This window comes from Streptomyces mabaensis (genome assembly GCF_053763515.1).
This window is the reverse complement of record NZ_JBSOPZ010000045.1, coordinates 1-48,565: the sequence shown is the minus strand read 5'-3', so window position 1 is coordinate 48,565 and position 48,565 is coordinate 1. Positions and strand designations below refer to the sequence as shown.

At 67.9% G+C, this 48,565-nt stretch carries 41 protein-coding genes and 6 pseudogenes; 26 read left to right on the top strand and 21 right to left on the bottom strand.

The window, feature by feature from the left end:
• On the bottom strand, window positions 1-3,526 hold a 3,526-nt coding region (locus ACWV17_RS30080), incomplete at its 3' end, for an amino acid adenylation domain-containing protein (RefSeq protein WP_455362153.1).
• A 785-nt stretch (window positions 3,527-4,311) separates the two neighbouring features.
• The gene (locus tag ACWV17_RS30075) at window positions 4,312-5,634 is read right to left on the bottom strand and encodes an aspartate aminotransferase family protein (RefSeq protein WP_455356992.1); all 1,323 of its coding nucleotides are present in this window, start codon (window positions 5,632-5,634) and stop codon (window positions 4,312-4,314) included.
• Between the two features lie 83 nt (window positions 5,635-5,717).
• Between ACWV17_RS30075 and ACWV17_RS30070 the strand changes: the two genes are divergently transcribed.
• Window positions 5,718-6,653, top strand: coding sequence for a LysR family transcriptional regulator (locus tag ACWV17_RS30070; RefSeq protein WP_455356993.1), 936 nt, complete (start codon window positions 5,718-5,720; stop codon window positions 6,651-6,653).
• Between the two features lie 35 nt (window positions 6,654-6,688).
• On the opposite strand, the gene ACWV17_RS30065 is transcribed toward ACWV17_RS30070, so the two are convergent.
• The 3 genes and pseudogenes from ACWV17_RS30065 to ACWV17_RS30055 form a co-directional block, all read right to left on the bottom strand.
• A complete protein-coding gene (locus ACWV17_RS30065) occupies window positions 6,689-7,456 on the bottom strand; it encodes a transposase (protein ID WP_455362152.1) in 768 nt (255 codons plus the stop codon).
• Entirely contained in the window at window positions 7,453-7,998 is a 546-nt protein-coding gene (locus tag ACWV17_RS30060) for a hypothetical protein (RefSeq protein WP_455356995.1), read from the bottom strand. Before ACWV17_RS30060 ends, ACWV17_RS30065 begins: the two co-directional genes overlap by 4 nt.
• A gap of 18 nt (window positions 7,999-8,016) precedes the next feature.
• A pseudogene (locus tag ACWV17_RS30055) lies at window positions 8,017-8,289 on the bottom strand (integrase core domain-containing protein); the annotation flags it as partial.
• A gap of 190 nt (window positions 8,290-8,479) precedes the next feature.
• Here ACWV17_RS30055 and istA point away from each other — a divergent pair.
• From istA to ACWV17_RS30040, 3 genes and pseudogenes are all read left to right on the top strand, one after another.
• Window positions 8,480-9,829 (top strand): IS21 family transposase, encoded by a 1,350-nt coding sequence (gene istA, locus ACWV17_RS30050; RefSeq protein WP_455362151.1) that lies wholly within the window; start codon window positions 8,480-8,482, stop codon window positions 9,827-9,829.
• Window positions 9,826-10,599, top strand: coding sequence for an IS21-like element helper ATPase IstB (gene istB, locus ACWV17_RS30045; RefSeq protein ID WP_455362150.1), 774 nt, complete (start codon window positions 9,826-9,828; stop codon window positions 10,597-10,599). Before istA ends, istB begins: the two co-directional genes overlap by 4 nt.
• 293 nt (window positions 10,600-10,892) lie before the next feature.
• A pseudogene (locus ACWV17_RS30040) lies at window positions 10,893-11,915 on the top strand (IS1380 family transposase); the annotation flags it as partial.
• 1,700 nt (window positions 11,916-13,615) lie between these two features.
• On the opposite strand, the gene ACWV17_RS30035 reads toward ACWV17_RS30040, so the two are convergent.
• Complete coding sequence (locus tag ACWV17_RS30035) at window positions 13,616-15,058, bottom strand: NF041680 family putative transposase (protein WP_455362155.1); 1,443 nt, start codon at window positions 15,056-15,058, stop codon at window positions 13,616-13,618.
• Window positions 15,059-15,243: 185 nt separating this feature from the next.
• Here ACWV17_RS30035 and ACWV17_RS30030 point away from each other — a divergent pair, with 185 nt between their 5' ends.
• The 5 genes from ACWV17_RS30030 (at window position 15,244) to ACWV17_RS30010 (ending at window position 18,825) form a co-directional block, all read left to right on the top strand.
• Window positions 15,244-16,455: an IS4 family transposase gene (locus ACWV17_RS30030; protein WP_455362149.1), complete on the top strand. Its 1,212-nt coding sequence runs from the start codon at window positions 15,244-15,246 to the stop codon at window positions 16,453-16,455.
• Between the two features lie 420 nt (window positions 16,456-16,875).
• A protein-coding gene (locus ACWV17_RS30025) for an IS5 family transposase (protein WP_455362148.1) occupies window positions 16,876-17,666 on the top strand; the annotation gives its coding sequence in 2 pieces (ribosomal slippage) (window positions 16,876-17,193 and window positions 17,196-17,666; 789 coding nt in all).
• 212 nt (window positions 17,667-17,878) lie between these two features.
• The gene (locus ACWV17_RS30020) at window positions 17,879-18,160 is read left to right on the top strand and encodes a type II toxin-antitoxin system Phd/YefM family antitoxin (protein WP_455357470.1); all 282 of its coding nucleotides are present in this window, start codon (window positions 17,879-17,881) and stop codon (window positions 18,158-18,160) included.
• Window positions 18,157-18,447: a type II toxin-antitoxin system RelE family toxin gene (locus ACWV17_RS30015; protein WP_455362147.1), complete on the top strand. Its 291-nt coding sequence runs from the start codon at window positions 18,157-18,159 to the stop codon at window positions 18,445-18,447. Before ACWV17_RS30020 ends, ACWV17_RS30015 begins: the two co-directional genes overlap by 4 nt.
• Before the next feature lie 57 nt (window positions 18,448-18,504).
• Complete coding sequence (locus tag ACWV17_RS30010) at window positions 18,505-18,825, top strand: integrase (protein WP_455362146.1); 321 nt, start codon at window positions 18,505-18,507, stop codon at window positions 18,823-18,825.
• Between the two features lie 394 nt (window positions 18,826-19,219).
• Here the strand turns inward: ACWV17_RS30010 and ACWV17_RS30005 are convergent, their stop codons facing one another.
• Window positions 19,220-19,990: a transposase family protein gene (locus ACWV17_RS30005; protein WP_455362145.1), complete on the bottom strand. Its 771-nt coding sequence runs from the start codon at window positions 19,988-19,990 to the stop codon at window positions 19,220-19,222.
• A gap of 485 nt (window positions 19,991-20,475) precedes the next feature.
• On the opposite strand from ACWV17_RS30005, the gene ACWV17_RS30000 reads away from it, so the two are divergent.
• The 5 genes from ACWV17_RS30000 (at window position 20,476) to ACWV17_RS29980 (ending at window position 24,579) form a co-directional block, all read left to right on the top strand.
• A protein-coding gene (locus ACWV17_RS30000; RefSeq protein WP_455362144.1) for an IS630 family transposase occupies window positions 20,476-21,545 on the top strand; the annotation gives its coding sequence in 2 pieces (ribosomal slippage) (window positions 20,476-20,977 and window positions 20,977-21,545; 1,071 coding nt in all).
• A 210-nt stretch (window positions 21,546-21,755) separates the two neighbouring features.
• Entirely contained in the window at window positions 21,756-21,929 is a 174-nt protein-coding gene (locus tag ACWV17_RS29995; protein ID WP_455357471.1) for a DUF6431 domain-containing protein, read from the top strand.
• A complete protein-coding gene (locus ACWV17_RS29990; protein WP_455362143.1) occupies window positions 21,911-22,288 on the top strand; it encodes a hypothetical protein in 378 nt (125 codons plus the stop codon). Before ACWV17_RS29995 ends, ACWV17_RS29990 begins: the two co-directional genes overlap by 19 nt.
• Window positions 22,289-22,314: 26 nt before the next feature.
• Window positions 22,315-23,016, top strand: a complete 702-nt coding sequence (locus ACWV17_RS29985) for a hypothetical protein (protein WP_455362142.1) — start codon at window positions 22,315-22,317, stop codon at window positions 23,014-23,016.
• A gap of 1,029 nt (window positions 23,017-24,045) precedes the next feature.
• Complete coding sequence (locus tag ACWV17_RS29980) at window positions 24,046-24,579, top strand: hypothetical protein (RefSeq protein WP_455357464.1); 534 nt, start codon at window positions 24,046-24,048, stop codon at window positions 24,577-24,579.
• A 1,015-nt stretch (window positions 24,580-25,594) separates the two neighbouring features.
• Here the strand turns inward: ACWV17_RS29980 and ACWV17_RS29975 are convergent.
• Both ACWV17_RS29975 and ACWV17_RS29970 read right to left on the bottom strand, forming a co-directional pair.
• Window positions 25,595-26,746: a caspase family protein gene (locus tag ACWV17_RS29975; protein ID WP_455357463.1), complete on the bottom strand. Its 1,152-nt coding sequence runs from the start codon at window positions 26,744-26,746 to the stop codon at window positions 25,595-25,597.
• Window positions 26,743-27,126, bottom strand: coding sequence for an effector-associated constant component EACC1 (locus ACWV17_RS29970; protein ID WP_455362141.1), 384 nt, complete (start codon window positions 27,124-27,126; stop codon window positions 26,743-26,745). Before ACWV17_RS29970 ends, ACWV17_RS29975 begins: the two co-directional genes overlap by 4 nt.
• 392 nt (window positions 27,127-27,518) lie before the next feature.
• On the opposite strand from ACWV17_RS29970, the gene ACWV17_RS29965 reads away from it, so the two are divergent.
• The 3 genes from ACWV17_RS29965 (at window position 27,519) to ACWV17_RS29955 (ending at window position 29,681) form a co-directional block, all read left to right on the top strand.
• Entirely contained in the window at window positions 27,519-27,731 is a 213-nt protein-coding gene (locus ACWV17_RS29965; protein ID WP_455362140.1) for a hypothetical protein, read from the top strand.
• Window positions 27,732-28,566: 835 nt separating this feature from the next.
• Complete coding sequence (locus ACWV17_RS29960; RefSeq protein ID WP_455357460.1) at window positions 28,567-28,833, top strand: hypothetical protein; 267 nt, start codon at window positions 28,567-28,569, stop codon at window positions 28,831-28,833.
• A 29-nt stretch (window positions 28,834-28,862) separates the two neighbouring features.
• The gene (locus ACWV17_RS29955) at window positions 28,863-29,681 is read left to right on the top strand and encodes a helix-turn-helix domain-containing protein (RefSeq protein ID WP_455357459.1); all 819 of its coding nucleotides are present in this window, start codon (window positions 28,863-28,865) and stop codon (window positions 29,679-29,681) included.
• Between the two features lie 16 nt (window positions 29,682-29,697).
• Here the strand turns inward: ACWV17_RS29955 and ACWV17_RS29950 are convergent, their stop codons facing one another.
• A complete protein-coding gene (locus tag ACWV17_RS29950) occupies window positions 29,698-30,231 on the bottom strand; it encodes a hypothetical protein (RefSeq protein ID WP_455362139.1) in 534 nt (177 codons plus the stop codon).
• Window positions 30,232-30,628: 397 nt separating this feature from the next.
• Between ACWV17_RS29950 and ACWV17_RS29945 the strand changes: the two are divergent.
• A pseudogene (locus tag ACWV17_RS29945) lies at window positions 30,629-30,955 on the top strand (restriction endonuclease); the annotation flags it as partial.
• Between the two features lie 359 nt (window positions 30,956-31,314).
• Here the strand turns inward: ACWV17_RS29945 and ACWV17_RS29940 are convergent.
• Window positions 31,315-32,088, bottom strand: a complete 774-nt coding sequence (locus ACWV17_RS29940) for a hypothetical protein (protein ID WP_455362138.1) — start codon at window positions 32,086-32,088, stop codon at window positions 31,315-31,317.
• A 150-nt stretch (window positions 32,089-32,238) separates the two neighbouring features.
• On the opposite strand from ACWV17_RS29940, the pseudogene ACWV17_RS29935 reads away from it, so the two are divergent.
• A pseudogene (locus ACWV17_RS29935) lies at window positions 32,239-32,703 on the top strand (glycoside hydrolase domain-containing protein); the annotation flags it as partial.
• A gap of 172 nt (window positions 32,704-32,875) precedes the next feature.
• Window positions 32,876-33,208 carry a hypothetical protein gene (locus ACWV17_RS29930; RefSeq protein ID WP_455362137.1) on the top strand — a complete coding sequence of 111 codons (333 nt, stop codon included), beginning with the start codon at window positions 32,876-32,878 and terminating at the stop codon, window positions 33,206-33,208.
• Between the two features lie 46 nt (window positions 33,209-33,254).
• Here ACWV17_RS29930 and ACWV17_RS29925 read toward each other — a convergent pair whose 3' ends face one another.
• Window positions 33,255-33,956 carry a methyltransferase domain-containing protein gene (locus tag ACWV17_RS29925; protein ID WP_455362136.1) on the bottom strand — a complete coding sequence of 234 codons (702 nt, stop codon included), beginning with the start codon at window positions 33,954-33,956 and terminating at the stop codon, window positions 33,255-33,257.
• Window positions 33,957-34,068: 112 nt separating this feature from the next.
• On the bottom strand, window positions 34,069-34,461 hold the full coding sequence (locus ACWV17_RS29920; protein WP_455362154.1) for a glycine-rich domain-containing protein: 393 nt from the start codon (window positions 34,459-34,461) through the stop codon (window positions 34,069-34,071).
• Between the two features lie 509 nt (window positions 34,462-34,970).
• Here ACWV17_RS29920 and ACWV17_RS29915 point away from each other — a divergent pair.
• Complete coding sequence (locus ACWV17_RS29915; protein ID WP_455362135.1) at window positions 34,971-35,945, top strand: transcriptional regulator; 975 nt, start codon at window positions 34,971-34,973, stop codon at window positions 35,943-35,945.
• Between the two features lie 72 nt (window positions 35,946-36,017).
• Here the strand turns inward: ACWV17_RS29915 and ACWV17_RS29910 are convergent, their stop codons facing one another.
• The 6 genes and pseudogenes from ACWV17_RS29910 to ACWV17_RS29885 form a co-directional block, all read right to left on the bottom strand.
• Window positions 36,018-36,308: a hypothetical protein gene (locus ACWV17_RS29910; RefSeq protein ID WP_455362134.1), complete on the bottom strand. Its 291-nt coding sequence runs from the start codon at window positions 36,306-36,308 to the stop codon at window positions 36,018-36,020.
• Between the two features lie 709 nt (window positions 36,309-37,017).
• A complete protein-coding gene (locus ACWV17_RS29905) occupies window positions 37,018-37,158 on the bottom strand; it encodes a hypothetical protein (RefSeq protein WP_455362133.1) in 141 nt (46 codons plus the stop codon).
• 51 nt (window positions 37,159-37,209) lie between these two features.
• Complete coding sequence (locus ACWV17_RS29900) at window positions 37,210-39,129, bottom strand: UvrD-helicase domain-containing protein (protein ID WP_455362132.1); 1,920 nt, start codon at window positions 39,127-39,129, stop codon at window positions 37,210-37,212.
• An 817-nt stretch (window positions 39,130-39,946) separates the two neighbouring features.
• Window positions 39,947-40,477: pseudogene (locus ACWV17_RS29895) on the bottom strand (helix-turn-helix domain-containing protein); the annotation flags it as partial.
• A gap of 30 nt (window positions 40,478-40,507) precedes the next feature.
• Window positions 40,508-40,840 carry a glyoxalase superfamily protein gene (locus ACWV17_RS29890; protein WP_455362131.1) on the bottom strand — a complete coding sequence of 111 codons (333 nt, stop codon included), beginning with the start codon at window positions 40,838-40,840 and terminating at the stop codon, window positions 40,508-40,510.
• Between the two features lie 300 nt (window positions 40,841-41,140).
• Window positions 41,141-42,190, bottom strand: a complete 1,050-nt coding sequence (locus tag ACWV17_RS29885) for a LacI family DNA-binding transcriptional regulator (protein ID WP_455362130.1) — start codon at window positions 42,188-42,190, stop codon at window positions 41,141-41,143.
• A 229-nt stretch (window positions 42,191-42,419) separates the two neighbouring features.
• On the opposite strand from ACWV17_RS29885, the gene ACWV17_RS29880 reads away from it, so the two are divergent.
• The 5 genes and pseudogenes from ACWV17_RS29880 to ACWV17_RS29860 all read left to right on the top strand — a co-directional run.
• Window positions 42,420-43,718, top strand: a complete 1,299-nt coding sequence (locus tag ACWV17_RS29880; RefSeq protein WP_455362129.1) for an ABC transporter substrate-binding protein — start codon at window positions 42,420-42,422, stop codon at window positions 43,716-43,718.
• A gap of 80 nt (window positions 43,719-43,798) precedes the next feature.
• A complete protein-coding gene (locus ACWV17_RS29875) occupies window positions 43,799-44,761 on the top strand; it encodes a carbohydrate ABC transporter permease (RefSeq protein WP_455362128.1) in 963 nt (320 codons plus the stop codon).
• Window positions 44,758-45,639 (top strand): carbohydrate ABC transporter permease, encoded by an 882-nt coding sequence (locus ACWV17_RS29870; protein ID WP_455362127.1) that lies wholly within the window; start codon window positions 44,758-44,760, stop codon window positions 45,637-45,639. Before ACWV17_RS29875 ends, ACWV17_RS29870 begins: the two co-directional genes overlap by 4 nt.
• Window positions 45,636-47,432 carry a glycoside hydrolase family 35 protein gene (locus ACWV17_RS29865; RefSeq protein ID WP_455362126.1) on the top strand — a complete coding sequence of 599 codons (1,797 nt, stop codon included), beginning with the start codon at window positions 45,636-45,638 and terminating at the stop codon, window positions 47,430-47,432. The genes ACWV17_RS29870 and ACWV17_RS29865 overlap by 4 nt, the downstream gene beginning before the upstream one ends.
• 83 nt (window positions 47,433-47,515) lie before the next feature.
• Window positions 47,516-47,794: pseudogene (locus ACWV17_RS29860) on the top strand (sugar isomerase); the annotation flags it as partial.
• Here the strand turns inward: ACWV17_RS29860 and ACWV17_RS29855 are convergent.
• Both ACWV17_RS29855 and ACWV17_RS29850 read right to left on the bottom strand, forming a co-directional pair.
• Window positions 47,778-48,197, bottom strand: a complete 420-nt coding sequence (locus ACWV17_RS29855) for a transposase (protein ID WP_455362125.1) — start codon at window positions 48,195-48,197, stop codon at window positions 47,778-47,780. The pseudogene ACWV17_RS29860 and the gene ACWV17_RS29855 sit on opposite strands and share 17 nt — an antisense overlap.
• A gap of 42 nt (window positions 48,198-48,239) precedes the next feature.
• On the bottom strand, window positions 48,240-48,565 hold a 326-nt coding region (locus ACWV17_RS29850; protein ID WP_455362124.1), incomplete at its 5' end, for a hypothetical protein.

Here is a 48,565-nt window from a genome sequence, read left to right as displayed (position 1 = left end):
CGGCCGACACATCCCGCGCCAACGGCCCCATCGACCATCCGTCACCGGCAATGTGATGCACCACCATCACCAGCACACAGTCACCCGGCCCCACCCGCAGCAGCCGCGCCCGCAAAGGAAGCTCAGCCGCCAGATCGAACGCATGACCCGCCAGCTCGGCAACCACCCCCGCCACACCCTCCTGCCCCACCTCGACCACCGGCAGATCGAAAGAGGCCTTTTCGGGCGGGAGTATGTGCTGATACGGCTGCCCGTCCACGGTGGTGAACACCGTACGCAGCACCTCGTGCCTGCCCACCAGATCACCCAAGGCATACGTCAGCGCGTCGACATCCAGCGCCCCGGTCAACCGCAGAGCGAGGGGAATGTTGTACGTCGCCGACGGGCCCTCCAGCTCACCCAGGAACCACAACCGCTGCTGCGCGAACGACAACGGCACCCGCCCCGGCCGCTCCACCCGCACCAGCGGTTGCCTCCCTGGCCCGGAGGAGATCAACCGGACCGCCAGAGCATCCGGGGTGGGCGCCTCGAACAGCGTCCGAATCGATACCTCCGCCCCGAAGACCGAACGGATGCGGCTCACCACCCGGGTGGCCAGCAGCGAGTGGCCGCCCAGCTCGAAGAAGTTGTCCTCCACCCCGACCGTCGGCAGGCCCAGGACCTCGGCGAACACCGAACACAGGATCTCTTCCTGCACCGTTGCCGGCCCACGCGCACTGTTTGTCGGCTGATAGTTGGGAGCGGGCAGGACCTTGCGGTCCAGCTTGCCGTTCACCGTCAACGGCAGCGTATCCAACACCACCAGCGCAGAGGGCACCATGTACTCCGGAAGCAGAGCACCGAGGTGGGCGCGCAGAACAGAGGTGTCGCAACCACCACTGCGACCGCCGGCGGGAACGAGGTAGCCCACCAGGCGCTTGTCTCCAGGCTGGTCCTCACGCACAACCACCGCCGCCTGGGCCACCGACGGATGCGCAGTCAGCGCCGCCTCGACCTCACCCAACTCGATCCGGAAACCCCGAACCTTCACCTGATCATCGGTACGGCCCAGATACTCCAGTCGCCCATCAGCGGTCCACCGGACCAGGTCACCCGTACGGTACATCCGCTCACCAGGAGTGCCATACGGGCTCGCGACAAACCGCTCCGCCGACAACCCCGGCCGACCCAGATATCCCCGCGCAAGCTGAACACCGGCGAGGTACAACTCACCCGCCACACCCGGCGGCACCGGCCCCAAGGCCGCATCCAACACATAGACCTGCGTGTTCCACACCGGGCGCCCGATGGGAACACCGCTCCTGCTGGTGTCACCGTCGAAGGACCATGCGGTGACCTCCACTGATGCCTCGGTGGGTCCGTAGAGATTGTGGAGTGGAACGTCTATCAGCTTCGAGAACTGTTCGGCGAGGTCACTGGGGAGCGCTTCCCCGCTGCAGAACACAGCTCGCAGGTCGGCACAGGCAGCGGCGGCCGGTTCACGGAGGAAGACCTGCAGCAGGGACGGGACGAAGTGCGCGATCGTGACACGTTCACGCTGGATCAACTCGGCCAGGTACCTGGGATCGCGGTGGCCGGCGGGCTTGGCGACAACCATCGTTGCACCCTGCAGGAGCGGCCAGAAGAACTCCCGTACCGACACATCGAAACCGAAGGGAGTTTTCTGCAGTACCCGATCCGCGGCCGTCAAGTGATAGGTGCCCTGCAGCCAGGTCAGCCAGTTGACGACACCCGCATGGGGGATCGCGACACCCTTCGGCCGTCCGGTCGAACCCGAGGTGTGGATGACATATGCGGTGTGAGCGGGCAGCAGGGCAGCGCGGCGCTCGGCGTTGGTGGGGTCGGTGTCCACGAGGCCTTCACATGCGGTGATGGTCGCGGGGTCATCGACGGCCACCATCGGTGGGTGGGTGCCGGTGAGGCGGCAGGCCAGGTCCGTGCTGGTCAGCACCAGAATAGGCTGCGCGTCGTCGCAAACGTGAGTGATGCGGTCGGAGGGGTAGTCGGGGTCCACAGGTACATATGCCGCGCCGGCCTTCACCACCGCGAGGAGTGCGACCACCAGGTCGAGGGATCGGTGCATCATCACCGCGACCAGCGCATCAGGTCCCGCGCCCCGACCGATCAGGAGTCGGGCGAGGCGGTTGGCCCGCGCGTTGAGGTCTGCGTAGGTCACCTCGGCACCTTCGAAGACCACCGCTACCGCGTCCGGCGTGCGGGCAGACTGGGACTGGAAGAGGTCTGGCAGCGTTGCTGCCGGCACCTCCCGGGCGGTGTCGTTCCAGCTCTCGAGAATGAGGCGCTGTTGTGAACGGTTCATCAAGGTAATCTGGTGTATGCGTTCCTCCGCAGCGGAACGCGCCATCCAGTTCATTACGTCAAGGAATTTGGCAGCATGCTCATGCAATGCAGCCCGACTGTAAAGATCAGGGTTGGCTTCTACGACCACAGACATGCTGCCGTCGGATGACCTGTCATAAACCGAGATCGATAGATCGTTGAAGTTTATGCCGCCGAGACTGCGTGCGGCGCTGGAAGCCTCACCGAATTTCACATCGTAGTCAAAGGAGACGACATTGACCAGTAGGGGGTAGAGTCCGGTCCGCCCTACCAGCTTGAGGTCCCTCAGAATATCCTCATAGCGGTATCGCTGATGACGCAAGGCATCTCGCACTCCGCGAGACACCTGCTTCACCAGTTCCCTCACGGTAGCATTCGGTCGCACCGCGAGGCGCAGGGGAATGATATTGGCTGTCCTTCCCGGGATGTTGCGAAGTCCGATTTTCCGGCCCATGACGGGAACTCCGAGGATGATGTCCTCTTGTCCCGTTGTGCGGTGCAGGAAGGCGGCGCTAGTGGCGATGGCCAGACCCGATATGCTGGTTCCCAAGCGACGTGCATAGCTTCTGAGTTCTGCGGCGACATCGGGAGAAATGTGAAGCGTGTGGCGCGCCAGTTCGCGAGGCGCATTGCAGGGCTCACGGCCGCTCAAGCTGATCGTTTGAGGGTGATCGGAAAGCCGCTCCGTCCAGTACTGTCTGTCGGTTTCGATTTCCGCGGACGACCGGTACTCGTTATCAGCGTCCATCAACACCGAAGCTGACGCAAATGCATTATCCTGGACGTGTTCGCCAGCCAGTAGCGCCGTATAAACCGTAGCCACCCGAGAGGCTATCAGGGATCCAGCGAGTCCGTCCGCGATGATGTGGTGAAGCCGCTGATACCAGAAGAAGAGCCCTTCACCGACCTTGAACAGCGCGTGAGTGAAGAGTTCATCACCCTGGAGAAACACTGGACGTCCCATGTCCGCCCGCATCCAACTCTCCGCGCCGGATCGGGGATCTTCCTCACCGCTCACGTCGATCATATGAAACAGCCAGTCGCTGCGCAGATCAAAGTACTGCCGAGGGGCTTCTGCGGTCGCCTCAAAACGCAGGTGAAAACAGTCGAGCTCTTGGACGCTTTTTCGCACGGCGGTCTCGAAAAGGTCCGCATCCACGTTTCCGTGAATCTCCAGTATATTCACCCATGTTGTAAATCGGACTATTCGGATTCAGCTCTTGTGCATGCCATACACCAAGTTGTCCGGCCATCAGCTCACGCCGACCATCATGCGATCCAGACATATCTACACCTCGGTCGGCGCTCGCGCTCCACTGCGGGAGCCGGTATAAGCAATCTGAGAGAAATGTTGATTCATTTCACCCTCTCAAGTCGGGCTTGAAAAGATGAACCTTGAATTGTGAGATCTGAACGAGATCGAAGCCCGTTGACGAAGCTCGTCGCATCCTTTTACCTCAAGAGGCAGAGCGGGCCGCACGCAGCAGGTTGTTGTAAGCCCGCCGCAGGTGCTTGGCAACGGGGCAAGGCCGTGCGGACGCCTGACACTGTCGACATGAGTCTCGATGCACGTCATAATCTTCACGCGCTTGGTCGACGTGTGGCTGCATTGAGAACTCCTGAGGTGGGGAGGAAAAGGTGGATAGGAAACAGGGAAAGGTCTTGTGGCGGTCGAGAAGCTCACCGTTGCAGGGCGTGAAACCTTTCTAGGCAAGCCCGTACAGTGATCGGGTTTTCAGATGCCCGGACGGTGTTACCCGACGCCGCATACGGCCTGCAGCCCGTGCGCGTGTTGCCACATCAAAGTCACCGGATACGTTGTCCGCACTGGCCGGCAGATCCGGCGGTGCCGCGGCCGCTGCAGGATCGTTCACGTGACCGCAGGCCGCGCACTGGTGAAGAACCACCTACCTCGCGTTCTCAGCAGGAGGTGAAGTGGGCTATCGGTCAGTGGGGGCGGACGGTAATCCACTATTGGAGCCCTTCTTTCTTTGTCGCGTCAGCGAGGGCTTGGTCCAGGATGTCGACCCCTCGGGCGATTTCCTCGTCGCTCGCCGTCAACGGCGGCGCGATGCGAAAAGTGCCTCCCATACCCGGAAGCTGAACGATGTTCATGTGCAGACCGAGTTCCAAGCATCGCTGGGTCACCGCGGCGCCGATAAGGTCGGCGCCCCCGCGCCCCGTCTCGCGGTCGTCTACCAGCTCGACCCCCAGAAGCAGGCCCCGGCCGCGAACGTCGCCCACGACGGCGTGGCGCGCCTTGAGCGCGCCGAGGCTGTCGTGAAGCCTGCCGCCCAGCTCTCGTGCGCGACGATCAAGGCCCTCTTCGGCCAGTACGTCCAGGACCGAGAGGCCCACAGAGGCGGGCAGCGGATCATTGGCGTGCGTGGTGAAGAACAGGAACCCGCGCTCGTGAGCCTGGTGCTCGATCTCGGAGTTGGTGATCACGGCGGCCAGGGGAAGTCCTGCGCCAAGCGTTTTGGACAGCGTGAGAATGTCCGGCACGACGCCTTCGTGCTCGAGCGCGTACCAATCGCCCGTGCGGCACAGGCCAGTCTGGGCCTCGTCGAGGATCAGCAGCATGCCTCGCTCGCGGCACTTGTGTGCCAGCGCCGCGAGATATCCTGGCGGGAGCTCGATGACGCCGCCTGAGCTGAGGATCGGCTCGACCAGGCACGCGGCGAGACTGCCGACCGACTGGGCGTCGATCAGGTCGAATGCCAGATCGAGTTGGCGCTGCCAGTCCAGAGACCCGTCCGGTCCGACGATGTCGGGATGGAAGCGGTCCGGCACCGGCAGTGCGAAGTTGCCGGGCGCGGCGGGCCCATACCCTTTGCGGCCCGCACCATACGTGGCGTTTGCAGCTGCCTGCGTCATTCCGTGCCAAGAGCGGGCGAAGGACACGATCTCGTGACGGCCAGTGACCAGTTTCGCCATGCGCACGGCCGCTTCGTTTACTTCCGCTCCCGTCGTGAGCAGCAGCACCTTGTCCAGCGGGCTCGGCAGCGTATCGGCAAGCCGGCGGGTGAGTTCGAGGACCGGGCGGCTCAGCATGCCGCTGTGCAGATGGTCCAGTTGGCCGATCTGCTTGCGCACGGTCTCCACGACCCTGGGGTGGGAGTGGCCGAGGATCGCGCTCATCTGACCGGAGGTGAAGTCGAGCAGCTCACGGCCGCTCTCAGTGAAAACCGACGTGCCGACCGCTCTCACGATGACCTCTAGCGAGAAGGCGGCGCGGCCGCTGTAGCGGATGAGGTGGCGCTCAAGGTCCGCACCGGACTGGTCCAGGGTCATGCGGTCACGGTAGGTGTGCGCGGCGAAGTGCGTCCATCGCGCAGTTGTGACCAGCCTGTACGGCAAAGCCGTACAATGGAGCGGTGCTGAACACCAGTCGTCTTCACTTGCTCAGCCTGTTGGAGACCCTCGGCACCATCCGTGCGGTCGCCGAAACGCAGCACCTCAGTGCCTCAAGCGTGTCTCAGCAACTCGCGGTGCTGGAGCGTGAGACCCGATGCCAGCTCCTCATACGGATCGGTCGACGGGTGCAGTTGACTCCGGCCGGCCTGCTGCTGGCGCGACGGGGGCGTGACATCCTCGATCAGATCGCCGAGGTCGAGGCCGAGCTGAAGGCTTTGAACGGCGAGCCGGCCGGAACCGTCCGGCTGGGAGCCTTTCAGAGCGCGATCTACACTCTGGCGGTGCCGGCGGCGACCCATCTCGCAACGACCCATCCCCAACTGCACCTTGAGCTGGTCGAACTGGAGCCGCACGAGAGCGGTCCGGCACTGCGCTCAGGTGAAGTGGACATGGTCGTGACGAGCGCCGACCACGGAGGTCTCGCCTCGCGATCCGACCTCGACATCATTCCGCTGGGCAACGATCCGGTCGTCCTGGTCTTGCCTCGGGGCCATCCCCTCGCTGCCCGAACCACGGTCGATCTGGCGTCTTGTGCTGAGGAGTCCTGGGCCTGTGACCGGCCGCAGTCCTACATGGCCGATCTCACCCAGCAACTGTGCCGGAAATCAGGGTTCGAGCCCAGAGTGGTGTGCCGCTTCAACAACTATCTGATGCTGCTGCGCCATGTCGCATCAGGCCAATCCGTGGCCTTGCTGCCTCTGCTTGCGTTGACGTCGGATCAGGGGGTCGTCGCCCGAGAGCTCAGCCCGCCGGTGCACCGCAGTATCTCTCTCGCGGTACGACGAAGCACCAGGCAGCGCGCCGCCATCACGGCGGTGATCTCGGCGCTGCGCGAGCACTCTTTCATCCCCGCTCTCTGCGCACCCGAGTCACTCGCAGAACAGACCGAGCCCTGAGCTTGACTCTGTCGGGGATCTTGGAGGCGTCGAGTTCATCTGCCGAGGGTTCGCCAGGAGGTGCGCCGGAGGATCTTGTGCTGGTCGAGGTAGTTCTGGAAGGCCGTCGGTTGTCGGGGCGGAGGACCTCCTTCGGCCGAAGGTAGTCCGCTGAGGCGTTCGATGTTGACGGCGATCGCGGTCAGGACGTGTTGGACGTGGGCTTTGCTCTGGCCTCGGTAGCGGCAGCGTCGCATGCCATGGCCGTGGGCGAACTCACTGACCGTGCCTTCCACCCCAGAGCGCACGGCGTATCGGATCTTCCACTCGGGGGTCTGTTGCTCGGTGCGGACGCGAAGTTGCAGGTCTCGGAGTTCGCGTGGGGGAAAGCCCACGGTGCGGACGTTTTCCCGTGAGGTCGTGCACTGAGTGCGGGCGGGGCAGGGCTGACACTGGCCCTTGGCGAATTTCGCCACGATCAGCGGAGCCGCGGTGGGCGAGGACGTCGGGTAGGGGGCGTGCCAGCCCCGGCTGACCTGCCCTTGGGGACAGGTCACCTGCCTGCGGTCGTAGTCGATGTGGAAGTCGTCGCGGGCGAAGCCCTCGCCCTGGCGATGCTGCCGGGTGGGGTTTGCCGGCAGTGGTCCGGTGACGGTGACCTGGTGGTCCCGGGCGGCTTGTTCCAGGTGGACCAGGGAGGTGTAGCCGCTGTCGACCAGGTGCTCGGCGGGCAGCAGGCCGCGGCGCCGCAGACGTGTGTGGATGCCGGGCAGGACCTGGCTGTCGTGGGTGGTGGCCGCGGTGGTGGCCACGTCCGTGATCACGTTGGGGCGTCCGGAGCGCAGGTCTCGGTCAGATGAGCGGCGAACCCTCTCCAGCTGATGATGTGTCCGTGGCGTGCGTAGCGGGCCGAGGTGTCGTAGGGCGAGACGATCGCCCGGGACGAGGGCGGCAGACCCGGTCCGCCGTCCTCGTCGGTGCGCCAGAGCAGGCGGCCCGCGGCGTCGCGGTAGTAGTTCTGCACCATGATCTGGCGCAGGGCCTGGACGCGGGGGCCGGACGCCCGGCCTGTCCCGTGCCGGCGGAGGTGTTCCAGGAGCCGGACGGCGTCGTTTCCGGGGGCGAGGATCCTGGTCTTGGGCTTGGTGGGGTTCTTGCCCAGGCGGACCGGTCGGCCGTAGCGGTGCCCCCACTCCTCGTCGACCAGGCCGTCCAGCAGGTGGCCGGCGGTGCTGGCGACCTCCTCCAGTGCGGCACGTACCGCTTCGGTGATCAGTTCCAGTCGGGTCAGGTCGCGCACCGCGGCCAGGACGTGGGTGGAGTCGGTGCGCTGCGTGGTGTGAGGTGACCCCCGGAGTGTGGACACAGGGGTTCATGCTGCGAGTCAGAGTTTAGCTGTCTTGTGGTGCTGCTGTTCGAACTCCATCGGGGAGAGGTAGGAGAGCGCGCTGTGGCGTCGGCGGGCGTTGTAGTAGGTGAGCCACTGGAAGATCTCCAGCCTCGCCTGCCGCATCGTCAAGAACAGCTTCCCGTACATCGTTTCTCGCTTCAGTCCCTGCCAGAAACTCTCGGCCAGGGCGTTGTCGTAACTCGAGCCGACCCTGCCCATGCTCCTGCGGATGCCATGCAGGTCGCAGACCTGGGCGAACGCGGCCGAGTGTCGGCGTACAAGTGAACGTGCACCACCTCGTACGAATGAGAGTGCACCGTTCTTGATGCGTTGAAAGGCCGTGGCCGGGAGCCTGCTGTCGTCGGTTGGGATCGGCGGAGGGCGGCTGACAGTGGTGTTGGACCCGCATCGGTGGCTGGAGCTGAGGCGGTTTCGCGGTCTGTACGAGTCTGGTGCGATGAGCCTGCGGGAGATCGCGAAGGAGACCGGGCTGAACCGTCGCACGGTCGCCAAGTACCTGTCGGGTGAGGTTCCGGTTGCTCCACCGAAGAGGGCTGCGAACGGTCAGCCGCGTCAGCGGGTGGTGGACGAGGTCGCGCCGCTAATCGATGCGATGTTGCGGGCCGAGATCCTGCTTAAGGCCGCGGTCATCCATGAGCGGTTGGCCAGGGAGTACGGGTTCACGGGCAACTACCAGCGCGTGAAGCTCTACGTTCAGGAAGCCCGACCGCGGATCGCCGGAGAGCTCGGCATTACGCCTCGGGAACTGGCGGGCATGCACCGCCGGTTCGAGGTGGTGCCCGGAGCTCAGGCCCAGGTGGACTGGGGGGATGAGGGCAAGATCCTCGCCCATGTCGGGGTCCCGAAGGTCTACTCGTTCCACATGACGCTGTCGTACTCGCGAGACCCGTTCTGCTGCTTCACCACCAGCCAGGACCTGGCGACCTTCTTCGCCTGCCACCGTCAGGCGTTTGCCCATTTCGGCGGTGTTCCCATGTCGATCGTCTACGACCGGACCAAGACCGTGGTCCGCCGGCATGTCGCCCCTGGTGAGGCCGTTCCGCTGCATCCGGAGGCGGTCGCATTCGCCGGGCACTACGACTTCGACCCCGACGTCCTGGCCGCTTACCGGCCCACTGGGAAGGGCCGGGTCGAGCGCCAGGTCCTGATCATCCGCGACTACGTCATGGCCGGACGCGCCTTCTCCTCCATCGAGGAACTGAACGCCGCCTTCACCGCCTGGGTTCCGCTGCGGCGGGCCAAGGTCCACGGCACCCACGGCGAGGTCATCGGACTGCGGGCGGTCCGCGATCACATGGCCCTCCGCCCACTGCCGGCCACTCCATACGTGGTCGCCCAGCGACACCTCCGCTACGTCGGCAAGGACTGCCTCGTCGCGTTTGAAGCGAACCTCTACTCGGTGCCGGCTCTACGGATCCGCCCGCGGCAGCTGGTCGAGATCAGGGCCACGAAGTCCCAGGTCATCCTCCATGCCACCACACCCGACCGCCAGGGAGAAACCCTGCTGGCCACCCACCCGCGGGCAGTTGGCCGCGGCGCCCGGGTCGTGGACGAGCGGCACTGGGACGGTCTGCCCACCGGAGCCGGCCGCCGCGTCATGGCGGGCGGAGACCTGCCCGCGCCCCGCCGGCAGGACAGCGGGTCGGAGGCGGGATCGCTGGAGGCCCTGTTGAACCGGGCTGCGGCCAGCCGGATCGAGGTCGGGCGCCGACCTTTGTCGGTCTATGACGAGCTGACCGGCACCCGCCCATTCACCACCCGTTCCCAGAGCAAGGACACGTCTTGAGCGAGCTGACCGGAAACCGCATCCGCAGCACGGCCGCCAAGCTGGGCCTGCCCCACCTGGCCGAGGCCCTGACCCAATACGCTCAGCGGGCTGACGAGGCCAAGATGGGCTACCTCGACTTCATCGACCTGGTCCTCTCCGAGGAACTCGCCGTCCGTGACGACCGACGCTTCCGCCAGGGCCTGAGGCTCTCTCGGCTGCCGCACCACAAGACACTCGATGAATATGACTTCTCGTTCCAGCCGGAGCTCGATCCCCGCAAGGTCAAAGATCTCGCCACCCTCTCGTTCGTCGAGGCCAAGGCCAACGCTGCCCTGCTCGGGCCGCCGGGGGTGGGCAAGACACACATCGCCGTCGCTCTCGCCGTCGCGGCCTGCCGGGCCGGCTACTCGATCTACTTCACCAGCCTCGACGACATGGTCCGCAACCTCACCGCCGCCGAATCCGCAGGACGCCTGACCAGCAAACTCGGCAGCTACCTGCGGCCAGCCGTCCTTGTTCTGGACGAGGTTGGCTACCAGCCCCTCGCGCGAGCCGAGGCGAACCTGGTCTTCCAGGTCATCTCAAAGCGATACGAAAAGGGCTCGATCATTCTGACCTCGAACAAGACCTTCAGCGAATGGGGGCAGGTGTTCGGTGACGAGGTCCTGGCCACCGCCATCCTCGACCGCCTCCTCCACCACTGCGGAGTCATCTCCATCAACGGCCCAAGCTATCGCCTCAAGAACCGACTCACCGCCATCGAACGAGAACGAGACGACGCGGCCTGAGCTTGTTTCGCGCTTCCGGCCCTTGTCAGACCCCGCGTTTAGAGTTCGGCGAGATGGGGCCGGTTCCGAGGCCGCCAGCACTGCAGAACGGCAGCCTCCCTGGTCTGCGCGGGGGTGGTTTCGGCCCAACCGGCGTCCAGGCATGTTGAGGGCCACGAGTGCAGCCTGCCAGCCCGGCCCCATCTCAGCCGATCGCCTGCCCTGTCCTTCGCGTCAAGACTGGTGCACATAACTCCGTACTCCGCGGAGCACTCAAAGGAGTACGCGGACACCAGGCGGAGGGCACTTTCTACGTGCAGGTTATCGGGTTGCGTCCCAAGGTCCAGGTCAGTGCCGATGGTTCGGGGGTGGTCGGTCATGCCGGGGCACGGTTGCTGGCAGATCTTGCCGATGCCACCGGGCTGACCGCCGCGTACTCCGCCGCGCTCGGGCCGCTTCGGCCACGCGGGACCGGACATGATCCGGGCCGGATCGCCACCGATCTCGCGGTGATGCTCGCCGACGGCGGCGAGGCCATCGCGGACCTGGCCGTGCTCCGGGACCAGCCAGGGATGTTCGGCCCTGTCGCCTCGACACCGACGGCCTGGCGGCTGCTCTCCGACGTTGACGAGACCGCCCTCGCCTCGCTGGCTTCTGCCCGCGCCCAAGCCCGGGAAGTCGCCTGGCTCCAGGCCGCCGAGCACGGCAAGGGCATCCCCGCAGCCCGGGCCGCGGGACGCACACTGCCCGGTCTGGTCCTGGACCTCGACGCCACGCTGATCACCTGCCACTCCGAGAAAGACCAGGCCGCGCCCACCTATAAGGGCGGCTTCGGCTACCACCCGTTGCTGTGCTTCCTGGCCAACACCGGCGAGGCACTGTCCGGCCGGCTGCGGCCCGGAAACGCCGGCGCCAACACCGCCACCGACCACGTCACCGTGCTCGACCAGGCACTCGCGCAGATCCCCGACGCCCACCGGCACGGCACCGACATCCTGATCCGCACCGACAGCGCCGGATCCGCGAAAGCCTTCCTCGCCCACGTCCGCGACCTGCGGAAACGAGGAATCCGTACCTTCTTCTCGGTCGGACACGCCATCACCGAGCCGCTCCGTCGGGCTATCCGGGCCATGCCCGACCGCCTCTGGCATCCCGCCCTGAACCAGGACGGGACGCTCCGTGAGGGCGCCGAGGTCGCCGAGCTGACCGACATGGTCGACCTGGACAGCTACCCAGCCGACACCCGCATCATCGTGGCGCCGCGAACGCCCGCACCCGGCGCCCAGCTGTCCCTGTTCGACCAGGACGAGGGCCTGCGACATCAGGTGTTCCTCACAAGACTCCGCACTTGAACTTCGTGTCACTTAGTGACGGAATCGCCTGGGCAGTGCAGCCAATCGAGTCGCCGCCGCCCGCACCATCACAGCGACGAACTCTCGCGGCAGGCCCCGCCGCTGCCGCGAAAGACGCCAGAGTCGGCCACGCTCCCCCTTTCCCGGATGAGGATGACCGTGAGTCAAGGCCGCATCGTCTGGGCGCGTTCGAACGAATCATCGACTTCTACATGCACCGCAACCCGCTCCAGTTCTCCCTGGTTGCCAAGTTGACCACGCACATCACGGCGACAGCCTTGACCTCGTCGCTGAGTGCTCTTCAGCGCCGGCATCCGATGCTCCGGGTCGCAGTCGATCGGGCCGCGCCCAAAGCCGTGTTCCGAGATCGAGGGCGCGATCCCCCTCGAAATGGTCCCGGTTGGCGCTCCCTGGCAATCCGTGGTCGCCGTCGAGCAGACCCGACCGATCCCCCGACACCAGGGCCCCTTGGCGCACGCCGTACTCGTCCCCGGGGGGTTCGCGATGCGCTGTCGTCGCAGGAAGACCTCCTCGCCCACCCTGGTGCAGCGGTCGATCTCGGAGGCGCGCCGAGCGGCACGCTTCCGGACGGCGACGAGCGGTTGAGTCCCGTCGGCGAACTCGTACCCTTCCCGGGCCTCAAGCCGCATGTGGACACGCTCGCTCTGGATGTGGCGCTGACCAAGCGCCTCATCCATCGTTGCCGCCTGGAGGACACACAGTGCATGTGTTCCGTCGACGAGGACGCGAATACGTGCGGGTGTTGAGCCCCATGGACTTGCGCCGTGCGGTCGGCCTGTCCGACGAGGTGGTGAACAGGTTCGCGGCTGCCCGGACGGGAAGTGGCGCAGACGATGCCCACGACTTCTGGACTCTCGCCCGAGGCCATGATGATGGCCGCCACCGCAGCCGACATCCAGATCACCAACCTAGGCGTTGCTGAAGTGGGTCACAGGAGCGTGAGCACCCGGTCCGTTCTGTGAGGGCCCACGCAGATCACTCAGCTGCGAGGAGAGCGCATTCTCGGCGTCATCACCGTCGGCGGCCGGCTGCGGATGACAGAACTCACCCACGACCCAGTCACCGCCTTCCTCCCCGAAATGACCGCTGTGCTGGCGGAAGCGTGCGTGGGAACACCTCGCGGGTGAATGCGGACTCCCGGCCCGATGGCCAGCCGGCATGCACAAATGACACCTGGCGGCGGCGCCAGGGCAACGGCACCTCGCCGCGCAAAAGTTCGCCGCAGGTTCGCGTACGGCACGTGCCTGCGGAGCGCCGTCCATGAAGAGGGCGGTGGGCGGCCAGTCAACCTGCGTTCGCTGTCGCCAACGCAGGCGAGGGGCACACTGATCCCAGTCGGGGCTTGCTTTTTCAGTCACTTAATGACATTCTCACTAGCGACCCACGGGGCATTGACGCTCCCGCCGAAGCCGACTCGTGCTCCGATGTCAGCTCAGCCGGGAAAGCTCAATCCCCCGAAACGATCCTCATTGGGTAGCGAGAAGACGGCTGATCCAGCAACAACGACCCACGTCAGCCGCACGACAGACCGCACCTGCCCTCGGCCCGTAACCCCCGTGCGGAACCCGGGGGCAGGTGCAGCTCCTCCCCCGGTCACTGAGTCGGTGACAGCGGCGGAACGGACGGGGTGGATGGTCAGCCAGGTGCTTGCCTCAGCATTGTGTTTAACCTCGCTGCCGTTTCAGGCGGACATGTTCGGTGAGGGTTTCGGCTCGTTTCACGGTCTTTCCGGGTTCGTGTCGTGGCGCTGGCCTGCGGTTTTTCGAGCCGGGTGGGCGTCCTGGCCCGGGCCGGGAGGGTTTGGGCACGCCGGCCGGACGGGCGGTCTTCGCGCGGAGGTGGCGGAACCCCCGGCGGACCCGGGCGGGGGTGAGCCGACGAGGTTCCGCTGGCCGCTCCCAGGGGCGGCGGAGGTCCTCGGCGAGGGGCCGGGCGAGGCGGAGTTGGGTGTGGGCGGCGATGATCAGCCACGTCCACAGGTCGGCGGTATGCGGGTCCCGGACCTTCGGGACGGTCCAGCCCAGGGTCTGCTTGAACAGCCGGAAAGTGTGCTCCAGGTCGAAGCGCCGCAGGAACGCCTGCCAGCGCAGGTCGACGTCCGCGCCGGTCATCCCGGTGCGCGAGGACCACAGCCACACCGGTTTCGGGTCGCGGTCGCCAGGCAGGTGCTCGACCTTCAGCCTGATCAACATGCCGTGGATCAACGGGAGTTCACCATGATGGTCGAGCCACGGGCCGCGCGCCGTCAGGCGCGGGTGCATCCGGTCCCAGGCGAGGGTCTCGGCCTTGCCGTAGCGGGTGGTGTCGCAGGTGGTGGCCTGGTCGGGGGTGTGCCAGGACTCCGGTTTGGCGAAGGTGAGGACACCGCCGTGCTTGCGGGGCTGTCCGCCGCGCGGAGTGGAACGGCGCGGGCCGGCGTCGCGGAGCATGACCCGGTCCGAGCGCAGCCGGCCAACCAGCTCGACGGGCAGATCCGCCAGAACGTAGGCGAGGCGGGTGACGTCGTAGCCGGAGTCCATGACGATGAGAATGTCTGGGTCACCGGGCTTCCACTGGTCGGCCCGCAGGAGCCGGGTGAAGACGTCGCGGAGCTGGGTGGCGGTCACCGCGGTGGCGTCGTCGGCCGGCCCCAGGCGGATCGCGTCCAGCACGGCTGTCCACGATGTCCGCCCTGTCTCCAGCGCGGCGACGAAGGAGTAGGGCCAGCCGGGGATGAACTGATCCGCACTGCGGCCTCGCCCGTAGACGTGGCAGAACAGGAGCTCCGGGCTGGTAGGGGCGTCGGGCCGCAGCCAGTTGCTCACATCGACGGCGAGGACGATCCGCCCGTCGGCCGCCCTCGGCAACGGAGTGGAGACCAGCAGCCTGCGCAGGCGACGCGGTTCCAGCCAGCCATGGTTGACCGCGTCGTACATCGCCCCGTGCACGCGCCGGTGCTCAGCCGCCAGCGTCAGCTCGGCCAGCGACGTCACCGTACCGTCCACGCACAGCACCGCATCGGTGAGCTCGAAGAGCGCGTCCGCACGGGAGTAGAGGCAGTCGTAGAACTCGACACGAAAGTGGGACAGCACGCTCAGCGCGGCGTCAGCGGGACCTGCAGAAGCCAGACTCTTCACAGCGGCCGTTCCTTCACGCGACGTTGCTCGACACTTCGAAGCGTGAAGAACGGCCGCCCTGCTGTCTCACGAAGAAGGCAAGATCAGCAGGTCAGGTGACCCGGCGAGGTTAAACACAATGCCGTTGACTTTGGGGTGATTTGGCGGTTCAACAGATACCAGGGGGGTGGTGTCCGATGGCCGCTCGGCTGGTGGACCGGATCGGGCTGGGAGACCTGACAGAGGTGTTCCCGCCGGAGCTGGTGGACGCGGTATTAGCGAAGTCCCGGGCGCGTGAGGTACGGGTGCGGCTGCTGCCGCCGAGGCTGATGGTGTACTTCGTGCTCGCGCGTGCGTTGTTCTCCGGCGAGCCGTACCGGGAGGTCTTACGGACGCTGGCCGAGGCGGTCCGGCGCGAGGACGGGTGGGGCGCCTGGCGGATCCCGGACAAGGCGGCGGTCTTCCGCGCCCGTCTGAACCTCGGGGTGGAGGTGCTGCGTGAGCTGCTGCTTCATGCCGGAGCGGCGGTGGCCGACGAGCGGACGCCAGGTGCTTTCTGGAGGGGCTTGCGGCTGATGGCGATCGACGGGACGACGCTGCAGGCCGCCGACACGGAGGCAAACGAGGCCGGTCTGGGGCGGCTGCGGACCAAGGCCGGTAAGGGACCCACCGGATATCCGCTGGCCCGGGTCGTGATCCTCGTCGAGTCGGGCACCCACGTGATCTGCGACGCCGCGGTCGACTCCTACCGGGTCAAGGAACGCGTCCTGGCCGAACGGCTCGCGGGCTCGCTCCGGCCGGGCATGCTGGTCCTGGCCGACCGCGGCCTGCCCGGAGCCCACCTGTGGCAGTACCTGATCGGCACAGGCGCCGACCTTCTGTGGCGAGTCCCCGGCATCTGGAAACTGCCCGTCGAGGACGTCCTCGCGGACGGTTCATGGATCTCTACGGTGAAGGGCGGCAGGGGCCGCAGCGTCCGCCCACCGCAGGACATCCGGGTCCGCGTGATCGAGTACAGCCTCGACATTCCCGGCCGTGACCAGGCCGAACGCTACAGGCTCATCACCACCCTCATGGACCCCGATGCGGCGCCGGCCGCCGAACTGGCCGCCCTCTACGGCGAGCGGTGGGAGGTGGAGAACACCCTCGCCGAACTGAAGACGACACAGATCGGCACCCGGACCGTCATGCCGAGCAAGAGCCCTGACCTGGTATTCCAGGAGATCTACGCACACCTGGTCCTCTACACCGGGCTGAGAGTCCTGATGCACAGAGCAGCGGTGAACCGCAGCGAACCCCTTGATCCGGACCGGCTCTCCTTCGCCGCGGCCCTACGGGCAGCCCGCCGGAGCATCACCTCGCTGAACAGGGATTTTCCCCCCTCAGCACCTTTCCGCGGTCGCCCGTGAACTCGAGGAAGAGATCAACCCGCCCCGCAGACTCCGGGCCGTGATCCGCCAGGCGAAGCGCAAGATGTCGCGCTTCCTGTCCTGGAACCCCGACCGGCCCCGGCCGCCTCAGCCGACCTGCCGACCCGCAGAAACCCTGCAGGTCATCGTGGCAGTCACACCCCCACCAGACCCCAAAGTCAGCGGCATTGAGGTTAAACACCAAGCTCAGTAGCTGTTGTCGTACCGATCTTGGAGTTTGTCGATCGAACGGGGGTCTCGATTGGGTGGTCGCGGGGTCCTCCAGCACCGTTCCCGACAGGCCGCGACCGCGTCCAGCGCGCTTCTGCGGGGCCGGTATCCATAGAACTCGTAACAGGATCTTGGTGAGATGTCCTGGTAGGCCGTGACCGGTGTGACGATTCGGCCGTTCGGGAGGGTGTGAGTACTCGGCCGTGGGTCGTGGATGATGACTTGTGGGCATTGATCGAGCCGCTGCTGCCGGCTTGGCCGGAGCAGTCTCCGGGGCCTCGGCCGTTGGCGGACCGGCTGTGTCTGCAGGGCATCCTGTACGTCCTCTACAACGACATCGCCTGGCAACTCCTGGCGCCGGAGCTGGGATTCGGCTCCGGGCAGACCTGCTGGCGACGGCTCGACCGGTGGCAGCAGGCGGGCGTCTTCGACCAACTGCACCGGGTCCTGCTTGCTGAGCTGAACGCGGCCGGCCGGCTCGACTGGTCCAGGGCCTGCGTGGATGGGTCCCACATCCGCGCGAAAACGGGGGCGCCGACACCGGTCCGTCGCCGGTCGACCGGCGGAAGACGGGCAGCAAACACCATCTGATCTGCGACGGACGCGGCGCCCCGCTCAAGGTCATCACGACCGCGGCGAACGTCGACGACGTCACCCAGACCCTCGCCCTGGTCGACAGCATCCCACCCGTGGCCGGCCGACCCGGCCGACCCCGCAAACGCCCCCGAGGCTCTCCTCGGCGACAGGGCTACGACTCCAACCCCAACCGCGAGGAGCTGCGTAAACGCCGGATCCTGCCCGTCATCTCCCGCAAGGGCGCCCCAAACATCAAGGGCATGGGCAAGCTCCGCTACGTCGTGGAGCAGACCTTCGCCCTGCTCCACCACTTCAAACGACTCGCCGTCCGCTGGGAACGCCGTACCGAACTCCATGACGCCTTCGTCTCCCTCGCCTGCAGCCTCATCTGCTGGCGCACGTAACGCTCCAAAATTGCTTCACCGCTGTTGACCTCGGCCGACGTGCTTGGCCAAGGATCGAGCGTGATCCAGAGTTCACGCTCGTACGCATGATCTACCTGCTCGCCAAACGGATCTTCGCTCCCCCCACGAGCCGAGGCGCACCGCCTTCCGCCAGAGCGGATGAGTCTTGGCGACCACAGACGTTATAGACGTACATCTGTTACAGTTATTGCATGACTGAGCCCGTCATCGAATCCATGGTCGATGTCCGCAGCCATCTGGCCGACGTCATCGACCGCGCTCGCCGGGAAGCAAAGCCCACGATCATCACCCGGCGGGGGAAGCAGGAGGCCGTCGTCATCGACATTGACGAGTACCGTCGCCTGACCGCGCTGGAGGAGGCAGCCGAAGACGCCTGGCTGAACCGGCTCGCCGACGCCGCCGAGGCCGAGGGCCGCGAAGGTTCCATGAGCCTTGAGGAGATGGCGGCCGAGCTGCTGGGTGGCGGCCGGTGAAGCACCGCGCCACGTTCACCCCCGCCAGTCAGCGGGATCTGCGGAAAATCCCGCTGAGCGATGCCCGCACCATCCTGCGGCGGCTCGCCGACCTCCAGGCGGCCCTCGATGCAGGCGACACCTCCGGCCTCGACATCAAAGCCCTCACCGGTCACCACGCCCGGTGGCGGCTTCGCGTAGGCGACTACCGCGCCGTCTACACCATCGAAGAAGACGAGGCGGGCCGCCCGATCATCTGGGTGTGGGTCCTCGCCGTAGGCCACCGCCGCGAAATCTACCGACGCTGACCAGCGGGGCCAGCAACACCGGCCCCCGCGCGTCCCGATCCTGCATGATCGGGGGTCGTGCCCGTACGGATGATCTACCTGCTCGCCACGAGGATCTTCGCGTGGCTCGCTCTGCTGTGCCGATCCTCTGCCGCGAAGAACGCCGAGATCCTCATCCTGCGCCATGAGGGCACGGTGCTGCGCCGCCAGGTCGCCGCTCCCAAGCCCAGCCGGCCGGACCGGGCACTGCTCGCCGCGCTCGCCCGGCTCCTGCCCCGTCGGCTCCTCGGCCACCGGATCGTCACCCCGCGCACGCTGCTCGTCTGGCACCAGCGCCTGATCAAGCAGAAGTGGACCCAGCCACGCTCACCCGGCCGCCCGCCGCTCTCCGACTGCTGATGGGGATCTTCCTCGGTATGGCCATCGCCAAGGACGGACGGCCGGCCCCCCTACTGGGAATCGCCCGTCAGGCTGTGCGCCGCCCCCCTGCCCGGTCTGGTGGTCTGGCGGGGGGGGCGGCGCGCGCTGCGAGGAACTGGCATGCTCCCGCGCGGATACCAGCTTCCGGCCTCGCACGGTGAACGCTTCCCGCAGGTGCACGGGGGTTGACCGTGCCAGCCCTGGGATCACCCGTTTGGCTTTGTCGGTGAGTTGCGGTTCTGGACCAACTTCTCGGGGCGGTGCACGCTGAGCAATGGATGACGCTCATGAGGGGCTGGCCGTCTCATCAGACTAAAGCGTGTTGCAGAAGGCTGTGATCTGGCAGGTCGGGGCCCGGTTCCGACTGTTCTGATCATGCGGCTAGGGCGAGGTTGTGCATGTGGGCGACGGCCCGGACCGCGTGGTGAAGGCCGTCGCCGCGCTGCCGGCAGTCACGGAGGATCTTGTAGTTCTTCATACGGGCGAAGGCATGTTCCACGCGGGCGCGGACTTTGCGATGCTCCGCATTGTCCGCCTCCTCGCCCGGCAGTAGCGGCCGTCCCGGGCGTTTGCGGTGCGGCACCACAAGGCCGGTGTTGATGTAGGCGCCGTCACCGAGCACGGTGACGCCCTGGCACTGGGCGGGCAGGCCGGAGCTCCGCCAGACATGCGCGTCGGCCTTGTTGCCCGGAGCCGGCCGGGCGGTGGCAACCACCAGCCTCGTATCGGCATCGATGATGACCTGCACATTTGCCGAGAACCGGTAGTTGCGGCTCGAGGCACCGACCGTCCTGTCACGCACCGGGATCAAGGTACCGTCCACGATCCACAACCGATCCGCGGCGTCGGCGGGACGGGCAGCCGGCTCGAGGGCGAGCAGGGGCCGCAGCCGCTGGACGACCCGGCACACGGTGGCCGGCGAGACCCCGAACAGCGGCGCGAGCTGCCGCATCGTGAGGTTGGTGCGGTAGTAGACGGCCACCAGCAGCACCCGGTCCGCCAGCGGCAGGCACCACGGCCGACCGCCACCGGGACCGTTTCCGCCCCGCTCACGCACCACCTTCAACAGTCCCTCGAACTGCCTCATCCGCAGCCCGGTGAACGTCTCCACCCACAACGGCTCCGCCCTCAACACCCCACGCATACAAGGGAAATGCCCAGATCACAACCTTCTGCAACACGCTTTAGGCCACTGTGGCGGCTAGCGGCCCGGAGAGCGCGAGGGCGAGCAGTGCGTCGAACCTCCCCGGTTACCACGCGCTCATCAGAGCGCCGAGAGTAGGGGCAGGCTCAATGCCTCCTCCTCACCGCCAAAGTACACACGCACGCGGAAAGTTAGAGCTCAATTCGCCTCGAGCAAGCTTGAAGGCGTATGCGGGGACAGCCGCCTCAACGCCGGTCTCGGCGGCTGTCCCCGGCTTTCCGTCCCGTCGCGAGCACGAGATGGAAGCTGCAGTATGACCCCCCGCTGGGTTACCTCGGAAGCACATCCCCATCACACGGCAGCGGTGTCGCTGGCGGGATGTTGGACGACTCTCTGCATGAGGCCGGGTAGTTACTGACTTCGGCTCGTTAGGGTGATCCTTCTCTCTCTGATGGGGCCGGGGTGGTGGCTGTATTCCGTGGTGTGTGAGGTATGCGGATGGGGGCGGGCTGAGCCCTGTGGGCCGTCAGCGCCGTGAGGGAGTGCGGATGCAGGCTGCCGAGTTGTTCGAGCAGAAGACCAAGCCGCCGGAGGTGGCCCGGCTGCTGCGGGTGAGTGTGAAATCGGCCTACCAGTGGCAGCGGTTGTGGCGACAGGGCGGCAGACAGGCGCTCGCTTCGCAGGGCCCGGGCGGATCACGGTGCCGTCTGTCCCCGCGTTGTCTGGACAAACTGGCGGGGTTCCTGGAGGAGGGGCCGGCCGCGCACGGGTGGGTGGAGGACCAGGTGTGGACCGCGGCGCGGGTGGCCACGCTGATCGGCAGGAAGTTCCACGTCTCCTACAGCGTCTCGGGCGCCACCAGGCTGATGCACCGGCTCGGGTTTTCCCCGCAGGTCCCCGCACGCAGGGTGGCCGAGCGCGACGAGCAGGCCGTGAGGGTGTGGAAGGAGGCGACCTGGGCGGAGGTAAAAGAACCCGGGCGGCCTGCGGGGGATACATCTGCTTCGAGGACGAGGCGGGCTGGTCGCCCAAAGGACGCACCTGGGGCCGGCGCGGTGTGACGCCGGTTGTGACGGTGAGCGGTCGGCGCTCGGGGCGGCTGTCGGTGGCCGGGCTGGTCGCGATGCGGCCCGCCTCGCGGACCCGGCTGTGCCACCGGCTGATCTCCCATCCCGCGGGCAAGGGCAAGCGCCGCAGCATGGGCGAACGCGACTTCATCACGCTCATCGACGGCACCCACCAGCTCGTCAAAGCGCCGATCGTGCTGGTGTGGGACCGGTTGAACACTCACGTCTCCCGCAGGATGCGCGAGCTGATCGAGGAGCGGGAGTGGCTGACGGTGTTCCTGCTGCCCGCCTACTCGCCCGACCTGAATCTGGTCGAGGGCGTGTGGGCGCACGTCAAACGCAGTCTGGCCAACCTCGCCGTCGTCGCCCTCGACCGCCTGGAGACGCTCGTCCGCAACCGGCTCAAACGCCTCCAGTACCGGCCCGAGACCCTCGATGGCTTCATAGCCGGGACCGGCCTCACCCTCGACGAGCCGACGTCACCCTGACGAGCCGAAGTCAGTAACTACCCGGCCTTGGGGGAAGGCCCCAGGAACCTGGGGGTTGGCGACAGTCGCGGTGGACATGAGTGCTGATCTTGGTGGGCAGTCTGATCTCGCTTCGTGCACGACGACACGGTGTGCACGTGGTGGAGGTGCCAAGTGCTCATCGTCGACACCGATGTCGTGCTCGTGGAACGCCAGCTGCGGGCCAGTGAGATGACATGCCCGTCGTGCGGGGCCGCGCTCGCGCCGTGGGGACACGGCCGGCCGCGGGAGATCCGTGGTGATCTCGGGGCCCGGCTGTTCGTACGCCCCCGTCGTTCACGCTGTACGGGTTGCCAGGTCACGCACGTGCTGCTGCCGGAGGGGTTGTGGCCGCGGCCGAGGTGATCGGGACTGGGCTGGAGATAGCGGCCCTCGGGCTGGGGCACCGCCAGGTCGCCGCCCGCCTGGGCCTCGCTGAGGGAACGGTCCGTGGCTGGATCAGCCGATTCCGCCGGAGGTCGGAGGATGTTCGCCGGTACTTCACCGTCGCCCTGGTCGCGTTGGCGGACGATCCGGTGATGCCTGAGCCAGCGGCCTCGCCGCTGTCGGACGCGGTCTCGGTGATCGCCGCCGCCCATCGGGCGGCCTCGATGGAGTGGCCGGAGATGAACACGGTGTCGCGGTGGGCCTTCGCGGGCCAGGTGATAGACGGTCGGGTGCTGACCTGCACCTCTTCAGCAACCTGGCCGGCGAAACCGTCCTGACCTGGCTCGGCGTCACCAGCGGCCTCATGGTCACCGCCATCGGACTCTGGCTGCTCCGCTCCGCCCTGCTCAACCACCCCCTGCACCACCACGGGCACGGTCACCAGCACGGGCACGAGCATCACCACAGCGATCATCATCACCACCACGGCGACGACCACCACCGCGGCAACCACAGTCACGGCCCCGGCAAGGACCGCAGCCACAGCCCTGAACACGGGCACGAGCACGAGCACCAAGGGTTGGTGGGCCTGCTCCCCAAGCGCCGCCAACACCATCCGGCCCAGACAGACCAGACAGCAGCGACCGCTGTACTGACCAGGTCCCCCGCCGGCACCCCGCATACGCGGGCCCACCCCCACACTCACCCCGCAACTGAACACGCTCACGCAAAGCCGGCGCGAGGAGGCCTCATCGGAATCGGGATCGCCGGAGGGCTCGTCCCCAGCCCCTCCGCACTCGTCGTCCTGCTCGGCGCCATCGCGCTCGGCCGCTCCGCGTTCGGCGTACTCCTCGTCATCGGCTACGGCCTCGGCATGGCGGCGACCCTCACCCTCGCCGGCCTCCTCCTCGTACGCGTACGAGACCGGATTGCAGCCCACACCCGCACCCATGCAACTCACCTCACCCGCACGAAGAGGCTCGCGCGCATCGGCCCCACGGCCACCGCCGCCCTGGTTCTCCTGGTCGGCCTCGGCCTCGCAGCTCGAGCGGCCGCCGGCCTGTGACCGGGCGACACGCCGCGGAGCGGCAAGCGCCCCCTGCGGCGCTCCACGGAAACGGTGCAGCCCGGACCTAGCATGGGCCATGGCCGAAATCTGCCGTGTCTGGTCAGACACTGCTGTACCGGGACTTCAGATCCGCCGCGCTGCCGGAACCATTGTCGGCATACGGCTCATGGGCTGGGAGGCACTGCTGCCGCTCTCCGTGGTGCAGGACGCCATTGGACAGGACACGCACGTACGCGTGTTACCAGCGCATGCCTCCAGTTCCTTCACACAGCCGCGCTACTACGGCCAGAGGTGAAGCTCGCGTGCACGCTCCTTCCCCGGAGGCTGGAGCGGCTATATCGAGTTGTCGCCGTCGAGTCGAGGCGGTGCCAGGCATGAAGAAGCGCTTGTCCGGGGCCGCCGCGGTCGTCGGCAAGAACCCGACGGCCATCGTTCCAGGCATTGCCAGCGCTGCGGCGGCATTGTGTCGCCGGTCGTCCGCGTGCGAGAACTCATCACAGTGGTGACCTGCACCGTCTCGGCGTCGGGAGACGGGCTCGGGCCCGGCACGGGCCAGGCGGTCGGACGACGACCTCGCGCGCGTTCTCCGCTCGGAGGTTGACGGCCTTGCCCGACACAACGAGGGGCAGCGGCCGGGAGAGATGGAGGCGCTGAGCGTGCTTCTCCGCCAGCAGGTCGTTCGGTACCCGGGGTGAAGCGTGGCACCGTGAGGATCGGAAGCCCGGTCCCGCCCGTGGGCGTCTCTGGGACGTGCGGGCGGTGTCAAGTAAGGACACGCTGCTGCCAGGGTGAGCGGCGTCGCGGAAGTCGCCCGGACAGGCTAATGACTTGTCAAATTGTTTTCCACTAGATCCAGTTGACGATTAGTCAGATTATCAGGAAATAGGCATGCGGGTGTCTTGGTGCCCCATTCGGCCTCGTGGAACGCGCTTCTCGAAATGCCCGACATGACAGGTCTAGGGGTCATAAGTACGTTCGCTCACGGGTCGACTGCTCAGCCGATTCCTCTGAGACAGGAGAAGTGTCATGATCACTCGTTCCAACGTTGTCACTGCCGGCATCGCGGCTGCCGCGGCGCTGGTGGCCACAGGCATCACCTACGCCTCGGCCGCCACCACGGAGGCGCCGAAGGCGACCAACGTCGTTCAGCAGGCAGCCGCTCCGGCTTCGGCCCTCAAGGGCGGCGACGGCGGAAGCGACAACTACGGCAAGGACCGTGACTACAAGGACCGCGACGACAAGGACCATGACGACAAGGGCTGGATCCACATCAACGAGCGCTCGTACTCCTCCTACCCGGGCGGCTGCATCACCGTGGTCAGCGGCCTCGGCTCCACGAGCCTCAACATCCGCAACGACAGCCACAAGACCGTCGAGGTCTTCCGTGGGGTGACCTGTGACAACGGCGCTCCGATCGCGACCGTCGGGCCTAAGAGCTCCAGCGACGGTGTGTACCCGCGTGACGTCCGCGGTGGCGTGTGGGTCAAGAACGGCGTGGTGGGCAGCTTCCGGGTGGTCGACGACCACCGCCACGGCGGCGGCGACTACGACAGCAAGTGACCGAGTCACTCCCCCGCATAAGGCAGAGCCACGGCCCGCTGGACTCGGACGCTGTTGGTTAATTCGGGGCCTTGCTTGACGTCGGTCCCCCAGACCCGGTTGTGGTTTGGGGGCCGACGTTTTCGTATCGGGAGGGTCGATGTCTTTGCAGCCAGGGCCGGGGGAGATTCCGGCGGAGACGGCGCGGGCGGCACGGTAAGGCTGCGGCGCTTCTGCGAGCGCGAGGGCACCGAGATCCCGTACGACGAGGTCGCGCCCGGCCGCAGAGAAGGAGATGCTCGAGACGGCAGCGTGATGCCGCTGATGGATGAGGACCTGGCCCACCTTCCGCTGCCGACCAATCGGACGCCGAGTGGCTGACCCGGCTCGCATGCATCAAGGCACGGCCGCTGCTCACACCCGCGGCTGCTCAGCGGCTCAATCGTGACCGCTGAGGGGCACGCCTCGGCTCAGGGCTTGAGCGGGCCCGTCAGCGTCGGCACGGCGATGCCAACGCCCGGGAAGGAAGAGACTCAGCGGAACCACACGCGCTGCCGCCTTCGGCCTGTGGCTCAGCCTGCTCGCGTTCCCAGCGGGGCTAGCTAGTGACCCCGTGGGTAGTCGGCTCGGATGCCGCCGGGCGGTAGCTCGCTGACTTGACCGGGTTGGTGTAGATCTCAAGCACGGTCATCGACGAACTCCAGCTGGGGAGCGAAGCGCGCAGATCCAGCCGTGTTCTCCGGTTCCTACCCGTAGCAGGCGGGCCGACTGGGAGACTGCGGCGCGTAGTCGGTCGGAGCCGGTCCGGGGGATGAGCAGTTGTGGCACAGAATCGCAAGGGGTACTACCGCGCGGGGCACTACGTGCAGCCCTCGTCAACGTCCAGCCGATGGAAGAAGCCGTCCACGGGTGCAGTCGTGGTAATCGGCATTCTGGCTATCGCTGGCTGGAACACCCTCTTCGGCAGCGAGTCCGGCCCCTCGGAGAAGTCGCCCCCTGCTCGGCCGGCCGGTTCCTCTGCTCCGGCTGCTTCCGGTCATTGATCCCGCTCGCGCCGGAAGGCGGTAAAGGGCCTCTGCCACACCTTGCCCTTCTCAGGGAGGCTCTTGCGGTCGGCAGGGGGCGTCCCTTCACCTGACACGGCCTCCTCTCGCAGTCGCTGCCAGACGGCCTGCCACTGCGTGATCTGGTTCTCGGGTACGCCACAGGCTGCCAGGTAGGCGCCTGTCGCCGTCCATGTGGTCGGGAGCGTCGTGCGGTTCACCAAGCTGCCGACAGTACTGGTAGATATGCGTCCCGCCGAACGCCGGCTGACCTCCTGCTGGGCCAGCCCGCTGACCACGCGCACATCCGCGAGCGCGGTGAAGAAGCCGGTGATGGTACGGACCCCGCGTGGATCGGGCCACGGCCGCTGAGCGGTCTGCGCATCAGGCGGGGCGGCGATGGGGTTGGCGGGAAGATCTGCATGGTTGCGTCCAAGCGCCACCTGGGCACCGCTGTTGCGGTCCCTGGCTTGCGGAACCGGACAGCCCCGAGCCTCCAGTGTCAGGCGTAGATGCCGGTAGACAGCGCCCATGTCGAGCAGCGCGGGACCGCCGGGGATGCCATGGCGCAGCGTGTCGAGCAGTGCGCCGGTGAAGGCTGTGTATGTGTCTCCGACCGGTGCCAGGGCGGTGCGGGTCTCGGCGGCGGCCGCCAGCAGGAAGCTGCCTTCCACCGCGGCCTGGTCGGCGAGCCCTGGTGAGGCATTCATCCTCCCCAGGGCCAGACCGCTGTAGCAGCAGTCCAGAAGAACGACGTGGCGCTCCGCACGGGAGTCAAGGAGCAGGACCTGGCGCAGCCAGTCGTAGGGCAGGCTTGTCTCGACCCGGTCGGCCTGTGTGCGTGGCAGGGCAAGGCTGAGCGCGTCATGTGGGTCGACGAGGCCGTGGCCCGCGAAGTACATGAGCAGAGTGTCGGTGGCCTCGGCAGCCGCCCGACGCACTGGGTCCATCACCGTGTGCGGGTCGGTGGGGTTCTCGACGACAGTCACATGCTGGGGAGGCAGCCGGAGGGACAGAGGGCCGCGCAGGAGGTCGGCCAGGGCTTGGAGATTGTTGGCAACGGCCGGGAGCTGCTCAAGATGCTCGTAATGGCTCGTGCCGACCAGGACCGCCCGGGATGCCCCCGGGTCGGGCAACACACTCACCGCGCCTGCTCCTCCTCGCCGTCTTCGTCGGCGTCAAGTGCCCGGGTCGCCCGCTCGATCTCCTCGGGCGAGCAGTCGGTGAGGACGATGACCATGTCACCGCGGCGGATCTCTACCCGCGGCCTATGCGGCCGGGTTTGCCGCCAAGCCACCAGCGCCAACACGAACGATGCTGCGCTCCACCCGTTCCCCGTCACCAGTTGAAGCGCATCAAGCGCCGTGCCCATCTCCCCCGGCCGCGGAGAACTGCCCCGCACCTCGACGGTCGCAGACCTGCGCACCTGGGGATCCGACCTCAACCAGCCCTGCAAAGAACGCAGATTGCCAGCACCTGATGCCACCTGTACCTCTAACCGCACCCCTCCCCCTCCCCAGCACATCGGCCGTCTCCGGCGCGGCCACGCTCCTCATGCTCCTGCACAAGTACAGGACTTCGCCGCGCACTTCATAAGATCAGCCTAGTTGTCCGGCTGAAACTCATCGAGAAGCGGCGATCGCGCACTGGAGAAGATCGCTGGGACGGTGTCGTCGTCGAGTTGGCCGAGGGAGCGAGGATCAGTCAGAACGCGGCACGCCGGTCGGTGATGCCTCTGTTCACAAGTGCCTGCCCAGCCTGCGGGTGGCTCCAGCAGGGCAGGCGCACGAGATGCGCCGGGTGCGGATGCGGTCGGCTGCCGGGTAGAGGCAGGCCGGCTGGCTTATGTCAGGTGAAGGCCGGAACGGGGTTTACCTGGGTCCATTCGCCTTCGAAGACGGCTGCGACGAGGCGTTCGTGCTCGACATCGAGTTCGCCGGCGCGGTGCTTGGTGCGGATCTTGGCAAACCACGGACCGATCCTGACGGTGTCGCCGTCGACAGTGATCGTCTCGCGGGCTGCGGGGGCACGGCGTTCGCGATGGAGGAACAGTTCGAGGATCTGGACGGTCTGGGCGAAAGTGCGCCCGGACTGTCGGGCGGGGTGTCAGGGCGCCATTCTCGGGAGTGAGGTTGAGCGCTTCGAGGAACTGGCGCTGGCCGGCCTCCAGTGAAGTCCACTGAGTGAGCTGGCGGAGGACCCAGCTGCCGAGGCTGGTCTGCCAGTGGTGGTGTCGGGGGTGAGGAGCCGGCCGGTCTCGAGGTGACGGCGCACCAAGTGGTACTTGCGGTGCCAGTCAAGGCCGTTCGGGAGACGCCCGTGAGGGTCGATGGCGTCGAGGTCAGCGGCACGCGTGGGGTCAAGCTGGCCACGGCCAGCGAGGGAACGCTGCTCGGCCAGCCAAGCCCCGATGGCTGCGGGCGCCCTTGGTTTTACCGGCGCGGTTCTGACGAGCCTGAGAATCAAGAGGGCCGGTACGCGTCTGCGTACCGGCCCTCCTCGGTCTCACGCGCCAACGTGCGACCGCACAAATCCCTGCTCTGCAACGGTTGGAGCCAGAAGCTAGCCAGGGCATCCGCTATTCGCTACACGACAGTCGGACAGCTCGCGGATCGTGGCAGCCGTCTGTATGACAGTGCAAGCCTGATTGGCGCGTCCGCGCATCAAACGGCGCTACCACATCCCCCTGACAATGTCCGAACTTCGCAGTCCAGGACGGCGAGCGGAGGCCAGCCGATCGTCTATGGCCCACCCCAAACTTAGGGTAAATCCGTGAGCCGCGGTTGCATCAATCGTGCCGTGACTACCAGTGGCGGGTCTGGGACACCCGCACAGCCTGACAACATTCTGTCCACGCGCCACACGGAGAGCAGCGCCAACTGCTCGTGGCCGTCACCCGGTTGGAGCCATAACAAGCACGGTCCGGCGGTCTCGGCCGCCGGACCCACTCAGTCAGGAGATTCCCGTGGCCGCGTCTTCGGCTTCCTGCGTGCAGGGCACGCCCCCGATCCCCCAGCGCCTGAACGGCCCCGAAGCGGTCGTCGTGATCGTGATCGTCACCGTCGCATCCGTCCTCGCGGTCGTCTCCGGCCTCCCGGTCCTCGACGTACTGCAGCTCGTCGCCGGCGCGGGTCTCGTCGCCGTCCTGGTCATCGCGCTCGCCACGGGCGCCCCCGCCCGGGCCGCGCGGACGGCACTGCGCGCCGTGCTCACGCCGGCGCCCGCCGCCTGAGGTCGGCCATGGGACGCCAAGAGCGACCAGTGACCACCAGCAACAAGCCTCTGCGGGTGCTGGTGGAGTGGATGCGCGAACAGCGCCGACAGGCCGGGCTGACCTACCGGGATCTCAGCTCCCGGACCAGATGCCACGCCACCACTCTGCAGCGTGCCGCGTCGGGCGAGTCCATGCCGAAGCTTGGCACCGTGCTCGCCTACGCCCGGGCCTGCGACGCCTCCGCAGAGACGGCGAAGTCCCTGTGGAAGCAGGCCCGGTACGAGGAGACCCGACCGCGGGGCGGTCAGCGCGTGCCCGCCCCGCGTCCTGAGCTGGTCCGTGACTTCGCCGACCTGGGGCTAGCCCTCGTGGAGCTGTACCACCGAGCCGGCTCGCCGTCCTTCCGCTCGATGGAGGAGCGGGCCGGCGGGTACGGAGCACTGCCCCGGAGCACCGCGCGCCGCATCGTGAACCGGCAGGCGTTGCCGCACAACATCGAGCAGTTCCTCGCCTTCCTGAATGTCTGCGAGCTTCCCAAACGGGAGCAGGCGGCCTGGGTGGGCGCGTGGAGTCGAGCATGGCGACTTTCGAAGCAGGACGCGGCGGCAGCTGCCAGCGAGATCGTCGTGGAATGGGTCGAGCCGGTGCAGCGGCCCCTCGATCCGAAGTCCGGTGAGTCACCGTGGTTCGAAGCAGCGCCGCTGGACTCTGGCCGTGCTCGGGCGATGCAGCGGCGGCTGTTCGCGGATGGCGGCCGCTTCCAGGTGATCAACGACCTCACGCTGCTCGACGAACAACCCCTGTTGCCGCGCCGCCGCTCCAACACAGTCCAGGCTGCTCCTAGGCAGAGGCCAGCCGTCGCGTGACCGACGGCGTGGGTGTCTACAGCACGCCGAGCAGGGCGTTGTCCTCCCACTGGTCGACGACCTTGAGGTAGCCCGCGAGCACCTTGGAGTGCGGGGCCCATCCACCCTGCTTGGCGATGACGATCTGGTCGTGGCCCTTGGACCGGGACGAGGTGGCGAGCCCGCGGCGGGGGCTGTGGCCGGTGAAGCGGACCTCGATCCCGGCGCGGGCGCCGGCGCGGGTGATGACGTCGCCGATGAATTCGGGCTGCAGCCCGCCCTCCATGACGGTGTGCCAGCGGGAGTGGAGGCAGCGCCATGCGGGTCCGTCCGGGTCGGTGAGCTCGGCGGCCTCCTTCCATGCGATCCACGCGGGGACCGGGCAGGTGGAGGGGCGGGAGCCGTACGGGACCGGGACCACCCGCGGGCAGACCTTGGAGACGCGGAGGTCGGCCTGGATGCCCGCGGGGGCTTCGACGTAGTCGCGGACGCGGTTGGCGGCCAGCTCGTGCTCGCGGCCGGCGACGGCGAAGCGATGACTCGCATGCGGGACACCACGAAGACCTCGCATCGGTTGACGTGCAGCGCGTACACCTCGTCACCGGCACGGGCACCCGACCAGGCGGGCAGGGACTGGTGGACGCCGGAGTAGGCGACTGGCGGCCGCTCGCCCACACGGCCGGCCTTGCGCAGGGCACGGCACGTGTCGTGGGTCCACAGGACGGTGAAGGCATCAGACATGCGGTGATCGTAGGAACGAGGACTGACAGTGCTTGCTTGTGGCGTGGAGCGAGTTCGGAAGGGCGCGGGGGTTCGGAATCCTGACCGGAGTGGCTGATAGCAGGCGGAGAGGGTGTGTGGGTGACATTGTCGGTGGTTGCTGGCTGAACTTCCTCTGTCCATGGTGTAGAGACGGGTGGTAGGAACATCGGGGTTGGGGTTCCGTTTCATGTACGACCGGGGGGTCGATGAGCACGTCGGAGCGGTTTTCAGCGTTCCATGCTGAGCCTCTGTTTTCTGAGTTGCCCAAGCCTGCGCAGACGCCTGTGACAGTGGTCGCCCCCATGATGGCCATGCCGCCCACGCTGACGCCCAAGCAGATCCTGGTACACCACTCGGCCGACCAGTGGGAGGAGTTCATCTACGAGTGGGTGAGCGTGCTCAAGGAGGCCGAGTACGTGGAAGTGGTAGGCATGGGGGGAGCCAATGACGGTGGTGCGGACATCGCCGCGTTCCTGACCAAGGACAAGACCGACGGTCCCTGGCACTGCTTCCAGTGCAAGCACTACGGCAAGGCCATCGGCGCCGCTACCGCGTACCCAGAGATCCTCAAGATCCACTCTGCGGCACGATGTCGGTGGCCGCGGCGAAGGACACAAGCGCGGCCGGGCAAGCGGCCCGGTCCGGCCCACAGGTTCGGGGTGCGTGTGCTGGAGCCGTGCCAGAGGCTGTCCGGCGGGTCCGGCGCCGACATCGACGCACTGCCCGCCGCGCACCCCGAGGCCGACTGGGAGCAGCTACGCACGGTGGAGAAAGGCCAGCGCTCCCCCCTCGCCGCACTGGCGAAGCAGGCCGCCCCGGCCTGAACCGGGCCGCTGTTCGTCGACGCCGCCTCCCCCGTGTCCGGTGGGAGGGGCGGCGTCGCCGTACGCGCTCAGCTGCGGCGGCGGAACAGGCCGCGGCGGGGCCTGCCCGGCTCCTGGCCGCGATCGTCCTCCGGGGCCGACTGCATTGCGGCCTGCTCACGGGCGACTTCGGGGGCTTTCTGCCGGGCGATGTCGTCGGCGCGGCAGGGACCGCACACGGACAGATCGCCGGCCTTCGGACCTCGCTGTGCATGGTGGTCTCCTCCCAGCGCCGGTCGGTGAACTTCTGCCCGCACCGTTTGCACACCGGCCGCTCCGCCTCCCGTTGGGGCCTCCTCGGAGCGGCGGTCGATCTCCAGCAGCACCGGCACCTTCGAGGCCGGCGCCCGCATCACCAGGTCCGCCCTCTGTACGAACCCGCCTGCGAGCCGGTGCCCGACCTCGGTCTGGAAGGCAAGCGGGTGCCCGATCCCGGCGCGGTGCAGTTCGGCGGCCGTCGAGGTGACCGCCGCGGCGTGGTCGTCGTAGCCGCCCGCGAGCAGTTCCCCGGTGACCGGGTCGTACTCCTCCTTGCGCAGCACCGAGACCCGTATGCCCTTCGGCTCCAGCAGCTTCTTCGCCTCGCGGTGTCCTCGGGCAGTGAGTACCCACACCTGCCGCTGGTCGTCCGGGACCGATTCGACCCTCACCAGGTTGTCCTCCAAACCCAGGAGGTTGTCCCGCCTGAGCTTGTCGTGCCGGCTGTCCGGGCGGGTCAGCTTCCACAACTGATCGGGCGTCGCCCGCTGGAAGATGCCGAGGGCTTGCAGCAGCTCCCCCTTCGCGGTCCTGTCGCGTGGCATCTGCCGCACACGAACAGGTTTGATCGCGACAGCACCGGGCGCTGGCTGGTGGAACGACCGCTGGTGCGATCTGCCAGACTGGGCCGGAATTGGTTGCGGTCCCGCTCCGGAGTACCGGAGCTCGATTTGACATGTCGTATGGGGTGGGGAATGCCGAAGCACCGGTTGTCCAGGAAGAACCGTTACATCGCCTTGGCGGCAACGGGTGCCGTCGTCGTGGCCGGTGCCGGGGTCGCGGCGCAGACCTCGATGGCCGCCCCGGCGTGGCCGGCGCAGAAGACCTACACGGGCCGGGCGTTCGACGCCTGCACGGCGCCCTCGCTCACCGCGATGAAGGCATGGAAGAGCGACGCCTACTACGGCGGCGTCGCGGTCTACGTCGGTGGCAAGAACCGCGGCTGCGCCCAGCCCAACCTGACCAAGTCCTGGGTGAAGTCGCTCGACACGCTCGGCTGGCGGGTCATCCCTCTGATCGGCCGACCGGTCGAGAGACTGTACTCGGTAGCCGAACCCGCGCAGCGCCACGCGCTTCGGGTCTCGGCGATCTCCTACGCGGGAACGGTCGGCGTCGGTGTGTGCTCCGATCCCGAGGCGCTCCCGGGGGTCGCCGGGCTCGCCGACGCGATCAGCGGCTCGATCGCCGAGCTGCGGCGGGCTGCGATCGGATGACGTCGGCGCAGCAATGTCCGTCAAGGTCGCAAAGACTTCTCGACGCGCTGCAGGGGGTGTGCGTCGCGCGGCGCTTTTGGCCGATGAGGATCTGCCGGAGGGACCTGACTTCCAGGGCGTGGTGCACCTGGTGGCGGCGATCGGTCTGGGGCCGGAGGAGGTCGGGGCCGAAGCGCTGGCAGAAGCGTTCGCTGCTACCGGAATGTCCGGGCCGGCCGTCGAGGACTGGGCGCTGATGCTGGGCGCGGCCGAGCGCGGCGAGGGACCGCCGCTGGAGTGGGAGCTGCTCGACGGGCGTACGGATCTGCTGGGGCAGGTCGAGCTGGCGAGTGACGAGGAGCTGATGCGGGCGCGGACCGTGCTGATCGGCCTGCGGCCGTTCGACGCGATGTACATCATGCACGACATCTTCATGCCGGACACGCCGGCGCTGGATGCCTGCAGCAGATGATCATGGAGGGGGCCGTGGGCCTGGTGTCTGCAGAGCTGACCCTGTTCTAGGGCAGGTGGTACGCGCTCACCAGCAGCGTGGCGGCGGTGCGCAGCTCATCGGTGGTGGCGGGCAGCACGTCGATGCTGATCTTTGTGAACCCGGCCTCGTCGAGCAGCTTGGTCCACACGTGCTCCTGAAGCACCCAGCGGCGCATCGTGGCCGTCTCGCCGTCCGGCGTCTTCGCCGGGACATCGGCGGGCACGTCATCGGGCTGGGCAGGAGCACCGCTCAGGTAGTGGGCGAGCGTTGCGAACACCAGGCACCCGCCCGGCTTGAGGGCGGCGGCCGCTGCTGGCAGCAGTTCGCGTGGGTCGGTGAAGTCGAGGGCGCCAAAGACGCTGTACAGCACGTCGTACGTGCCGGTCATCGCGTGCAGATGCGGCACGGCGTCGGACGGCACGATGCGCAGGCGCGGCGCAAGGTGGGCGTACAGGCCGGTGGCCATGGCGTACTGGGCCGGTGAGGCGTCGATGGCGGTGACCTGGGCGGGCTGGTGGTGTGCTGCCAGGTATGCGGCGTGCCGGGCTGCTCCGGCGCCGAGGTCGCCCACACAGCGGTCAGTCAGGTCACCCAGGACCTCAGGGCCGGGCCCGGCGTCCTGGCCCCAGTTCCAGTAAAAGGTGGCAGGAACGGCGCGGTCACTGGCGGCCCGGGCGCGGCCGTAGTGGTGCCAGAGGTCTGCAGTGCTGGTGGTCACCCCGCCCATCCTGGCGGCCCGAAACCGGGCGGTGGGCGGATTCGCGGAAATCTCACCCGGGCGTGCCGCCTGGGGGCCCGGTCGTATGGCCAGGGCCCCCGGGGCGGTCGTGCTGCGGGGGTCAGTGCGAGTCGCTGCCGGGGTGGCAGGGGCCGCAGTCGGCGGCGTCCGTCCACAGCGGCAGGTCGACCTCCCAGCCGTCGGTGGCGATGATGTGGGCCGTCTTCATCACGGAGCCGTCGTTCTTCATGTCGGTCTTGGGCACGTGGTGCAGAAACCGCCCGCCGTTGAAGTTTTCGCAGAGTTCGGCGTATGCCACGGTGTCAAGGATGACCGTGTGGGCGCCGATGTCGACGAGCTTGCTGGGCGCGAGGCCCAGCGACTCGCCCCGGTGGTTCATGGCGGTCAGCAGGTACGCGTACCCCTGGCCGAGGACCCTGGCGGCCATGACGGAGTCGTAGGGGTAGTCGCGCATGAGGAGCCCGACCTGCTTGTCCCACAGGTCGGCCGGCACGACGTCCCGTGCGGAGCGGACCGGGCCGGTCGTCGGGTCGGCGCCGGGAAAGATGCGGCTGCGGCGGTTGCCATGGTGTGCCTCCGATGGACGGTGGCCCCGCGGTTCCGGGGCGGTGTACACAGGACACCTCCCCGGCCGGCTGATATGTGATCAACAGCCATGCTGTGCAAGGAGTTTGCACATCGTGCAAGCGGTATCGACTGCGGTGCCGGGCGTCCGTACCGTGGAAGGCTCCCGGTCGCGCAGCGCGTGGGAGGGGCGGCCTGTGCCCGTTGACCCGCTCTGGAACACCCGAAGGGCGCGCGAGTTGGCCGCGCAGCGGCGTCCCGGCGCCCTCATCCGCCTCGGCCGAGCGCAGCATCAGGGTCGTCGACCTGGCTTTGGTACACCGGGCCGCGCTCGAAATCGGCGTTCCGCGACACGTCTTGGTGAGTTCGCTTGCGCCACCTGCCCCGGCGGCACCGGCGGCCACTACAGTGACGGCCAGTCACGCCGAGGAGGACCCGATGCGTCGCCGTACGCTGCTCACCGCCACGGCGGCCGCGGGGCCCGCCGCGCTGTTGCTGGGGCTGGACCAGGCTCTGGCCGACACTCCGGCACCGACCGGCAACGGGCCGCTGGACGGGCGGCTGGCCGCCGCTAGGGAGCTGTACGACAGGGGCGCGCACGCACGGCTGCTCGCCGTCCTGCCCGGGCTCATCGCAGACGGGCACGCTGCCGCCGCCTCCCGCCGGGAACTCGATCAGGCGCGGCTGTCTTCGGTGTACAGCCTGGCCGCCGCCGTGCTGAGCAAGCTTGGCTCCTACGAGCAGGCCCGGCTCACCGCGGACCGCGCCCGCACCTGGGCCGAGGTGTCCGGCTCCCCGCTCGCATCGGCGGCCGCCGCCCGGGAGCTGGCAATCGTGCTGCGCCACCAGGACCGCACCCAGGAGGCGCAGCGCCTGATGCAGACGGCGGCCTCGTGCGTGGAGGCGACAGGCCTGCGAACCGAGGCGTCGGCGTCCGCGTACGCGCAGATGCTCTGCACCCTGGCCTACACAGCCGCCCGCGGCGGGCAGCGCACCGAGGCCCTGGCGATGACCCAGGAGGCCCGCCGCGCCGCACGCCGCCTGCCTCAGGCCGCTCCACCGGGCCGGCTGTTCCCCATCAGCCCGGCCGCCGTCGACCTGTACGCGGTCGGCGTGCACTGGGCCCTCGGCGACGCGGGCGCCGCCCTGGAAGCCGGGAAGGACCTGCGGCCCGCGCAGTTCCCGACGGCCGAGCGCAAGGCCCGCCTGGGCACCGACATGGCACGGGCCTGGTGGGCCTGGCAGCGGCCTGAGCAGACCGCCCGCACGCTGCTGGACGCCTACCGGGCCAGCCCCGGCGAGGTCCGCGACCGGCCCGCGATCCGCCGCATCGTCACCGAACTGGCCGAGCGGCACCCGCACACCAGCGGCGTCCGGGAACTGCACCGCGCCGTGACGGCGCGGGCCGGCTGAGTGCCCTTTGTCGGGGGCTCGGCCCGAAGGTTCGGCCGATCCCCCTGCACTGCGAGTGGAGAAGCCCCTTAATCAGGTCTGCTCACTCACGAATCGCTCCACCTTCATGTCGATGAGTGAGTCCATCGCGTCCAACTGTCGGGCCGCTGCGACGAGTTGATCGTACTCAGCACGATGGATGGAGATGTGGAAGTACTCGATTACGTGCGCGAGATCGTCCAGGGCCATATCGGTCTCGTCGTTATCGACGAGACCGATGACCGATGCCAGTGACCTCGCCGGGATCTTCTGGTCGGCCATACGTCGTGCGATGTTCTCGGCAACGGAACGGATGAGCGTGTCGGGTGAATTCGGCGAATTCATGTGAGGAGACCCTTCTCCGCGCCTGGAGGTCGCATGTCAGCCCGTCCTGTTGATTGATGTAAGCGGTCGTCACGCCGAGCGGTTTTCCGTCCGGCGCGGCAGTGGTGCGGTAGTGAACCGTGACGGTGTACTTCTTCTTACGGCATCCGCAGCCGGTCCAGTAGGAGTACGTGATGTCGTACTTGCCGTTGTAGATGCCGCCCCAAGCGTTCCTCTATTTGCCTGAGATGAGCGCCTTCTTGAGGTCGCTGAGCATGGTGGAGCTGGAGCGTCAGGCGGATTTCTCTCCCTTCCCGACGTGCTTGTCCCTGATGTGCCGAAGGCCGAACTTCCCGTACGTGACCCCGTTCGCCTTGACGTTGGACGTACTGCCCTCACGGAGCGTCAAGGGTCCGGTTGCCCCCTGCATGACGGCGGGGGTCGCAGCGTCGTTGGACGTTGCGACCCCCGAGCCGGGCCCCGGGGGTGTCATGGCCGCCTCGGCGTGGAGGTCCTGGCGCGACGCGCTCGAGCTCCACGCGGTCCGGCTCGGACATGCCCAGGGTGGTGCTGACCTGATTGTTACGGTCACTGGATGGAAAGGTGGGACGAGAGCGACGTACGCGCTCGGATACGGGAGATGGCAGCACGGGACCCGAAGCGGACACGCTTCGGGTCGGCTACGCACCGGTACGAACTGGCGCCCGCGCTGCCGGAGCCGCCGTGGCTTTCAGCGGCGGGCTGCCTCGTGCAGGTGCTTGCGCAGCTGTGCGCGCAGTTGCGGCAGGGAAGCGCTCGCGCCGAGCCGCCGCAGGAAGTCGGCGGCATCCCAGGTGATCAGGCCGCCCTGGCGGGAGAGGTACAGGCCCACCTGGTCGATGCCGAACTGGTCGTCGTAGTCCAGCAGGAGGTATCCGGCGAGCTAGTAGATCTCCTCGCGGCCCATACGGCGGGGGTCCTTGGTGGCTTTGCAGTCCAGCAGGAGGCCGCCGAGGATGTAGTCGGCGCCGCCGATGTCGCCGCTGCCGGCGAAGACCGGACCGCACACGCGGGCCCTTTGCGGTAGAGCCCGGAAAGCGGCGAACGGACCGCCGTCGGCCAGCCGCATCTGCTGGTCGATGTCGGTCACGACGTACTCGGGGACCGCCTCGGTGAGGTCGCCCAGGGTCGTGGCGGGGGTGGCCTGGGTGAGCATGCTGAAGCGGCGGATCTCACCGGTACGGGCGATGTCCTCGAAGAAGCCGGCAACGAAGCACAGCCGGATGAGCGCGTTCTCGTCCAGGCTGCTGGGGTCGGCGAGGTAAGCGTCGACGGTGGCCAGCAGCTCCAGGCCCGCCGCGTGCAGGGCCTTGCGGGCCCCACGAGCCGGTGCGCCGCGCAGCGGTCCGGTGTCGTCGAGGAGCATGGCACCTCCGACAACAGCCAGTCCGAGCCGCCCGCCGAGGCTGAGGCGGAGGCGGTAATCGATGGCGTGCCCGAGGGCCGACCAGTTCGGGTACTGCACGTCGATCGGCTGCACCGGGTGCGGGAGGCCGGCGATGCGCGCCTGATAGTCGCGGACCAGGTTCTGGCTGTAGGGCAGGTGAGCGGCCATGAACTGCGAGAGAGGTGAGGAGTCGTACTTCAGCTGCCCGGTCAGGCTCAGCTCGATCATCGGCCGCCCGGCCACCGTGCCGTCCCGGCCGGCGCCGGCCATGGTCTTCTCGTACTCGTCGATCCAGGCGATGCCCTCGGTGTCCAGCAGATGGCGGGCGCGGGTGACCGCGACGTAGATCAGGCGGGCCTCGCTCGCATTCAGCGCACGCTGCAGACCGTGGTCGTCCACCGACGGGGCCATGAAGCCCTTGCCGATGCGCACCGACGGCCACTCCCGTCCCTTGGCCTTGTGCGCGGTGGAGACGGTGACCTGCGCCTTCTCCTCCGGGGACAGGCGGTCCACCGCGGCGATGATCTGGTCGGGGCCGTAGGTGTCGACCAGCTGCACGATCGCTTTGAGGTCCTGGCCGGCCTTGTCCTGCTCGGCGTACTCCTGCACCTCGCCCCAGGAGGAGAACAAGAACAGCTCCGGGTGGCTGGTGCGCTGGCCCGCTTTGAGCTCGAGTGCGGCCTTGGCGATGCGCTGCAGCGCGCTGCCCCCGCCGGTCAGCGCCACGGGGATGCCGAGCTCCAGGTAGGACAGGACTTCGCTCATCGCGTCCACGTTGCCCCGGCACAGCACCGCCTCGGGTTGCGCCACCTCGCCCACGCGGGAGCCGGGGCCGTGGCCAGTCAGCTGCATCTCCGACTCGGCGTGCCCCAGCCACCGGTTGGCTACCTCGGCGATGGCCGGGCCGAAGCGGAAGGACTGGGTCAGGCGCAGCTGCTCGGCCGGGAAGCCGGTCATCACATCGCGCGCGTTGCGCCAGCCGTAGATCTGCTGGGCCGGGTCCCCGACACACACCCGCTGCGCGGGCTGGGCGAGGAAGACCTCCTCCAGTACCGGGTTGGTGTCCTGGGCCTCGTCCAGCAGGACGAAATCCGCCCCGAGCTGCGGGGAGGTCATCGCCCACAGCTTCATGTAGTGGTCGTGCTCGAACCGCAGCCTGCCCGCGGGCGAGCAGATGTCCTCCCACGCACGATGCGCGTAGGGCAGGAGGGTGCGTGCCACATACTCCTGGCCCTGGGTTTCGAGGCCGTTGATCGGCTCCATGTGGCGGGCCATGACCTGCCGGTCAGTGGTATAGCAGAACTTGCGGACCATGCCCATCACCAGGCGCGCCTGGTGGGTGACCTTGATGCTCCGGGAATTGACGTCAAGGTCGTGGGTGATGCCGAGCAGGCGAGCGGTGTGCTTGGCAGGCATTCGCGCCGAGGCATCCACCGCTCCCGGTAGTGGTGGCCGACGGCACGGAAGGCCAGGGAGTGCGCGGTACGGCATTCCACATTGGACCCGAATCGCCCGCGGGCGTCATCGGCGATCGCCCGGTTGAACGCCACATACAACCCACGTTTGCGGGTGGCGGCACCCATCAGGATCAGCGTGGACGTCTTGCCCGTCCCCGCCCCGGCGACCAAGGCCAGGTCCCGGCCGGAGGCGAACACCTCACGGGCAACCTGCTGCTCCTTCGTCGGCTCCATGGCCATGAATTCCTCCCTGGGAAGCGCAGCTTCATGTACCGCAGCCCCAGAAACTTCCCCACTCCTGACCAACCGTCAATACAGCCATACGTTCGGTAACCGGTTCTGGCCAGTCACAGGGAGTGCACGCCCGGCGACACCAACGCTGCGCGTGCAGGTTTCACCGGCCCGTTGGCGACACGCCGCAGGCGCAGGCGCAGGCCAACTTCTTTGGGTTTCAGGGGCGTTGTCAGTTCCGGACCCTATGCTGCCGCGGATGAAGGAACCGTCGGGCGCCCTTGCTGGGAACCCGGAACGTGATCATATGAGAGTGCGGGATGGCGACGTGTACCCGCTGGGCCAAGTCGACCAGGCGCCCATGCCGCCGCAAGGCCTCGGAATGGCCCCGCTACGACGATCTTCCCGCCCCCCGTGGTGGCGTGCGCCAGCCACCTCACGCCGGCGGAATGGGCTGTCTGCCAGGAAGCCCGCGTCCGGGCACACGCCGAGCACGCCGCCCGCCGGGCAGCGGAACTGGCTGCACGCGAAGAACAGGGCGGCAGGGGTTCACGGTCTCGGTCCTTGTGCTTGCCGGCGCGGTCGGCCCACTGACGGCCCGGATGTGGCTGGAGGTTCAGCGGCCCGAACTCGTCCAGGCATAAGACCACCTCCGGCTCTCCTTCCTCAGGTATGACCTCGCCGTCGGCGATCGCGTAGAGATGCTCGACGCGCGCCTTCTTGGCCGCGTAGTCCGGGTCGCGGGAGGTCTTTCAGGTCTTCACGCGTTGAAAGGAGACGCCTTCCTCGCGGAGCAGGATGCGCAGGCCCTCGTGGCTGATGTCGTCGGCCACCCCTCGGCGACCAGGAAGTCCGCCAGCTTGGTCAGGCTCCAGGTCGAGAACGGCAGGCCGTGTTCAGCCGGCCGAGACTTGGCGATCTTCTTGACCTCTCGGCGTTCGGGAAGGCTGAAGGTCTTCGGCCGGCCGCCTTTGTACTTCAGGTAGAGGCAGTCGAAGCCGTCGGATGATCCGCAGCAGCCATCTGCCCTCGTCATCATCGATCTCACGGACGCGTACTCGTTCTGCGACCAGCACAGTTTCGCTGCCTCGCGCTACCGGCAGTGTTCATTCCGCAGGAGTGCCCACCCGTAGGCGGTTGCCGTCAGGATCACGCAGCTCAATCTCGCGTGCCCATGGAGCGTCCTTCGCTCGGACACCGAACTCCTCCGCGATGGCGTCGACTTCACGTACGCGGAGGTAGAGCAACGTGTCGGGACGGGCGTCGCCTTTGTGCTCTGACAAGAACAACCTGACCCTGCCACGGGCCACCTCCACGAACGCGGGAAGCCCCGGCTCAAAGCGATGTTCCCACTGCTGGGCGAAGCCCAGACGGCCGTACCACGCGACCGCCGCAGCAGCGTCCTCGACGTGAAGAATTGGAATGACTTCCTCGTCCATGTGGCCCATCGTCCCAGACGACGGACAGGGCAAACGTTGCCTGATGCGGCACTAGTGGGCACTAGTGGGGGCGAGGACCGAGGCGGTGGTGAAGCCGCAGGCCGCCGCCAAGACGGTTGACGGAACGTCAACCGCTGCCACCTGAACTCCGGAGCCGGCGTCATGCGCCTCCCGGCAGCCGCGGACGGCCGTCGGCGGAGGGGCGCCCCGCGGCGTCGCTGGGCCCTCGGAGGCAGGCGGACTCCCCGGCTGGTGCCCCCACGCCCCGGGGCATGCCCGCATCGTGAAGGACGGGCGACGTCAGTCGCAGCGGACGGCCGTCCCTGCTGCCGGGCCCGTGCTCGTGCGGACGATCAGTTCCGGTTCCACCGACGCCGGTGCGAGCGCCGCCTCCGGATCGTCGATGTGCCGCAGCAGATGGCCGACCGCCAGCGCTCCCATCTCCGCGAACGGCTGCGCCACCGTCGTCAGCGACGGCGAGCAGTACTCGGCGAGGGCGATGTCGTCGACCCCGACGACCGAGATGTCGTCCGGCACTCGCCGGCCCAGCTCGTGCAAGGCCCGGATCACGCCGAACGCCATCTCGTCGCTGGCGACGAAGACCGCGGTCACCTCGGGAATGCGGCCCAGGATCAGGCCGTTGCGGTACCCGGACGAGGGCGACCAGTCGCCCTTGAGCTCCGGCGGTACGGTCCTGCCCTCCGCCTCCAACGTCTCCCGCCAGCCTTGCAGGCGGCTGGCCGCGTCGAGCCATTCGCCCGGGCCCGCGACATGCCAGACCGTCTCGTGTCCGAGGTCGAGCAGGTGGCGCGTCGCCAGGCGCGCGGCCTGCGACTGGTTGATGGCCACGACCTCGGACGCCTCGGTGCGCGAGCCGTCGATGGTGACCGTGGGCAGTGAATGGGTGAGCTGCTCGATGCGCGGGCTCACGTGGGTGAGCGGGATCGCCAGGATGATCCCCTCGACCCGCTGGTCCGCGAGCCGGGAGAGCGCGCCCTCGACGGCCGAGGTGTCGAGCGAGGCGGTCGACGCAGTGGACACCGCGTAACCGGCCGCCCGCGCGGCACTCTCGATACCGAAGGTCAGTGTCAGCCGGGAGTAGAACGTCGTCTGCAGCGTCACCACGCCGATCGTCCGGCTGCGCCCGGACGAGAGGATCTGGGCCGCGCTGTTCATGCGGTAGCCGAGCTGGTCGACGGCGGCGAGCACCTTCACGCGGGTCCGCTCCCGGACGTTGGGATGCCCGGACAGGACGCGCGAGACGGTCTGCGAGGAGACCCCTGCGACCTGGGCCACGTCGGCCATGCCGGGCGGTCGCCCGCCGCCCTCGCCACCGTTCACTGTCCGCATTCGGCTCTCTCCTCGTTCCTACGGACGAATGATACCGGCCTCATCCGTATGAGATCGAGCCGGTCCAGCATGCGATGCATGTATTGGCATCGATAACATTCTCTGTCATAGTTCCGGCCAGCAGTGCGAAAGCGGGGCCGTCGACGGCTTCCGCTGCACATCGATCCAGCAGCAGACCCCGCCGATCGTGTCCGGGTCTGATCCCTGCCCACGTTCACAAGGAGGGGCCATGAAGAAGTCTCGTATGCCCTCGGCGGGCGTCGCCGCAGTCGTCGCGCTCGGGCTGGCACTCAGCGGATGCTCGTCGGCCGGAGAGGACTCCGCCGGCGGCGGTGAGCCGGCGTCCCTGACGTTCTGGGGCTGGTCGCCCGGTTACGCCGACGCGGTCAAGGCGTTCAACAAGGCGCACCCCGACATCAAGGTCACGTACCAGGAGGTGCAGCCCGGCGCCAAGGGCGGCTACCAGAAGATGCTGAACGCGGTCCAGGCCGGCAACGCGCCCTGCCTGGCCCAGGTCGGCTACGAGACCCTGTCGAGCTTCGCCGCCCAGGGCGCCGTAGAGGACGTCTCGAAGCACGCGAACGCCGACAAGGACGACTTCCAGCCAGCCGCCTGGCGCTCGGTCTCTCTGGGCGAAGCGGTCTACGGGGCGCCCGTCGACACCGGCCCGATGGCCCTGTTCTACAACAAGAAGGTCTACGACTCGCTGGACCTGAAGCCCCCGGCGACCTGGGACGAGTACAAGGCCCAGGCCAAGAAGATCCACGCCTCGGACCCCGAGCGCTACATCTCCTCGCCGTACATGAACTACGACTACGCCGGCCTGTCCTGGCAGGCGGGCGCCGACTGGTTCGGCATCGACGGCGACGCCTGGAAGGTCGACCTCGCCTCGAAGGCCAACCAGAAGGTCGCGGACTACTGGCAGGGCATGGTCGACGAGGGCCTGATCAGCAGCGCGCCCATGTACGACCAGGCGTGGTACACCGGTCTTGGGAGCGGTAACATCGCGACCGTCGTCGGAGCCGTGTGGCAGGCGGGCGTCATCAAGGGCGGGGTGAAGGACGGCGCCGGTGACTGGGCCGTCGCGCCGATGCCGCAGTGGAAGGCCGGCGACACGTCCGTCGGCAACGCCGGCGGGTCCGCCACGGCCGTCCTCAAGGGCTGCAAGTCCACTCAGGCCGCCTGGACGTTCGCCCACTGGCTGAGCACCGACCGCACCGCCTACGGCGACCTCGTCACCAAGGCGTCGCTGTACCCGGCGGCTCCCGCCCTGCTCGACCTGCCGCAGCTCACGGCCGCGGACCCGTACTTCGGTGGCCAGAAGATCTACGACGTCTTCGCCGCGGCGGCGCCCGAGGTCAACGCCGACTGGACCTGGGGCCCGGTCATGACCAAGACCACCGCCGACCTCGACGACGGTCTTGGCAAGGCGTGGGCCGGCAAGGGCGCCTTCAAGGACGCCCTGACCAACGCCCAGGACAAGACGGTCGCCGAACTCAAGAACCAGGGCATGAAGGTGGCCGAGTAACCAGGCGCACCAACGGGCGGCCGGGCCCGTCGATCGGGCCCGGCCGCCGCCCACGCACTGCCTCGAACGGGAAGCAACTCGTGACCACAACAGTCAGGGCGGCGAAGACCGCCGCACCACCGCGTCAGACACAACCGCTGCCACGGCGGCGCGGGCGGGAGACAGCGCTCACCCGGCGCACGCTGCTGCTGTTCGGCGGGCCGTTCGTGCTCCTGTTCGTGGCGATGTACATCGCCCCGATCGTCTACGCGACAGTGAGCAGCCTCTACGTCGTCAAGCGCTCCGGCCTCGGACTCACCGCGCCGACCAGGGAGTTCGACCCGCTGCACAACTTCGCGCAGGCGTTCGGCGACCACGATTTCCTCGCCGCGCTCGCCCGCGTGGGGCTCTTCGCGATCGTCCAGGTGCCTCTCATGCTCGGACTCGCCCTGGGGCTCGCCCTGCTCCTGGACGCGAAGTCGGCACGCGGCAAGGGGTTCTTCCGTCTCGTCGCCTTCCTGCCCTACGCCATCCCGGGCGTCAGCGCGGCCCTCGTCTGGTCGTTCATGTACTCCTCCGGGTCCAGCCCGATCAACCACCTGCTGGAACCGCTCGGCGTCCAGATCCCTTTCTTCACGAGCGGCTCGGTCCTGTGGTCGGTGGCGAACATCGTCACGTGGAGCTGGACCGGCTACAACATGATCATCATCTACAGCGCGTTGCAGACCATTCCCGGCGAGGTGCTCGAAGCGGCCAGGATGGACGGCGCGTCCGCCCTGCGGATCGCGTGGAGTATCAAGATCCCGGCCGTCCGCAGCTCTCTCGTCCTCACCGCCGTGTTCTCCATCATCGGCTCGGCGCAGCTGTTCAACGAGCCAACCGTGCTGCAGCCCATCTCCGGCGGCTCCATCTCCTCCGCCTTCACCCCGATCATGTCCGCTCAGGCCGCCGTCGCCGCGGGCAACTACCCGTACGCCGCGGCCCAGTCGGTCGTCCTGGCCGTCGCCGTGGGCGTGCTGTCCTTCGTCTTCTTCAAGCTGACCAACCGGGGTGAGAACGCATGAGCGCCACGATGACGCGAGGCATCTCCGCGGCCGGAGGGAGACGTGACACGACCGCGACGAGCCGGGTCGTCGTGCTGTCCCTCCTGCTGGTCTCGACCGTGTACTTCCTGTTCCCGCTGTGGTGGCTGCTGGTCTCCGTCACCAAGCCCTTCGGGCGGCAGTTCAGCGGCAACGGGCTGTGGTTCGACGGATTCGGCCTCTTTGAGAACATCGGCCGGCTGACCGCGCAGAGTGACGGCATCTTCTGGCGCTGGATGCTCAACAGCGTTCTGTACTGCGGGATCGGCGCGCTCGTCGGTACCCTGCTGTCCGCCATGGCCGGCTACCTGCTCGCCAAGTACGAGTTCCGGGGCCGGGGCGCGCTGTTCGGCACGGTGCTCGCGGCCGTACTGGTCCCCAAGATCCTGTTCACCCTGCCGCTGTACCTGATGTTCTCCGGCGTCGGACTGATCAACAACCCGCTCGCGGTCCTGCTCCCCAGCATCGTCAGCCCGTTCGGCGTCTACCTCGCGCGCATCTTCGCAGCGCAGTCCGTACCGGACGAGGTGATCGAGGCCGGACGCCTCGACGGGGCGGGCGAGTTCCGCATCTTCCGGACCGTCGCCCTGCCGATGATGCTGCCCGCCCTGGTGACGATCTTCCTCTTCCAGTTCGTCGACATCTGGAACAACTACCTGCTGCCCGCCATGGTGCTCAGCGACGACCAGCTCCAGCCGGTCACCGTCGGACTCGTCGGCTGGAACGCGAGCCATGGGGTGGCCGTGCCGGCGCCGCTCGTCGTCATCGGCTCGCTCATCTCCGTGATCCCCCTGATCGTCGCCTTCGTCGCCCTGCAGCGCTTCTGGCGTGCGGGCATGACCGCTGGAGCCGTCAAGTGAGCCGCACCGCCCCGGACGCCCTGCTGACGTACCCCGACGGGGAACTGCTGCGGGCCGGCCGGCCGCACCGCGTCCTCGCCGGGACGCTGCACTACTTCCGGGTCCACCCCGGCCAGTGGCGCGACCGGCTGGAACGCCTGGCTGCCATGGGCCTCAACACCGTGGACACGTACGTCGCCTGGAACTTCCACGAGCGGCGCCCAGGCGGGCACCGTTTCGACGGCTGGCACGACATCGAGTGCTTCGTCCGTACCGCCCAGGAGACCGGTCTCGACGTCATCGTCCGGCCCGGCCCGTACATCTGCGCCGAGTGGGACAACGGCGGCCTGCCCGCGTGGCTGACCGACCGGCCCGGCATGCGGCTGCGCTCCTCGCACGCCCCCTACCTGGAGGAGGTCGCCCGTTGGTTCGACGTTCTCGTGCCCCGGATCGCCGGGCTCCAGGCCGCGAACGGCGGGCCCATCGTTGCCGTCCAGGTGGAGAACGAGTACGGCAGCTTCGGGGACGACCACGCCTATGTGCGCTGGGTGCATGATGCGCTGGTGGAGCGTGGCATCACCGAGCTGCTGTACACAGCCGACGGTCCCACCGAGCTGATGCTCGACGGAGGCTCCCTGCCCGGCGTCCTCGCCACCGCGACCTTCGGCTCCCGTGCCGGCCAGGCCGCCCAGCTGCTGCGCTCCCGCCGGGAGCGGGAGCCGTTCCTGTGCGCCGAGTTCTGGAACGGATGGTTCGACCACTGGGGCGAGAAGCACCACACCCGCGCCGCGGAGAGCGCCGCCTCCACCCTGGACGAGATCCTCAGCGAGGACGGCTCCGTCAGCCTCTACCCGGCACACGGCGGCACCAACTTCGGGCTGTGGGCCGGCGCCAACCACGACGGCGGCTCCCTTCAGCCCACCGTCACCAGCTACGACTCCGACGCGCCGATCGCCGAACACGGCGCTCTGACCACGAAGTTCCACGCGATGCGGGACCGGCTGCTCGCCGCCACCGGGGCCGAGGCGCGCCCCCTGCCCGAACCGCCGCGCCTGCTTCCGCCGCGCACCCTGGAGGTCACGCGGCGGTCCGGACTGCTTCGCGCACTGGAAGCCGTCTCCGACACCGTCGCCTCACCGGATCCGCTGAGCTTCGGGCAGCTCGGCCAGGCGTCCGGGCTCGTCCTGTACCGCGCCCACCCCGTACTGCCGCCCGGCACGGTCGGTCTGAACGTGTCCGGGCTGCACGACCGCGCGCAGGTCTTCGTCGACGGCGTGCCCGCCGGGGTGCTGGAACGGGAGACCGGCTCCCTCACTCTCGACGGTGAGGGCGGCTGCGTCCGCCTGGAGCTGCTCGTCGAGAACCAGGGACGCATCAACTACGGTCCGCTGCTGGGCCAGGGCAAGGGCATCCTCGGCGGCGTGCGCATCGAGCGCCGCCTCGTCCACAACTGGACGATGCACCCGCTCCCGCTGGACGAGTGGACCCCCGGCGACCTCGACCGGGCGGCGCAGGCAGCACCCGGCGAGGGGACGACGGGCTTCGCCACGACCGCCTTCACCGCGGACGGCACCAGCGACACGTTCCTCGCATTCCCCGGCTTCGGCAAGGGCTTCGCCTGGATCAACGGCTTCCTCCTGGGCCGCTACTGGAACATCGGCCCCCAGTCCACGCTCTACCTCCCGGCACCGCTCACCGTCGCGGGCGAGAACACCCTCACCCTGCTCGAACTGGATCACTACGGCGACACGGTGGAACTTCGCGACGCCCCCGAGCTCGGCCCGCCGGAGGAGTACATCGAAACGTTCGCCTGACAGCCACCGCTGGGCTTCAGCCACCGTGACAGGGCGTTCGCCCTTCTCACCTCACCACCCACTCTCCGAACGAGGAGTTCCGCGTGACCGCCCCCGACGCATCCCGTACCTCGGTCGAAATCGTTTCCCAGCCGGACACCTGGAGGCGAGCGGCCGAGTCCGTCGGCTCCCTCGCCGCCGTCCTGCCCCGGCGTGGCGAGCGGGTCGCCGTCGTCGGCTGCGGCACCTCCTGGTTCATGGCCCTCGCCTACGCGCACCTGCGCGAGAGCGGCGGCCACGGCGAGACCGACGCGTTCGCCGCCTCCGAATTCCCCACCGGCCGTGCCTACGACCGGATCCTGGCCATCACGCGGCCAGGCAGTGCTCGATCAGACTGCCGGTGTAGCCGCCGTCGGCCCAGACCAGGGCCAGGCGATGGTGAGCGGCAGCCACCTGTTCCAGCAGGATGTGGGCAGCGGCGCGATCGCCCACATCCGTAACGGTGACCATCACGCCCAGCAGCAGGCCGAGGGTGTCGACCACGACGTGCCGCTTGCGTCCGTTGACCAGCTTGCCGCCGTCGAAGCCACGGGTGCCGACGCCGACCACGGCATCCGCCTTGACCGACTGCGAATCAATCATCCCAGCCGTCGGCAGGGCATCGTGCCCTGCCCTCTCCCGGACCTGCCCGCGCACCCGGTCATGGAACTCCCGGATCAGGCCGCGATCGCGCCAGCGGCGGAAGAACGCATAGACCCGGTCCCACGGCGGGAAGTCGGCTGGCATCGCCCGCCACTTGATGCCGTTGTCCCAATGCCGTTGCTTGAGCTACTGAAGTATCGCGGGCGCAAGGGCGATGACCTTCTCGGGAACCCGTCGAGTGCCTCGCCTGGCCTGGTCTTTCTTGCGCACGATGTACTGCGACACCGGATGGCGGGTGTAGCGGTCCGCCTCGCGTAGCCGCCGGAGGCCGTTGTCGAGCTTGCGCACGACTTTCGTGGCCATCCGCTTCATGAACTGCCGCAGATGGCGGGTCGACCGGCCTGCCTGGAGGACGACGCTGCGTCGTGTGTGCTTGAGGACCTTGACGAACGAGATCCGGTCGGGGTCCAGACCCTCGCCGTCGGCCAGCCGCATGATGATCCGGTTCAGGC

What these genes read in the sequence shown, in the direction of transcription:
- ACWV17_RS30075 (WP_455356992.1), bottom strand. Translation starts at nt 5,634, where the DNA reads ATGACCCTGGACCAGTCCGGTGCGGACCTTGAGCGCCACCTCATCCGC.
- istA (WP_455362151.1), top strand. Translation starts at nt 8,480, where the DNA reads ATGAGCCTGCGGGAGATCGCGAAGGAGACCGGGCTGAACCGTCGCACG.
- ACWV17_RS30030 (WP_455362149.1), top strand. Translation starts at nt 15,244, where the DNA reads ATGGCCGCTCGGCTGGTGGACCGGATCGGGCTGGGAGACCTGACAGAG.
- ACWV17_RS30020 (WP_455357470.1), top strand. Translation starts at nt 17,879, where the DNA reads ATGACTGAGCCCGTCATCGAATCCATGGTCGATGTCCGCAGCCATCTG.
- ACWV17_RS30005 (WP_455362145.1), bottom strand. Translation starts at nt 19,990, where the DNA reads ATGCGTGGGGTGTTGAGGGCGGAGCCGTTGTGGGTGGAGACGTTCACC.
- ACWV17_RS29995 (WP_455357471.1), top strand. Translation starts at nt 21,756, where the DNA reads ATGACATGCCCGTCGTGCGGGGCCGCGCTCGCGCCGTGGGGACACGGC.
- ACWV17_RS29985 (WP_455362142.1), top strand. Translation starts at nt 22,315, where the DNA reads ATGGTCACCGCCATCGGACTCTGGCTGCTCCGCTCCGCCCTGCTCAAC.
- ACWV17_RS29980 (WP_455357464.1), top strand. Translation starts at nt 24,046, where the DNA reads ATGATCACTCGTTCCAACGTTGTCACTGCCGGCATCGCGGCTGCCGCG.
- ACWV17_RS29970 (WP_455362141.1), bottom strand. Translation starts at nt 27,126, where the DNA reads ATGTGCTGGGGAGGGGGAGGGGTGCGGTTAGAGGTACAGGTGGCATCA.
- ACWV17_RS29950 (WP_455362139.1), bottom strand. Translation starts at nt 30,231, where the DNA reads ATGCGAGGTCTTCGTGGTGTCCCGCATGCGAGTCATCGCTTCGCCGTC.
- ACWV17_RS29940 (WP_455362138.1), bottom strand. Translation starts at nt 32,088, where the DNA reads ATGCCACGCGACAGGACCGCGAAGGGGGAGCTGCTGCAAGCCCTCGGC.
- ACWV17_RS29925 (WP_455362136.1), bottom strand. Translation starts at nt 33,956, where the DNA reads ATGGGCGGGGTGACCACCAGCACTGCAGACCTCTGGCACCACTACGGC.
- ACWV17_RS29915 (WP_455362135.1), top strand. Translation starts at nt 34,971, where the DNA reads ATGCGTCGCCGTACGCTGCTCACCGCCACGGCGGCCGCGGGGCCCGCC.
- ACWV17_RS29910 (WP_455362134.1), bottom strand. Translation starts at nt 36,308, where the DNA reads ATGAATTCGCCGAATTCACCCGACACGCTCATCCGTTCCGTTGCCGAG.
- ACWV17_RS29900 (WP_455362132.1), bottom strand. Translation starts at nt 39,129, where the DNA reads ATGCCTGCCAAGCACACCGCTCGCCTGCTCGGCATCACCCACGACCTT.
- ACWV17_RS29890 (WP_455362131.1), bottom strand. Translation starts at nt 40,840, where the DNA reads ATGGACGAGGAAGTCATTCCAATTCTTCACGTCGAGGACGCTGCTGCG.
- ACWV17_RS29885 (WP_455362130.1), bottom strand. Translation starts at nt 42,190, where the DNA reads ATGCGGACAGTGAACGGTGGCGAGGGCGGCGGGCGACCGCCCGGCATG.
- ACWV17_RS29880 (WP_455362129.1), top strand. Translation starts at nt 42,420, where the DNA reads ATGAAGAAGTCTCGTATGCCCTCGGCGGGCGTCGCCGCAGTCGTCGCG.
- ACWV17_RS29870 (WP_455362127.1), top strand. Translation starts at nt 44,758, where the DNA reads ATGAGCGCCACGATGACGCGAGGCATCTCCGCGGCCGGAGGGAGACGT.
- ACWV17_RS29855 (WP_455362125.1), bottom strand. Translation starts at nt 48,197, where the DNA reads ATGCCAGCCGACTTCCCGCCGTGGGACCGGGTCTATGCGTTCTTCCGC.